We start from the raw sequence: 57,671 nt of genomic DNA, 5'->3' as shown, positions 1-57,671 counted from the left end.
ATTTGTATTCGCGCTGAAACGGCAGGAAAAAGTGTTGCCGGCTGCCGTGATCAATGAGGAGCTGCAGCCAAAAATAGACGCATTGGAAGCCGAAAAAGGCCGGCCTTTGGGGCGCAAAGAAAAACAGGCGTTAAAAGAAGAGATGGTTCAAACCCTGTTGCCACGGGCATTTAGCCGTTCCACCGTGACTCAGGCGATCTATGACGCGAAAAACAACTGGTTTATCGTCAATACCGGTTCAGCCAGTCGCGCTGAAGATTTACTGGCACTGCTACGCAAAGCACTGGGGTCACTACCTGCGGTCCCTTGGATTGACAGCAATCAGCTCAGCCAGTCGATGCAACAGTGGCTGAGCAATCAGGCACTGCCAGCTGGTTTTAGCCTCGGTCATGATGCTGAATTAAAAGCTCCGGACGAAGAAGGTGCCAAAGTGCGTTTCAGCAATCATCTGCTGACGACAGATGAAGTGCAAAGCCACTTAGAAGACAAACTGGTGACGAAGCTAGAGCTGGTGCAGCCGGAACAATTGAGTCTGGTGATCTGTGAAGACGGCAGTATCAAAAAGCTGCAATTCGAAGAGTTACTGGCGAACAAAAACGACGAACTGGGCTGGGAAGACCTGGTACTGCGTCTTGATGCAGACTTGCTGGTAATGGCCAATGAACTGGCGCAGGTGCTGCAAGTATTTAAAGACCAGGTACAACCTCTGGTAAAGGCTTAACGGCAACCTCAAGGCCCGGCTGTCTGCTGACGCAAACAGCCGGTCGCATTACATAAACATGGTTTTCGCATCTTGATAATGCTGCTGTATTTGTGGCTCCTGCAAAAAGTCCTTTTTTGGAATAAGCCCTTGCAGTAAATAGCTGTCTAACAGCTGCGATTCATTACTGCGTAGCGGATATTGCTGACGGGCTATAGCAGCCAACCGGACAAAATCGGTATAACAAGGCTCGTCAGCCAGAGCTAATCCCGCCCAATCCCGCACCACCCGGACAAAAATATCCGCAAATGACCAACTTTGCAGGATCACTACACCAATATTCGGCGATAAATCGCGGATGGCGTGACGTAAATAAGCAGGTTCGGCAAAGACCGCCGGATACTTTTCCGCTTCGGTCAGGATCGGTAGAGCACCAATCTGATACACCAGCGCGGCCAGCGTCATGGTATCCATATTCAGCGATGTATGTTTATGTTTTTGCTGATAAAATTTAAGACATGCCATCGAAATACAGGTAATTTCAATGGTATCACGCCACAGTTCCGCCATTTGTTCCAACACCTGCGGATGCTGACTGACAAACAACTGCTCCAGCGCCATCGCCGTGGCAATATTTTTAACCTGAAACAACCCGATCCGCGTCACCGCCTGATTCAGCGTATTAACTTTGATACTGCGTCCCAAAAAAGCGCTGTTGGCTACTTTCAGCATCCGGGCTGCGAGCGCCGGATCCAATGCGATCACTTCCGCCATCGCATGCAGATTGATGTCAGGATCATCTGCCGCCTGGCGTACCCGCACAGCGATTTCTGGCAGCGTTGGCAGCACCAGCACGTTATTGCGTAGTTTTTCGGTCAGAAGCGTCAATAATGCATTATCCGCTGACATATAAATTCCTCGCTGCTGGTGAGCGCTCTGACCATCGTTGTTGTAACGCGGCCAGATCTGCTGTGTTGTATGGTTGCGCCGGAAATTTCCCCCAAACTGGAGCCGGCCAGCTCTTGTCGGTCTGAAATCGGGCAATGTGATGCAGGTGTAATTGCGGCACCATATTGCCCAGTGCCGCCAGATTCAGCTTGTCTGGCTGATAATCACTTTTGAGGTAAATACTCAGCGTGCGACTTTCCAGCCACAACTGGTCCTGGTCCTGTTCACACAGATCGATCACATCGCGCACCGCTATACGACGCGGTATCAGGATAAACCAGGGATAGTGCTGGTCATTTATCAGTCGCAACTGAGATAAAGGCCAATCGGCCAACCATACTGAATCAGCTGCCAGCTGCGGATGGAGCTGAAAATGCTCTGTCATTCTACCTTCCATTGTTTCAGTGTTGCGCTTGTAACTGCTGGTGCTGCATGCGCTGAATAATCAACTGACAGGCCAAGGCGTCCTGAGACTTTGCCGACAATTCAAGCTCTGCCGCCAACTGCGTGATCTCCGGAAAGCCCATACTACCGGCACATCCCTTCAGACTATGAGCTTCATATTGTAATCCCGCCAGATTATTGTCTTGTTGCAACTGTGCCAGTTGCGCCAACTGTGCTGGCAGACGTTCGGCAAAATCTTGCTTCAGAGCAATAATCGCCGGGTCTTGCTCCAGTTTAGCGGCTAAATCCTGCTCCAACTGCTGCACTTTGCGCGTGTAGTTACGGACCATCGCATAGAAGTCGTGCTGCACTATCGGCTTGCCCAACAGCGCCTGACAACCCGCTTCGAGATATCGTTGATGGTCTTCCCGCATTACATTGGCGGTCAATGCAATGATCGGCACATCGATACCAGCATGGCGGATCAACCGAGTCGCCTCTTCGCCGCCCATCTCCGGCATTTGCATGTCCATAAAGACCAAATCAAAATCTTCCAGTAACAGTTTTTGCACCGCCTGATGGCCATTAGCCACCATAGTAAAATCAGCGTTGATTTTGCGCAGTAACACAGCGACGAGCAGCTGATTGTCAGTATTGTCTTCAGCTACCAAAATTTTCAGTTGCGGCAGACAATCGGACTCCGGTTGCACTGCATCTGGGTTACTGCTCGGTTCGAAATGATCGACCAGACTAATTTGCTGAGTTTCACAATGCATCAGGATCTCAAAACAACTGCCGAGTCCTTTGACACTTTCCACACGAATATCGCCGTTCATTTGCTGCATCAGTTTTTTCGAAATAACCAGGCCTAAGCCTGTGCCGCCAAAGTTGCGCGTAACGGTGGCATCAGCTTGTACAAAGGGCTGAAACAATTTGGTCAGCTCTTCGGCACTCATGCCAATGCCAGTGTCTTTGATGCGGATCAGCAGCAATTCGTTGCCGGCCTGGTAACTGACCTGAATCATAATCTTGCCGCGCTGTGTAAACTTCAGTGCATTACTGGTCAGATTGAGTAATACCTGCCGAAACCGTAATTCATCAGTACGCAGTTGTGCCGGTAACGGATAGTTCAGCTCAAGCACACAGTCGAGCGCTTTGGCCTGTGCCTGATTCTTCGTTTGCTGGTAGATATCATCAATGAGCTGGAGAAAGTTAAACTGGACGTAAGATAACTCAAGCTTGTCCGCTTCGATTTTCGACAGGTCGAGGATGTCATTAATCAGCTTCAGCAAATGGTCGCCACTGCGCAAAACACGCTTCAGGTAATCGGTCACTTGCTCATGGTCTTGCTCGATAATCGCTTGCTCACTAAAGCCGATAATTGCCGTCAGCGGCGTGCGGATCTCGTGGCTCATATTGGCAAGGAACACGCTTTTCAGCCGGTTCGCCTGCTCAGCTGATTCGCGTGCCAGGATCAGTTGCTGGTTAGCACTGGCCAGATTGCTGTTCGCGCGGGCCAGGTCCTGTGTCCGCTTTTGTACCTTTTCTTCCAGCTGTTGTTTGTAAGCCCGTTCCCGCTCCCGGTAGACCCTGAGTTGGCGCACCATGACATTAAATGCTGCAAACATGTCTCCCAGTTCGTCTTGTTTTTTCACTGTCAGCAAGGTACTGAGATCGCCACGGCCAACAGCAGTTTTAGCTTCGGTCAGCACTTTGATTGGTTCAAAAATATATTTGATGAGTAACCAGTAGCATAACAATGGCAAACCTATGGCTATCAGGATACTGATAACAAAGACCAATACCGGCAAGAACTCAGAGACATCCATCAACTCTGTTTCTTCGACTGCACTGACCAACATAAAATTACCGGGCAACTCAGCTCCCAGCACTAACATCGGTTTGCCGAGCAACACAATGTGCTGCAACTGTCCGGCACCAACTGACTGTTGTACCTGCGAAAAATTGGAAGGCGCCAGCGCGCTGCCGATCAAATTCGGTTTGTCCGCATATGAAATGATGCCACCGGCGCTGACCAGCAAATTAACGTTGGACGGTAACATGCGGTTCTGTACTATCTCATCCAACGCGTCGGTGTTCAGGTTAACGACCAAATAACCCCAAAGCCGGTCGATTTCATTGGCATCGCTAGCCAGTTGATATATTTTCTGAGCCAGAATCACTTTCAATTCTTGCTGGTCGTTTTCCCGACTAATAAAAATACCGGCATCTTCAATCATGCCCTGCAGCGACGTAAAATAGTCGGCACGGAATCGACTGCCCGCTGCGACAGCGTTCCCCGCCGCAACAGGCGACTGAAACACCAATTCACCGCTTAAGCGCAAGAGCCTGATTTGTTCAGCGTCCGGATATGCTTTCTGATAGTGCTTCAGCTGAGTAGCCAAAGATTTTTCCGCGCCAGGTTGCTCGGCTAAAAAAGCCAGCGTGGTCTCAGTCTGACTCAAATGCTGCAGATGCATCTGGTGATTGCGCAGATAACTGTTGAGTTTATTTTGCTGGATCTGCAGATGCTGAGCGACTTTGATGAACGCCTGCTGGGCAAATGATGACTCGCTGTATCGATATGCCAGATAGCCAAATGCCAATGTGGGCAAAACCATCAACGGAAACATATAGATAACAAGAGTTTCGCGGAGTCTCATTCGTCCGTTAACCTGACTCTGACCATAGGGAGGGTGTGGCTACAGCATAAACAGACAGAACCCAACCGACAACCAATTTCAATGGAAAGCTACTAGCCGTCAGTGTTTAATTCCAACTGACGGCCTGGGTTCTGCTTAAAACTCCGGATTAGCCTAAATAGGCAGCAGCAAGGCTGCTCACCGGTGCTGCTGAAGGTTTGCCATGCTGCCAGTCCCCGCCATCGACGCCGCTGCCCGCGATGTCGATATGCACATATGGCAAGCCATGTGACAAGGCTGAGTTTTGGTCCAGTCCGGCAGCAACCACTAAAAATGCCATCGGGAACTGGTGGCCACGCGCCGTGACTGATGATGGCGCGTTATTGCAGCTCAGCACATCATCGGCACAGGTACGGGCTTTAATAAAGGCGAAATCCTCGCGACGGCTGGACGACAGCTCAGACGGATCTCCCCACAGATCACCAGCAGCAGCAATGGTCGCCGACACGCCGGCCTGCCGGGCGGCACCGTTTTCAACCAGCGCTGTATATGGCCCAACGGCACGCGCCGCATGGCCGGTCAAAGTAGCGACTGAAAACAGTGTTGGGTTGACTGCATGTTGTGCCTGCAGACGTAAATGTGACATCAGATCAGCCAGTACCAGTCGACCTTCGGCATCGGTATTGCCAATTCTGACCCGGACCCCAGCATGGCTGGTAATAATTTCATCGGCGACAAATGCGTCTGAACCAATACTATTTCTGACCGCACCGATCTCCGCGATAACGCGCAAGCCCGCGGGTTTTAACAGCGCGACGGTTTTCATAAATCCGGCGACCGCAGCGGCGCCGCCTTTGTCGCGGCTCATGCCGGCCATACCACCGTTGATTTTTAAATCGGCACCGCCGGTGTCATACACCAGACCTTTACCGGCAAACAACAGCGTTTCGGTAATTTCGCCTGCTGGCGCGTATTCCAACCGAATCACGGCTGGTTTATGCCGATCTACTGCCAAAGAGCTGCGGGCAACTGCCATCAGCAGCGGATAGTCGGCCAGCAGCTGTTCCGTGTTCGTTTCAACTTTGACTTTCACATCGGTATGCTGGAATGCATCTACACAATAATCAGCAAAACGCAGCGGCGTCATTCGTTCCGGTTCAGTGCCACACAGATCACGAGCTAAACGCCGGCCAGCTTCCGTCGCAGCGAGGAACGCGGTCTGCGCATCAGTGAGACCAAGCAGGCCAATCTGCTGCACCGGTTCGACATTGTATTCGCCACGAGCTTCACGCCCTTCCAGTGGCTGCCACAGTGCTTGCGCTGCGGCCAGATACGCAACTTCCAACGCCTGTGCATAACGCGCATCATCCGGTGCTTGCAGCCAAATCAGTGGGCGCACTGCCCCAGCCGCTTTGGCTTGTTGGATCGCGACTTTTGCCACATCAGAAAAACACCGTACATCATCATAATCACGCAATAATGGACCCGTTGGTGCCAGAATCAGCCGCTTACCAGCGGCGAGCGGGCAAATCAGCGTGACTGTTTCACGACCGATACGCTGGTCGATAGCCTGATGGCTGGCAACAAATTCGGTCAACCCGGCATCAGGTAACCGGGTGAAATGTTCAGCGATACAAATCAGCGCATCCCAGTCAGCAGCAGAAGCGGCGTGAAGGGAAGACACAGCGACAGGTGTAGGAAAAGCCATTGATAAGTCCTTAGAAAGGCTGTCAGACCAGCAGGGATCAGATAATTTTATTTTCTTGCCAGAGTTTTTCTTTACGCATCCGCTCCTGGCGTTTTTCACACGGATTCTCACAGTCACAAGCTTTTTCGATGCCAAGCGCATCAAGACCGCCACAGCTGCCGGCAATAGTCTTACGTTGCACGATATAACCAATTGCCATGGCCAGTACAACGATTAACAACACAGCGAACGTCAACAGAAATACTTCCATGACAACCTCTTTAGGCATTGAAGTGAAACAAAAAGTCGGCCGGATACCAACATAGGGACTGATATTTTACCAGTATTTTAGTCGTGCCGACTACGCCAGATGCACTTTACTGCTTGTCGCTCATAGACGCGCTTAGACGCGTACCGATACAGGTGACGTGTCGGGGATGCTGAAGTGATTATTGCCCTGTTATCCGGCCATAAAAAAACCAACCCGCAGGTTGGTTTTTTCAGTATCGCTCAGCTTAACCGCCGAAGTCATCCAACAGAATGTTGTCGTCTTCAACACCTAAGTCTTTGAGCATGTTGATCACCGCTTTGTTCATCATCGGTGGACCACACATGTAGAACTCACAATCTTCTGGTGCTTTGTGATTTTTCAGATAGTTCTCAAAAATCACGTTATGGATAAAGCCGGTATAGCCAGTCCAGTTATCTTCCGGTTGCGGATCAGACAACGCAACGTGCCACTTAAAGTTCTCGTTCTCGGCCTGTAACATGTCGAAGTCTTCAACATAGAACATTTCGCGTTTAGAACGGGCACCATACCAGAATGACATTTTGCGCTTCGATTTCAACCGGCGCAGCTGGTCGAAAATGTGCGAACGCATTGGCGCCATACCTGCACCACCACCGATAAATACCATCTCAGCATCGGTATCTTTAGCGAAGAACTCACCAAAAGGACCAGAAATTGTGACTTTCTCGCCACCTTTCAGGCTCCAGATATACGATGACATTTTACCGCAAGGTAAAGTCAGGTTATTTGGTGGCGGAGAAGCGATCCGCACGTTCAGCATGATAATGCCTTCTTCTTCCGGGTAGTTCGCCATCGAATACGCGCGAATCGTCGGCTCGTCTACTTTGGACTCCAGAGTGAAGAATTTAAAGCGCTCCCAGTCACCGCGGTACTCTGCAGGAATATCAAAATCTGCATATTTGACGTGGTGAGCAGGTGCTTCAATCTGAATGTAACCACCGGCACGGAACGGCACTGATTCACCATCTGGGATTTGCAGCTTCAGTTCTTTGATAAAAGTGGCTTTGTTATCATTGGAGATAACAGTACAAGCCCATTTTTTGATACCAAAAATCTCTGGTTCTACTTCAATGTCCATGTCAGTTTTGACACTGACCTGGCAAGCCAGACGACAACCTTCGCGACGTTCGCCTTTCGTCAAATGACCAAATTCAACCGGTAACACATCACCGCCACCGGCGTGAACGTGTACACGACACTGGCCACAAGAACCACCACCGCCACAAGCCGACGACAGGAAGATACCCCGATCGGCCAGCACGCTGAGCAGTTTGCCACCGGCACTGACTTTGAGCGCTTTGCTGGCATCGCCATTGATGTTGATTGTCACTTCACCGGCTGAAACCAGTTTGGCTTTCGCCACCAGGATCATCACGACCAGTGCGACAACCAGCAGGGTGAACATACCAACACCAAGATAAATCTCAGTATATTGCATTGTTTTTTCCTTCTACTACCGATGCTTACAGGGATACGCCTGAGAACGACAGGAAACCCAGACTCATCAGACCCACCATAAAAAAGCGTGAACCCAGACCACGTAAAGCCAGCGGCACGTCGGCATATTTCAGTTTTTCACTGACTGCAGCCATAACAGTGATCGCCATCGTCCAGCCAATACCACTACCCAGACCAAAGACTGTACTTTCAGCAAGCGTATAATCACGTTCAACCATGAATGCTACAGCGCCAAAAATTGCACAGTTCACCGTGATCAACGGCAGAAAGATACCTAAGGCGTTGTACAGTGCTGGTACGTACTTATCCAGGAACATTTCCAGGACCTGTACCAGACCGGCAATAACCCCGATGTAGGCAATAAAGCCAAGAAAGCTTAAGTCTGTATCCGGAAAACCGGCCCAATCTAATGCACCCGGCGCCAGAAACTGTTTAAACACGATGTTGTTCAACGGGACTGACAAAGCCAGCACCACTGTGACTGCAACGCCTAAGCTGAACGCCGTTTTAACTTGCTTGGAAATTGCAATAAAAGTACACATCCCAAGGAAAAACGACAGTGCCATGTTTTCAACAAAAACAGCACGTACAAACAAACTTAAATAATGTTCCATCTGCTACTCCTTAGTGCTGTTCTTGCTGCTCTGGACGCCAGGTCCGCAGGGCCCAAATTAACAGGCCGATGATGAAGAATGCACTTGGTGGCATTAACAGCAGACCATTTGGTACATACCAGCCGCCCGCACTGACCAGTGGCAGAATCTCAACGCCCAGCAATGTGCCAGAACCAAACAGTTCGCGGACAACAGCCACAATCACCAGTAGCACGGTATAGCCTAAACCATTACCGATACCGTCCAGGAATGACATCAGCGGTGGGCTCTTCATTGCATAAGCTTCGGCACGACCCATCACAATACAGTTTGTGATAATCAGACCGACGAAAACCGACAACTCTTTAGCAACGTTGTATGCATAGGCCTTCAGGATTTGGTCAACCACGATTACCAATGACGCAATAATCGTCATCTGCACGATGATCCGCACGCTTGAAGGGATGTGGTTACGGATCATTGAGATAAACATGCTGGAAAACGCCGTTACCAACATCAGAGCAATACCCATTACCAGTGCTTTATCAAGCTTGGTCGTCACCGCTAACGCAGAACAAATACCCAGAACTTGCAACGCGATAGGGTTGTTGGCGAACACTGGTCCAAAAACCAGTGATTTCATCTCTTTAGCACTAGCCATTGTTTAATGCTCCTTGACGCACTTTAGCCAGGAATGGAGCAAAACCTTTAGCTCCAGACCAGAACACAAAAGTGTTTTGTACACCGTTACTTGTGATTGTGGCACCTGAAAGACCGTCAACCTGATAGGCTGATGCAGGATCTGCGTTACCCGGCTTCAGGATTTTGATAGCAGGCTGTCCGTTCTCATCAGCAAGTTTCTTACCGACAAACTGCGCTACCCATTTCGGATTCTGAATTTCTGCACCTAAGCCAGGCGTTTCACCGTGCTCGTAGTAGTTCAGACCCTTGATGGTGTTGCCATCTTTGTCCAGTGCCAGAAAGCCATGCATCGTAGACCACAGACCGTAACCATGGACAGGTAATACAATGGCAGTGATCTGCTTGGTCTCAATGCCATCTGCATACGCCATGTAGACAGGCGCGATATTCGCACGAGTCTTAATTTTGGCTGTATCGTCTTTCTCGTCCAGAGTGATACTGCCTGCAGGGTCTTTCATCATCTTGCGATAGTCATAGGTCAACGGGTCTTGATCAACAAAATCACCCGTATCAAGATTTACCAGACGTACCTGCACATGCTTTTCAAACTGCGCTTTGATGTCTTCGCCGTTTAACATACCCGTTGCGACCAAAATGTTTTTCTGGGCGTCGAGTAGCTTATTTTCAGTTTGTTTTGGTCGTAAACCGACCGCAGATCCAGCGACAAATATCGCGCAAATCAGACACAAGCCAATCACGACAAAAAACGTTTTGCCGATGCTTTCGTTATTATTAGACATTACGAGCCAGCCTCCGCTTAATGTTTGATTGCGCGACCATATAGTCAAACAAAGGCGCAAACAGGTTAGCGAACAAAATAGCCAGCATCATGCCTTCCGGATAAGCAGGGTTCGCCACACGAATCATTACAACCATGAAACCAATCAGAATGCCGTACGCCCACTTACCAGTCTCAGTAAATGACGCCGATACCGGATCTGTTGCCATGAAAAACAGACCAATGGCATAGCCACCCAATACCACATGCCAATACCATGGCATCGCGAACATTGAGTTAGTCTCTGAACCGATCAGATTAAACATGGTGGAGAACACAATAGTGCCTACCAGAACACCACCGACAATGCGCCATGACGCGATACGCAGATATATCAGTGCTAAACCGCCGACCATCAACGCCAGTGTTGAAGTTTCACCAATTGAACCTGGGATGAAACCATAAAATGCATCCCACCATTCCTGGTTAATTGACCAGTCGGTCACTTCACCATTTTTAGCTTTTGACAGCCAGGTTGCGCCAGCATAACCATCGGCGACGGTCCAGACTTTGTCACCGGAAATTTGCGCCGGATAAGCAAAGAACAAGAAAGCACGGCCAGCAAGTGCTGGATTCAGGAAGTTACGTCCTGTACCACCAAAGACTTCTTTGGCCACAACGATACCAAAGGAAATACCGAGGGCAGCCTGCCACAGAGGAATTGTTGCAGGAAGGATCAGGGCAAACAGGATAGAAGAAACGAAGAAGCCTTCGTTGATTTCATGTTTGCGCACAGAAGCAAACAGCACTTCCCAGAAACCGCCCACGATAAAGACAGTGGCGTAAATTGGTAAGAACCAGCAGGCTCCATACCACATCTTCGCACCCCAGCCTGAGTCAGCTGTGAGCTCACCGCCAAAGGCGTGGAACAAACCTACTTGCCAGGTGTCAGGTAATTTAATAGTTTCAGATAAGACTGATGCTGCCTGATGGCCGATATTGAACATACCGAAGAACATCGCTGGAAACAGCATTAACCAAACGAAAATCATGATACGTTTCAGATCTATGCTGTCGCGCACGTGAGTTGCAGATTTGGTTACTTTGCCTGGAGTGTACAGAATAGTGGCGACTGCTTCATAAAGCGCATACCACTTTTCATGTTTGCCGCCTTTTTCAAAATGCGGCTCAAGGTTTTCAATATAATGCTTCAAACTCATCTTAACCTTCCTTCTGGATGGTCGTCAGCGCATTTCGCAGTGCCACGCCGTAGTCATATTTACCAGGGCAGACAAAGGTACAAAGCGCCAGATCTTCTTCATCCAGTTCTAAACAACCTAACGTTACAGCACCATCGGAATCGCCGACCAACAAGTCACGCAGTAACAGCGTTGGCAGAATATCCAATGGCATCACGCGCTCATAGTTGCCGATTGGCACCATGGCACGGTCAGAACCGTTTGTTGTAGTTGTCATGTTGAACAGACGTTTAGGGCTCAGATGAGACAGGTAGGCGCGGGTGACCGAGAATTTACTCGCCCCAGGCACCAGCCAACCAAGGAATTCTTTTTCAAACCCTTCAGCAAGGACTGAAATTTGATTATGGAATCGCCCCAGATAGGCATGCACACCAACAGCAGTTCTGCCAGCAAGCACTGAGCCTGAAATGATACGATTCGAACCGTCGTTCAGCTCACCTTCGATCAAGGTTGGGATTGAAGCACCCAGCACAGTTTTGATCAAACGTGGATTTTTCACCACAGGACCGGCTAGTGCAATGACACGTTCAGCGTAGTATTCACCTGTAGTGAACAGCTTGCCGAGTGCAATCACGTCCTGATAATTGATATGCCAGACCACTTTAGTCAGTGAAACCGGCTCAAGGAAATGGATGTGGGTGCCTGGCAAACCAGCCGGATGCGGACCGGCAAATTCTTCAACCTGCACCTGGCCAGCTGTCGGCACATTGGCGCCAGCCGCTTTACAAACGTACACCTTATTCGTGGTCAGTTTGCTCAGCACTGTCAGACCATGCTGGAAGTCCGCTGCAGCTGCAGCGATGACGACCGAAGGATCAGCGGCTAAAGGGTTGGTGTCAATTGCAGTGACAAAAATCGCCCGGGGGGTACTGTCAATTTCCGGAATGGCACTGAAAGGCCGCGTACGAAACGCAGTCCACAAACCAGAATCCAGGATCTGCTGTTTCACAACACCAGCATCAAGGCTATTTAATGCCGCAGCATCAAATTTCTGGAATTGTACCGCTTCGTTTGAGCCATCAGCTTCAATCACAACGGATTGCAGCACACGTTTGGCACCACGGTTAATCGCAGTTACGGTCCCGGAGATAGCGGCAGTAAATTTCACGCCAGGATTTTTTTTGTCTTCAAAAAGACCCTGACCTTTTTTTACTTTGTCCCCAACCTCAACCAGCATTGTAGGACGCATTCCGACATACTCTTCACCCAGCAACGCGACCGTTTTGACGGCAGGACCGTCATGGATCACTTGTTTAGGACTGCCCGACAGGGGAATGTCCAATCCTTTTTTAATTTTAATCATACGTACTTGCACTACTTTAACGGGAAGAAACAGGGCCTGGTTTTTACGGCTGCTCGCCTCGCAGCGCACCTGGCGAAAGCTGGCTGATTTTTAACCAGATTTCAACAGATACACGTACATAGCGGCGGATTTTAGCACTAAACCCACAGACCAGCTATGATAAATAACACTTTTATGCAGCCAGGACAGCGACTGTCGGCAAGTGTAGTCAACTTTGAACATATTGCGCATAATCTGCACAAATTCGCTGGAATTCAGCGGCTTTCCTGTTGTTGCCTTGGAGGCTGTCCCCTTCGTCCTACGTTCAAACAAAAGCCGCCAGAAAGGCGGCTTTATTATCTTAAGCTAAATTCGCCAGTGTCACCATCGGAGAAACATCAGCTTCGTAGTCGACATGGCTATAACCGAACCCAAACAGACGCAGAAACTCCTGATGGTATCCCTTATAATCGGTCAACTCGTCGATATTCGCCGTTTCAACCTGTTGCCATAATGCCGTTACTTCAGCCTGGACATGGTCAGACAGCTCTTTTCCGTCCATCCGCAAACGACCGCCCTCATCCAGCTCGCGCGCCGGATTGTACAGACACTGCCGGAACAGGCCGTAAATTTGTTCAATGCAGCCTTCATGGGTGCCTTCGGCTTTCATCACACGATACAGCAATGAAATATACAGTGGCATAATTGGGATGGCCGAACTTGCTTGCGTTACCAGCGCTTTTAAAGACGCGACATAGGCATGACCGCCCTGCCCTGCCAGCTTGGAACTGATTGCAGACGCTGCCCGGTCCAGATCTTCTTTGGCGCGACCGATAGTGGCTTTGCCATAAATCGGCCAGGTCAGTTCTTTACCAATGTAGGTATAGGCAACTGTCTGGACATTTTCAGCCAATACGCCCGCTGCATGCAGCTGGTCTAACCAACGTTCCCAGTCTTCCCCGCCCATCACTTTGACAGTGTTAAAAATCTCGTCTTCGTTGGCCGGCTCTACCGACACTTCCTCAATCTCACGCTTACTGGTGTTCAGTGTTTTTGCCGTGTAAGCGTTCTGGATTGGTTTTAATACTGAGCTGTAAATCTCGCCAGTCACCGGGTCTTTACGTCGCGGAGCAGCAAGACTGTATACGACTAAATCTATTTTGCCCATTTCTGCGCGGATAAGCGAAATAGCCTGAGATTTCATCTCATCGGTAAAAGCATCACCATTCAGATGTTTGTTCCACAATCCTTCAGCATTGGCTGCGGCTTCAAATGCGGCAGTGTTGTACCAGCCGGCAGATCCGGTTTTGCCTTCGGTCGCTTCTTTTTCAAAGAAAATACCCAGGGTCTTAGCGCCGGAACCAAATGCCGCACTGATACGCGAGGCCAGGCCATATCCCGTCGAAGCGCCAATCACCAACACATTTTTTGGACCGTTAGCAACGGGACCTTGTTGTTTGACGTAGCGGATTTGCTCATGAACATGTTCAGCACAGCCCACCGGATGCGCATTGGTACAGATAAAACCACGGATTTTCGGTTGAATAACCATAAAAAATAACCTGTGTGATGACAGAAACCGCGGTTAGTGTAAAACACTCACCGCCGCAACAGGTCTGATCAGCTTAAATAAAGCGGCTAATGCCGGCGATCGTACGAATATGTCGAGCAATAGAATAACTCAGCCTGCGGTCTTCTCGGCTTTTTTAGAACCGCCAAAGCATTTTGGTGAAGCAGGCGGCTTTTCCGCGTAATACTCATACCATTCACTGGGTGTATATGTGTGCAGGGCCAGTGCATGGATCTTTTCGGCCAGTTCTTCTGCCACGATGGCATTCACCGCCCGATGCCGCTGCAACAGCCGCATACCATCAAACAAAGGAGTGACAATGACCACTTTAAAATGGGATTCAGAGCCAGGCGCAACACTATGCATATGGCTTTCGTTGATGACATCCAGAAACACAGGTTGGAAGGCATGCAACAATTTCTGTTCAATAGACGTATGGATCAACATGATTGTTTGCTCCTTCTTCTCGCATTCATACTCATGACTCACTGTAGCCAGTGCATTTTGCCTTGTCTGTAGCTAAACAGCTGCAAAAAAAGATAAAGATTCCAGCTTGATTATTGCCACTTCGCTGCATCAACGCTGCGGCAGGTAACGGAAGGTCAAATTAAATCGTTCGGCATCCAAGCGGGTTTGCTTTGGCACACGGTGTTGCCAGTGACGTTGACAAGCCCCAGCCATTACCAGCAAGTCACCATCGTTTAATTCAATGGACAGCTGACTATTGAGCCGCTTGTGCCGCAAATCAAAGCGACGCGTCTGGCCCAGACTCAGCGATAAAATCACCGGTTCCTCGCCTAACTCAGGCTCATCATCGCTATGCCACCCCATATGATGCTCACCGTGTTGATAATGGTTCAGTAGCACCGCATTCAGTGGGTGTCCGGTCTGACGGGTCAGGCGCTGGCACAGGCTATCAAGTCCGGCTTGCCACGCTTGCGGATAAAATGTCACCCCGGAATAACGGTAACTACAATGCGCGTCGCCCATCCAGATCTGCCGACGTGGGATTGAGACCGTTCGGCCATATAACTTAATCTGTGGTTGCTGCCAATTGAGCTCACGCAGCTGCTGTTGTAACTGCATTGACTCCGGGGCAGATAAAAAACCAGGAAGCAACCACACCTCTGCATCAGGCAGAAAATAGCGCTGTAACAAATTGCTTTGCAGCCGAATAGCCGGACTCTCGTTGTGACTTGTCTGCGCTTCTGTCAAAATAACTGCCCTTAATTTCTGCCGAACCTGCTTATGTCCAGCCAATTTACCTTAGACCAGATCCAACTGCAGCTGGATCGTTATCCGCCTGAGCAGAAAACTCGAAGCCTGCAGGCTTGGGATGCTGCCGACGAGCTGCTGATCCGCTATGCACAGCAACAGCTGCCAAACCATCAAAACCCCCTGCTGCTGGTGAATGATTTGTTCGGCACTCTTGCCTGCGCGCTGCATGCCTGGCAACCAGTGCAATGGTCCGATTCTTATTTGAGTCAGCTCGCCACCCAACACAATTTGCAGCAAAATGACCTGCCTGCAGTGAAGCAAGTCGCCAGCACCGAGCCGTGTCCGGCTTTTAACGCCGTTTTGCTGAAATTGCCGGGTAACCACAGTTTTCTGCGCTATCAGTTGCGACAGATTAAACAACAGCTACCGGATGGCGCATCATTAATTGCTGCGGCGAAAGCCAAAGACATTCACGCCAATCTGCTGCAAATTTTTGCTGAAGAAATTGGTCCGGTCAGCGCTTCTTTAACGGAAAAGAAATGCCGGCTGATCACTGCTATTTGCGATAAAAATCAGACCGTGCCGAAAAATCCGGAATTCCCGTTGGTATGGCCCGTTGAGTTGCCGCTACAGGATCAGACACTGACATTGGATATCGTGAACCACGCCAATGTGTTCGCCCGTGAGCAGCTCGATATTGGCGCGCGGTTTTTTCTGCAGCACCTGCCGTCGGTGCAACCCGGGCAGCGAGTGATTGATTTAGGCTGTGGCAACGGCGTGATTGGTTTGGCATTGCTGGCCGCAGAACCGCAAGTACAGATCTTATTTTGCGACGAATCATACATGGCCGTGCAATCATCACGTGAAAACGTCAATAGGCACTTTCCCGCAGCAAATCAATGTGAATTTCTGGTCGATGACAGCATGAGTCAACAACCAGACTTATCCGCCGACTACATTTTCTGCAACCCACCTTTTCATCAGCAACAGGCCGTTACCGATCATATTGCCTGGCAGATGTTCGCTGACGCACGGCGCGTGCTGAAAATTGGTGGTCGACTGCGTATTGTCTGCAATCGTCATTTGGGTTATGGCGAAAAGCTGACCCGGCTGTTCGGCGGTTGTATTCATGTAGCCAGTAATGCAAAATTCAGCGTCTTTGAAGCTATCAGAAGGAAATAGTTATGCGTTCAATCCTGCTTGCCGCCGTGTTTGCGGTCGGAGTTGCCGGTTGCAGCAACCCGGTCCCGTCTTTTATCGTGGCGCCACAAATTTTCTGGAATCAGTCCAATCAACTGACCAATACTGCTTTTGCCCTGAATGTACAGGACAACAGACCAACCAACGGTACACTGGTGATGCGTGATGGTGACTCAGTCAAGTCTTACCCGACCACCAATGATTTAACCGGGCAGCTGCAGCAAACGCTGAGCAGTGCACTGACCCAACAAGGTGCCCGTATTTCTGGCAATGAACCTGTCATTGTCACCTTACAAATTAATCAGCTGGAAGCCAATGCAGAGCTAAAAACCGTCGAACACGTGGTGAAAAACAGTGTGGAACTGACGCTGCTAATCGAACGTGAAGCCGGTTCATTTAACAAAAGCTATAGCGGTAAAAGCAGTTTCTCTGGTCCGTTTAAGCTCGATACCGCTGTGGCTGAGCGAGAATTACGGGTGCTGACTGAGCAAGTGCTTGGCAATATGTTGCGCGATCCAAGCTGGCAGGATTTCCTGAGGAACTAACAGATGAAACTTTTTTTTGCAGCCATACTGCTGCTCATCAGTGCACCGGTGCTTGCTACCGGTGAGCATCTGCAAAAAGACAACCTGTTCCCGCGGGTCAAACTGGTGACCACCGAAGGCGACATCGTCATCGAGCTGGATCGGATGAAAGCGGCGCTGACGGTAAATAACTTCCTGACTTACGTTGATAAAAAGATGTATGACGGCACCGTTTTTCACCGGCTGGAACCAAACTTTGTGCTGCAGGGCGGTGGCTATGATCGCGAGTATATTGCGATCAAAAGCATCAAAGAGATCCCGAATGAATCCGGCAATGGCCTGAAAAACATTCAGTTCAGTGTCGCGATGGCGCACCAGGAAAAAGGCCCGCATACGGGTTCAAACCAGTTTTTTATTAACCTGAACGAGAATACTAGCTTAAATCCGGGCAAGACCTGGGGCTATGCCGTTTTTGGCAATGTCGTCGAAGGTTTTGAGACGCTGGAAAAAATCAAACTGTTGGAAACGGGTCTGAACGAGAAACTTGGCTGGGAAAATGTACCGAAAAAACCAGTCGTCATCGCCCGCGCAATATTACTTCCTGCTAAATAATACCGTCTATACTTGCCCAAGACACAGTGCTGCTGCGGCAGCACTGTGCTGATAAGCCCATCACGGGCTTGTTGTGGTTAACCAAAGTGGCTGTTGCCACCTTTGTTAAACAGGGTGTAGTTATGTTAGATGCATTTCTGGAGCAAAAATCTAAACAGCTGGTGTTTTATCTGGCACGTTATCTGCGCGGTCAGCTACCACACCAGGAGATGCATTTGTTTATCTGGGATACGCTGGAAGAATGGGCCCAACTGAAGATCAGCAATAAAACCCCGCAATCTTTCCGTGAAATGGTATTTTGGCATTTGGTCTACCAGCTGGAACTCTGCTCTGAATCTGATTTAAAAACTGACCGGCGCCTGCGCCGTGAACTGCACCAGTGCATGGGATATTTGCTAGGTAAAACGCAGGTGCACGCCGACTTTGTCGGCATCAGACCTTAAACACCACTTTGCTTTGACCGGTCCGCTTTGTTAAGGTGGCGGCTTTGTGACTGTACCGCGCTGGAGCAATGCCGGATGTCTGAAGTAGTGCGCCCCGCGCCGGGCTGGTTAACCGCAATCCGGGTCTATCGCGACCCCCGTCTTTTGTTTATTTTCCTGTTGGGCTGTTCGTCCGGATATCCTTGGGTGCTGATTAGCAGTGCGATGACTGGCTGGCTGAAAGACGCTGATTTGTCCCGCGCAGCGATTAGTTACTTTGGTTCTGTCACCGCCGTCTATGCGATCAATTTCCTTTGGGCACCGTTACTCGACCGGGTGCGGGTCCCTTATCTGTATCAACGTCTGGGGCAACGCCGCAGTTGGATTTTGTTGTTACAGCTGTGGATCGTGCTGTTCACTGTCGGGATTGCACTGACCAACCCTGCAGCCAGCCTGCTCTGGACATCCCTGCTGGCGCTGGCCATCGCCGCTGCTGCGGCCAGTATGGACGTCGCGATAGATGGCTACCGGATTGATATTATTGGTCAGGACCCATTGAAATTGCCAACCGCAGCTGCGATGGGAGTGGCCGGTTGGTGGACAGGTTATTCTTTACCCGGCTATCTCGCCTTTCATTATGCCGACCGCTTTGGCTGGTCAGTGGTTTATCTCGGGCTGGCATTATTGCTGGCCATGCTTGCCCTGGGCACGCTGTGGGTGCGTGAACCTGAATCTAACCGTGATTTACTGCAGCAAAAAGCGGCAGAACGCTACCAAAACAGCCAGACGCATCCTGCACTGCTCTGGCTGCAGGTTACTGTCATAGAGCCTTTCGCCGAATTTATCCGCCGCAATGGCCTGAAAGTCTCGGTCTGTCTGATTGTATTTATCCTGACGTTTAAACTCGGCGAGTCGTTTCTCGGCCGGATGTCGATCCAATTCTATCGGGAAGTGGGGTTTAGCAACAAGCAGATCGCCGAGTATTCCAAACTGATTGGCTGGGGCGCCACGGTCTTTTTTACACTGCTCGGCAGCTTACTGAATACGCGGTTCGGCGTGTTCAAAGGCCTGGTGATTGGCGGGATCGCGATGGCAGCCAGTAATCTGATGTTCGCATGGTTGGCAAAAGTGGGCCCGGATGAACAGATCCTGTTTTGGACCATTATCCTGGATAACTTCACCACCGCGTTTTCGATTGTCGCCTTTGTTTCGTTTTTATCCGCCTTTACCGGCGTTGCTTTTTCCGCCAGTCAATATGCACTTCTGGCCTCAGTCGGTAATTTCGGGCGCACCTCGATGGCTGCATTTGGTGGCAGTCTGGTTGACTGGCTGGACGGCGACTGGTCGATGTTTTTCCTGTTAACGTCGCTGATGGTGATCCCTGCGCTGGGTTTGCTTTGGTATATCATGTATCTGCTTCGGCAGCGTGGACAGCAGATCTGACCGCCGGAAAAGCGATAACTACCAAGTCATTGTATTTTCGAAAGCCACTTGCAGAGCAAGGACTGTTTATCCGGCGGACGCCAACAAATTAGCGGTTACGTAGTCCCGGGCTCATTGTACCGTGCGCCCTGTAGATAAAAAAAAGCCGCAATCTGCGGCTTTGTATCTCTCAGACGACTCAGTCCTTAAGGCTGAGTCACCTGCCGTAATCCTTCCGCTGGGTCCACTTCCAATGCCTGGCAATACCGGACAAATTCCACGACATCTAAACGACGTTCCTGATTTTCTACCTTACCTATAAAAGAATGTGGTGTGCCCAGTACTTCAGACAGGCTGCGCATGGTGTGTCCCTTATCCTGGCGCTGGCGTTTCAGCCACAAACACAATCTTTTATTCTCGTCAGAAATGACGCTTTTGGTACCTTTCATAACTAAATAGTCTCCCAGCGTTGAACGCTTTTTTTATGTAAAACACTTCCTGCCGAATAAAAATCCAAACCTTATTGGTGTCCCAATAAGCAATAAAAATCGGTTCATTAAACCATAGGATGCGACGAGCGTATAGTTACAACAGTTAAAATTTGTCTGGGCGGTAAGCGCATAATAAAAATAATGTGATTTATTTTTAAATATCAAAGCGTTAATACAAAACAGACCAAGTTTAACCGCAATAAAGCCACATATTTCGCATGGTAAATATTAGTAATTAGTAATATTTTTGTTATCAAACCAGCTGCATTCTATTATAAGTCTCTGGCAGATGTAACGTTTGGTGAAAAAATCGGCGGGAAAAACGGGGAGGACAGACCAGCCAGCAACACGCTAGCTGGTGATTTGGACCATTAAACTGAGAAACTGGAACCACATCCACATGTTGTCGTGGCATTTGGGTTTTGTACGGTGAAGCGGCTGCCCTGTAAGCCATCGGTATAATCAACGACACCGCCCATCAGATATTGCAGGCTCATTGGGTCAACGACCATGGTCACGCCATTTTTGTCGATGGTTAAATCACCGTCATTTACTTTTTCATCAAAAGTGAAACCGTACTGGAAACCAGAGCAACCACCGCCAGTGACATAAACCCGCAGTTTTAATGCCGGATTTTCTTCGTCGGTAATTAATGCCAGCACTTTATTGGCGGCAGCGTCGGTAAACTGAATAGGCATCTGGATTTCTGACATAACGACTCCTGACGGGACAGAAAATGGTGTCGAATTATCTAATACCTGAGCATTTTAATCAAGTATTTCACTTTGGCCATCCCAGGCCACTTCTTTTTTCAGCAACACAGTGCTCTCCCCCTGACCAGAGTTGCTGGTCAGACGGATCTCGAGTTTTTCGGCGGTAAAACCTGCCGGCAACACAAAGTCACCTTCAACCGCCCGAAAGTTCTTAATCAACAACCGTTTAGCTTTAGTATTAAAACCTGCCAGTTTTAATACATCTACTTCCACTATTTTTTTCTTACGCTTTCCTTTAAGTTTGATTTCAATCTGAGCCCGACTTTGCTTTTTCTGCTTATTTTGCTCAATCAACAGCAAGCTGAACTGATAGCGGCCAACAGCACTGCCTTGTTGTAAGCGGAAACTGTCGATCACCAGCGTGCCGCTCTCGGGTACCGGCGCGACAATTTTCTGGTATACCGCTAACTCTTTTTTCAAATCAAACAGTTTCTGCTGATGATCTTTGATGTCTTGCTGTAATAACAAATTGGTGTTTCTCTCGACCGCCAATTCTGTACTAAGAAAATCACGCTGACGCAAAGCTTCAGCCCGCGCCGTATCAACCTGTTGCAGTTGCAGACCTTGTTGTTGCAAAGCCAGGCTCTGTTGCGCTTGCGTTTGCAGTAAGTGCCAGTTCCCCAAGCCCCACCCCAGCAGCAACGCCAGCAAAATCGCAGGCACAAACCACCAGTGTTGGCGGAACCAAAGAACAGCAACTTGATTGAATCGAAGTTTCATCAGCAGACTCAACATGTTATCTTTCGACTTTCAGCATCTTAGCCTGGTACTTTACCATGAATCGTGTGAAACAGTGGTTACCGCCGCTGCGCCGCCGCCTGGCATTGCCAGTAACTTCATTACAACTATGTTTACTAGGCGCACTTGGCGGGCTGGTTGCCGCGTTACTCATCGTGTTGTTTCGCCTGGCAATTATGGCCATTCAGAGCATTTACCTGACCCACAGTGACGATTTTACCAGCCTCAGTCTGCAACATCGTGCTGCGCTGCCATTTATAGCCGCTGCGGTGATCACGCTGATTGGGCTGGTGATTGGGCTGAAGCATTACCGGCTTGGGATCCCTTTTGTCATCCACAGGATTAAACTGAAATATGGTCTGATGCCCTGGCGAAACACCCTGCAGCAGTTTTTTGGTGGTGTTGCCGCGCTGAGTGCCGGCTTTTCGGTTGGACGGGAAGGTCCATCAGTCCACCTCGGTGCTTTTGGTGCCAGCATGTTTGGGAAATATCTGCGCCTGCCTTATAACAGCATCCGTATTCTGGCCGGCTGTGGTATTGCCGCAGGGATCTCCGCGTCATTTAACACCCCACTAGCAGCGGTCATTTTTGTCATGGAAGTGGTGCTGCGGGAATACCGTATTCATGTCTTTGTACCCATTATGCTCGCTTCGACGATGGGCGCCCTGGTGACACAGGCTTTTTTTGGTACTGGCAACGATTTGCACACCCTGACCATGGCGACTCTGAGCAACTGGCATTTACCGTATTTGCTGCTGGCTGGTGTCGCGATGGGCGTGGTCGCAACTTTCTTTAATCAAAGTCTGATGCTGACGATGAGAACCTTTCAACGCTGGCATCTTGGTTTTCGTCTGCTGCTGGCAGCTTTATTGACTGCCGCAATAGGCAGTTTGATCCCACAGGCACTTGGTGCTGAAACTGGTGCCATCCACTATGCAGTGTCTGCGCCAAATGAGCTGTTGCTGCTTTTTGCCATTTTTGTTGGCAAAATTCTGTTGACGGTGATTGCGTTGGGTCTGGGCGTGCCCGGCGGGATTGTCGGCCCGGTATTTGGGATTGGCATCGTGATGGGCACCATTCTGGCTTTTGTGCCATCGTTGTTCAGTGGTGATCATAGTGCTGTCGGCACCTATGCATTACTTGGCATGGCTGGCATGATGGCCGCAACCCTGCACGCCCCGCTGGCAGCGTTGGTGGCCGTGATGGAACTGGCGTCGAATCCACAGTTGGTGGTTCCGTCAATCTTGGTGATCACCGCTTCTTATGTCACTGCCGTACAGTTTTTCCATACTAAATCGATTTTTCTGCAACAGCTCGATTTCCTGCAACTGCCCTACAAACTGGCGCCGGCCGACGATGTGCTGCAAAAGGTCGGCGTGCTCGCCATGTTACAACAAAATTATTTGCTGCTGGATAATCCGTCTGATGCGCAAGTAATCCAGGCTTTAGACAGTGCTGAGCCACAACAGCAGGTATTGGTCCGGCGCCAATACGCGGTCGACCAGCAATTTGAATTGGCGGCTTATGATGTCAGCTTGTCGATGTCCGGCGAAAGCGCGCTGCGTTTTATCCCGGTTGGCGCGGTCAGTCACCAGGCCACGATGGCTGAAGTCTTTGCAGAAATTGGCGACCAGCGTGAAGGTGCGGTGCTGGTCTACGATGATGACGCCCCGGATCAGCCGCTCGGTCTTGTCAGTTGGGAGCAAGTGCGCGCACTATTGATGCGGCAAAATAATTTGTTATAAATCAAAACCAAGCGGCAAAAACTGTGCATAATGCCGACAAAAAAAGGGGCCCTGATGAGCTGGTTATTAATCTATAAAGCACTGCATATCGCCTTTATGGTGGCATGGTTTGCCGGCATTTTTTATCTGCCGCGGCTATTTGTTTATCACGCACAAACGGCGTCGCCTGAGGTGGACGCACAATTTAAGGTGATGGAGCGGCGGTTATTATATTTCGTCACGCCTTTTGCTGTGTTAACCGCGGTGTTTGGTCTGCTGCTGATGCATAGCTATGGCACAGCCTGGTTTGCCGCCAGCCATTGGCTGCACCTGAAACTCGTGCTGGTCGCTTTTTTGTATGGTTATCATGGCTACTGTTTTAAATTGGTCGCGGACTTTAAACACAACCGCAACCAGCGCAGTGCGCGCTTCTATCGCTTTTTTAATGAAACACCAGTGCTGATCTTATTTGCGGTGGTGATCCTGGCCGTAGCCAAACCGTTTTAGTACTGGGTTTGTCGCGTCGCTTTGATTATAATGTCGTGCAGTTTGCGGACCGGTTTTGCTGACACCGTGCCGCCGTCTGTCACTCCCAGTTTATAGGCCCCGAGCATGAACTTCAAAGGTCAACATATTCTGTCGGTCAAGCAATTTGATCGCGACAGTATTTCGCACGTCTTTCGTATCGCCCGTTCGATGGAACCTTATGCCCTGCGGCAGAAACGAACCCGCGTATTGGACGGCGCCATTCTGGGTAATCTGTTTTTTGAACCCAGCACCCGCACCCGGGTCAGTTTTGGTTGCGCCTTTAACCTGCTCGGTGGCGAAGTCCGCGAAACCACCGGCATTCAGTCGTCCGCCTTGTCAAAAGGTGAATCGTTATATGATACGGCGCGGATGATCAGCAGTTACAGCGACGTCATCGCGATGCGACATCCGCAGGCCGGCAGCGTGGCTGAGTTTGCTGAAGGTAGCCGGGTTCCCGTGTTAAATGGTGGTGACGGCGCCAATGAACATCCGACTCAGGCCTTGTTAGATTTATTCACCATTGAGCGTGAGTTGGCCGCTTCGCAGCAAAGTGTCGAAGGCATGCATATCGCGATGATCGGCGATCTGAAATTTGGCCGGACCGTACATTCACTGTCGAAGTTGCTGTGTCTGTACAAAAACATTCAATTCACTTTGATCGCACCAAATGAACTGGCGATGCCGGATGAAATTGTCTCAGCGATTGAAAATGCCGGGCATAAAGTGCGTATCACCGATCAGCTGGCCGGTAATATTGACGCCGATATTGTGTACCAAACCCGTATTCAGGAAGAGCGTTTCCCGTCACAGGAAGAAGCCAACAAATACCGTGGCAAGTTCCGGCTCAATCAGGAGATTTACACCAAACACTGTAAATCCAACACGGTGATCATGCATCCGCTGCCGCGCGATTCGCGGCTGGAAGCCAATGAGCTCGACAATGATCTGAATATGAACCCGAATCTGGCCATCTTCCGCCAGGCCGACAATGGCATGCTGGTGCGGATGGCGTTATTTGCACTGACACTCGGCGTTGAAGATTTGATCCATAAATACGAATGCGAAGTGCCGTGGTACAGCGCCAAACACAAATAACAGCTCTGGAATTCTGCAATGACTTTATCTGAACAACTGTTCGAACGTGCGCAACATACCATCCCAGGCGGCGTCAATTCGCCGGTCCGCGCCTTTAAAAGCGTAGGCGGCACGCCGGTATTTATCGACCGCGCCGATGGCGCTTATCTCTATGATGTCGATGGCAAACGTTATATCGACTACGTCGGCTCGTGGGGGCCCATGTTACTGGGGCACAACCATCCGGCAATCCGCTCAGCGGTGATCACAGCTGCGGAAAAAGGCCTGAGTTTTGGCGCGCCCTGCCCGGCCGAAATTGATATGGCCGAGCTGGTCAGTAAGCTGGTGCCGTCGATGGAAATGCTGCGGATGGTCAGCTCCGGTACCGAAGCGACCATGAGCGCGATCCGGCTGGCCCGCGGTTACACCGGGCGCAATACCATTGTCAAATTTGAAGGCTGTTACCATGGCCACGCAGACTCGCTGCTGGTCAAGGCCGGTTCTGGCGCCCTGACTTTAGGCGTACCGAATTCACCGGGCGTACCGGCAGATTTTGCTAAATATACGCTGACATCTGAATTCAACAATTTGGCGCAATTACAGACCTTATTTGCAGAACATGGTAGCGATATCGCATGTATTATCGTCGAACCTGTTGCCGGCAATATGAACTGTATCCCGCCACAGCCTGGCTTTTTACAAGGCCTGCGCGAACTCTGTGACCAATATGGCAGCGTGCTGATTTTTGATGAAGTGATGACAGGCTTTCGCGTCGCATTAGGCGGGGCTCAAGCCTATTATGGCGTGCAACCAGATTTGACGACGCTGGGCAAAATCATCGGCGGCGGCATGCCGGTTGGCGCTTTTGGCGGTAAAAAAGCCATTATGCAGCATATCGCGCCGTTAGGCCCGGTCTATCAGGCCGGCACTTTATCCGGTAATCCGATCGCCATGGCTGCCGGCTTGGCCGCACTAACGGCTATTAGTCAGCCCGGAGTGTACGAGGCATTAACTGCGAAAACGACTATGTTGCTGCAAGGTCTGCAGCAAGCGGCCGATGCCGCCGGTGTGCCATTTTGCACCAACCAGGTTGGCGGCATGTTCGGCATGTTCTTCACCGACCAGGCTGAAGTCAGCAGTTATCAGCAAGCAACAAAGTGTAACATCGATGCGTTTAAGCGCTTTTTCCACCTGATGCTACAGCAAGGGATTTATCTGGCACCGTCAGCTTATGAAGCGGGCTTTTTGTCACTGGCTCACTCGGACAGCGATTTGGCCGCAACTATCGACGCAGCTAAACGCAGTTTCGCTGCGCTGTAATTGAACTCACTGCAACGGCTGTGGTTGTAACCAGACCACATCCGTTTCAGGTTCACGCGTCAGTTGCAGAAATAGCTGTTCATGCTCCAGCTGGCCATATAATCCGGTGACCTGCAACAATTCCGGTGACTGCACCCGTTCGCTTTGCATCTGGCCCCAAGGTGCAAGCCAGAGCCGCCCCTCGGTATCAAGCCAATACAAGCCATTGCTGGTCGTCGTCCAGCTGTTGCCATTGAGCTGGCGCCAGTTCAACCGCCATGGCAACAGCTGCTGTTTGCCATTGTCCGGCCACACCCGCAACATACGGCCATCTTGCTGTAAAACCAGCAAACTCTGGTCTGGTGCACAGCGCACATCAATGCTGTCGGCTAATAATTCAATCGGTATTTGTTGCTGATTCATCGTCTTGAGTTGCCACTGCTGGTGACCGAACTCGGCCCAAAACCATTGATTGTGGCACACGGCAAAATGACGTAGCTGGCGATCCTGAAACAGCACCGGAGTCAGTGCGCCATCACTGAGCGACACGACAAAAAGCTGTTGGTCAATCACAGCATGCAACTCTGCCCCGGCCCATAACAATTGGGTAATTTGGCGCCATTGCGTAAAACGCGTCAACTGACTGACTTTTGTGCCGTCAAACCACCAAATCTGCGGTAAACCGGAGCGCTCCGATACCAGGGCAGCTTGTGCCGCATTCCAGCTCAGTAGCTGGTCAGTTTTATTACTGCTCAACCAGGGCGACGCAGACAATAAAGTGGAGGTTCGACCGCTGGTGGCTGGCTGCAATGGCAACAGATCGGCGCTATCCCGCGGGATCTGTGTCGCTAACAAGCGATCGGCCACCCGTTGCTGATCAACAAAAGCACCACTGGCCAGTTGTAGTGGAATAAGCTGCGATTGTTCTGTTGAAAAAATAAATGAGCCTGCAGGGCTGGATAACAACAGGCGTTTATCATCCCATGCTGACAAGGTATGAAACGCATAAGGAAAGTCAGCTACTTTTTGTAACGCTGCGGTATTAAGGTTAAACCGGTACAGACTGGTATTGAAGTCATCCTGTTGCAACAGCACCCATACTTGTTTGCGTTCTAACAACGCCGCAACAGGACGGCGGTAAGCAGGTGCAAAGGTTTGCTGCAACTCTGCTTTTTGACCGTTATAGCGCCATAATTGCGACGCGCCGCTTTCGCTATGCTGGTCCAGCCAGACCAGCTCATCGCCTTGTGCTGCGAGTCCCTGCTGCATGAACTGCCTGCATGGCAGCCACGCCTCAGCCTCGACGTCGAGCCGCTCTGGCATGATGCGGAAAATACTACATTTATCCTGTTGTTTCGCTTGAAACACCAGTTGGCCACCGAACCATTGTGCGGCACCTAAACTGCTGAACTGCTGGACCTGCAATTGCTTGCGATGGTTACTGAGATGATGGGCTATCCAGCGCCACTGCTGTTCCGCCGTTTGCTGTTGGTAGTAGACGGTCTCATGATCAAGGCTTAGCAACGGTTTTTGCTCGCGTCCGGCCATCGCACTGATGGTGACTTGTTGGGTAAAACTGGGGATGAAGTTCGTTTTACCAAAAAACAGCAACAGACTAATCACCAGTGCGCTGACGGCACAGACAAAAAATGCCGACAACAATCCCAGTCGCCGTTGTTTTTCCCGGCGCCGGCGCAACTGAGCGCTCACGGCTGCGTCCGCGCTAACAGGGCTATCCGGCTCAGTTGCCAGAGTGGCCGCGGCCGGTGTCTTTAGTTTTAATGCCACTTTGTCAGGCACAACCGTCGGCGCAATCTGCAGTGGTGCGACCCAGCGATAGCCGCGTTTAGATAAGGTTTCGATGTAAGTCGCTGGTTTTGCCGTGTCTTGCAGGATTTTTCGCAGCACACCGATGGCACGCATTAAGGCGGCATCAGTGCCTTCAGCATCTCCCCAGACCGCGTCCAGCAAATCAGATTTGGCGTGGATTAGATCGGGACGCTGTAGGAAATAATTCAGTAATTCGTGTAAGCGAGGCTCAAGCACGATGGTGTGAGCGTTGTCTGAGGAAGTAGTGTCTGATGCCGGAGCAGCCGGATCCGCTGGATCCGTAATACGCCAAAGCGTTCCTGTCCCCGGACTATATTTCCAGCAACCAAAACATAAAGTGGTATCGGCCAACTGCATGCAACACCCCCCGCCATCAGATAGCGGGGAGTATACATGAGTTTGTTTCTAACGCAGCTTACGCTTTGGCGTACAATGCTGCTTAAACATCTAAAAAATATTGGGATTTTATTGGTTACGTAGATCACCCGTAATAATGCAGTATGGCCACTCAGCACAAGTTGATTCGGGACTTGGTGGTGGTAGCTGTGGTGAGCCCTGCTCGACAGGATCGTTTGGCTCTGGTTCTACCGCTAAAGCCACACCTGTAAAACCAATAGTAACTAACGCACATAGCACAACCAGACAAGATTTCTTCATTTTATACAGCTCCCAGTTTAAGTGATTTATGCAAACGACTGGGGGCATCATGAAAGAGGCTGTGCGCAAATATATAAGCGTTTTTAGATAAATCTCTGATAAATTTCAGCGCGACAGGATTAATTCGGCAATGTCCACATCTCCTTTTTTGCCATCATCCTGAAAAATAAACTTCTCATCCAGACTGACAAAAAAACGCCGACCCAACAATTTTTGCTCTACTCCGGTGCTTTCCGTTTGCCTACTGGCAAGATTAAAACGGTAGATCTTAACATCTGCGTTGTTACTCGGCGCCGAGTAATAAATCGCTTTTTTCCGCAGAATGATTCTCGGAGATAAAAAGTCCATCTTAGGAAAATTATCTAACTTAATCACTTCACCACTTTGCCGCATGACCAGCTCATAGGAATCGTCGCCAATATTACTACGCAATACATAGGCTTCGTCCGGAGATTCAAGGTAATAATCCCATTTATCACTAAACATCTCAGCGTTCTCACTGGTTAATTCCTTGCGCATAATTTGCCAACGCCCGTTATGTGACAATTTATAATAAATCGTCTGGCTATTGGCTCCCCAAGTAGGCTCTCTGCCATATTGTTCCGGAGTTGTAATGGCGATTGGTTCCTGATCCGGTTGTAAAAGCCAGATTGTCGCATTTACCAGCACTAACAGCTTCTCTCCATCTGGCGAGAACTCGAGTACCTTGGGGTACATTTGCCCACTGAATCGGCTAATTTGTTTCTGCCGGCCATCAGGGTAATATAACCAAACCTGCTGATTGCCCGACCGATTGGAGAGCACTGCTGCTGGTCCACCAGGCTGCGGATTCAGTTCAATCAACCCCTCTGTGCGAGTTGCAAAATCAATGGTCTCAAGGCTTGGTACCGGATTTTCCAACACATTATTCACTTTACGGATACTACTTTGCCAGAAACGACCAATACTGGAAAAAATTCGGTTGTCTGTACCAACAAACACATCATGTGGTGACGCATCCGTATGGGCGACGATACTGACTGCATTTGACTTCAAATCAATTAATGACAACGTATTGGTACCGGAAGGGAAAATGATGCCACTACCATCGATAGTCCACGCGACATGTGCGGGGTAATTATCATCAGGCTGGTAAACTAACCGGCTGGACCGACTGGTCAGATCAAGCACCCATATTTGACCGGCACTGCCTGCCGCATCCCGCAGAAACACAATTTTGGAACCATCAGGTGAATAGCGTGCCGCAAAATCTCCCAGACTGGTTTGAGGCGGCATCGTAATTTGTTCTGCCAAACCGCCATTTACAGGCAGCAACATCAATGCAATGCCGTCAGTTCCGGTGCGCCAATCCGGATACACAATATACTTGCCGTCAGGCGACCAACTCATCCGGGCGCCCATACTTTTTGCCCCGCACTTGGTCAACAGCTCATCTGAGAGCACACTCTTATCAGCAGTATTCAAACTAAGGCGGCGGATCTCACAAAAACTATTACGCTGCAGATACTGATATACGATTGAGTTTCCATCTGGAGACCAGATGGGACCTCGGATACCACCTTTTGAGCTTACTTTGACTTGTTTCTTTTCCAACGACTTCAAATCTTGAATGATGAGTGTACTGTCCGAATCAAAATCCAAAGAATGCGAATACACCAAATACCTGCCATCCTTCGACACATCCGGATACAGCTCCAACCCATCCATACTGGATAAAGGCTCAAAACGGCCAAACGGCACTTGCGGGTCTAGTTGGCTTTGTTGCCAGTATTGCCAGCCGCTGATAGCGAGCACGCAGCATAAAAATGTACCGGCCAGCAGCCACCAGTGACGGTGGTGTTTGCGTTCCTGTTGCTGGATAGCCTGCTGTTCTTCGATGTGGTGGTTGGCAGGTTCGTCATTCCCAGAGGTTAAAATTACTTCCGCGACCGGAGCGATAAAACGAAAACCCCGCTTCGGGATAGTTTCGATATAACGCGGCTCGCGGCTGTCGTCACCAAGCGCCACCCGCAATACCCGGATCACACGAGAGATACGACCGTCTGATACATCCCGCACGCCCCAGACATCACTGAGTAATTCGTCACGGGTAACCAGTCGGCCGGCGTTGACCAGAAAATAATTCAGCGCCTTTTGGCACAAGTTGTCGAGACTGGCCGTTTCACTGATTTCGCCCGCGTCATCTATTTTGACTAATTTGTCTTGTTGGGGCAGATACCACCAATCACCGACTTTTAGGTGTTGTTCTGGTTTGGCTGACATATGCTGCTCATTTCCTGTTAACAATTAATCGCAGGTATTGCTAAGCGGCATTTCAACTGAAATAACCGGTAATAACAATACATTAACGCATGATTCTGCCACTACCCGACCTGATAATTTTGAAATAAATTGTTTACGGATCTTGTCCGGCACCGCGCGGAACAGTGAATTTGGCGGCATCCTGGCAAAGTAGCCACTAAATACCGGCAAGGCACCGCTGCCACCGGTCAGGCCAATGGCCTGGTTATCATCGCGGCCCAACCAGACCACAATCGCCGTTTCATGATCAAAACCGCTAAACCAACTGTCCCGATAATCACTGGAAGTACCGGTTTTCCCGGCAAAACGCACGCGTGGAAATTGCTGCGCTAATGCACCAGCGGTACCATTTTGGGTCGCCTGATTTAATGCATATTGCAGAAGGTACAAGGGTTCCTGCGCGACACGTTGTTCAGACAGGGCTTTGCGTTGATGTAAGACCTGGCCATTCTGCGTCGTGATAGCGCTGACCGCAGCCAGCGGCAGATATAAACCTTTATTCGCCATCGTCTGGTACAACTGCGCCACCTCATACGGGCTTAATTCGACCGCCCCCAACAGCGATGATGGTTGTAACTGTACGTCCCGTTCCAGTCCTAACTTACGCAAGTTGCCGGCCAGCACCGGCAAACCAAGCTGCATCCCCAGCCGCACCGTTGGGATATTCAGCGATTGACTCAGGGCTGTGACCATCGGCACAGGGCCGCGGAATTTTTTGTCATAGTTTTGTGGTTGCCAGCTGCGGCTGCCACTACGCAGGTTCAGCGGCGAATCCTGCAACACTGACCCGAGATGAAACTGCTGTGGTTGTTGCAAGGCGCCAAGATAAACCACAGGTTTGACGATACTGCCGATTTGCCGGCGCGCGGACAGCGCGCGGTTATAGCCGGCATATTGCATTTGGCGGCCGCCGATGATGGCTTTTAGTGCACCACGCTGGTAATCAGTGACCAGCATAGCGCCTTCGATTTTGTCATTCAGCTGACTCAAACGCGCAGCCATCGCCTGCTCCGCCGCATGCTGGGCCATCGGGTCGAGGTAAGTAAATACCCGCAACCCTTGTTGCAGCTTGGATGTATCAGGCACCAGTTGGCGCAGTTCCTGGCGGACTTTGTCGATATAGGCCGGGAAACGGCCTTTTAAATGCTGACCGAGTGGGATCACATCCAACGGCTGTTGCTTGGCAGCATTATGCTGATCGTGATTCAGGATGCCGTGTTCGGCCATTAAATCCAGGATCAAATCGCGCCGGCTCAGCGCGCGGTCGGCATAACGCCGTGGGTCGTACACCGAAGGGCCTTTGATAATGCCGACTAACATAGCGTATTCGTGTGGTTTTAGTTCCGCCAATGGCTTGCCAAAATACAGCCGGCTGCCTAAACCCAGACCATGCACTGGATTGTCTTTAAACTGACCGATAAAAATCTCATTTAAATAGGCTTCAAGGATTTGGTCTTTGCTGTAGCGAAAATCCAGCACCAGTGCGATCAGCGCTTCATTTACTTTGCGCAAATAAGTGCGTTGCTGATTGGTATACATATTTTTTGCCAGCTGCTGGGTCAGTGTCGAACCGCCCTGCACCGTGCGTCCGGCCAGCAGGTTTTGCCAGAAGGCACGGATAATCGACAACGGTGACACGCCGTGATGGTTATAAAACTCACGGTCTTCGACCAGTAACAAAGTTTCACGCAGCGGCACTGGGACATCAGCCAGCCGGATCAGCTCGCGATCTTCTTGCTCAGCCGCGACCAGATGTTGCAACAGCTGCGGTTCCAGTCGGGCTTTTTGCAGGGATTTATCGCCTGAGGACAAGCGCTGAACAAAGTCACCGGCAAATTCGACGCTGAAGGTACGCGCGCCATCGGCGCCGTCCGGGAATTCAAAAGCCCGCCGCACCACAGTGACGGTCGTACCACTGACATGATATTGCCCAGGGCCATTTAAGCGTGGATCAGCGCTGTATTGCAGTCTGGAAAGTTCATCCAGAAACTGTACCTGACTCAGGTGACTACCAGGCGCCAATTCCAGCGTACGGCCATACAACTGTGCCGGCACCTGCCATTTATGTCCGGAAAATAACGTGGTGATTTTACTGTCGAGGTAAATCAAATAAATCGAGATGGCTGCCAGTAACAGCAAACTGACCTTCAGGCCAAACAGCAGCACACTGCGTAGCAGCGGGTTCATTGGTGATTTTTTTGCGGGTTTACGTTTTGCAGTCATCGGTCTGTCGCTTTGTTAGCCATCGCTTTTTTGGTTTTGTTGGTCGGTTCCGCGTCGGCCGGGTCGTCTGGCCAATAATGTTTCGGATAACGACCGCGCATTTCCTTTTTCACGTCCTGATAAGCATTTTGCCAGAAACTGGCCAGATCGCGGGTGACCTGTAACGGCTGTTTCGCCGGGGATAATAAAGTGATGGTCACCGCCACAGCGCCTTGTCCAACGGTCGGCGTGGTCAGTTGGCCAAACATTTCCTGTAACCGGATCGCCAACTGCACTTCGCCATCAGCCTGATAAAACAGCGCAACATAAGTGCCTAACACTGAACGCCAGCTGGCTGGCAATAACGCATCTAATTGCTGTTGTTGGGCATAATCCAGCTGATAACGCAGGATCTGCGCAAGGTCGAGCTGTTGTAGCTGCGCCAGGCTGCGTACATCGGCCAGATAAGGCCCGAGCCACTCGCCGATGCTGTTGGCAAGTATCTCATCGGATAGCTCCGGCCAACCGGCAGCAGGTTGTAACTGCCGCGCTAAGGCCAACCGGTGCTGCAGTTGCCGTGCGGCGTCGCTCCAGGGCAGGCAAGCAAGGCCTTTTTTCTGCAGATAGTCCAGCCAGGCGCCACGCCGGTCGTCGCCGCTGATTTGCTGACTGCCGTTCTGCCGTTTTAACACCAAAGCGCCGAGGCGCAGCTGCTTTTCCGCGCTGAAACGACCGCTTTGTTCATCAAATTCAAGCCGCGCCTGCCAGTGCAAATCAGCCTGCCAGCTTTGCAGCAGTTCATCTAATGACCAGCGGGCAGCCACACTGATCACCGCTTGCTGCTGCCATAAGCGTAAATCGGCCACCACCAATACTGCCGAACCCTGCAGCGCATCATCCGCTGGCAGACTTGCGCCGGTCCCATTCGCCAGCAGATAACCCTGACCGCGTAACTGGGCAATGCGGTCAGGATAGGCGCGGCTTAATAATTCGGCGGTCAGCTCCAGTGGCTGGTTATTGCTGTGGCGACTATGCATCAGTTGCAGTAATTGTTGATATTGTTGCCGCGCCGGCTCCGATTGCAGCCGCAGCTGACTACTCAGCTCGGTTTGCATAAAACGCCGGGTCTGTTCCAGCTGTGTCGCGATGGTCGCGGCCAGACTGATGGCTCCGGTTTGTCCTTGTTGCTCCAGCGTCCGTGCATAGAGCAGCATCGCTGCCAGCCGCGGTTCAACCGGCAGCGCCAGCATCTGTTTGCCTTTGCTGGTCAGCATTCCCTTGTCGTCTAATGCGCCGAGCAGTTGCAGACATTGCTCCGCCGCGCGCAGTTGTTTTTCCGGCGGCGCGTCCAGCCAGAACAAATCGCTGACTTTGGCGCCCCAGCCGGCGATATCCAGCCGCAACGCCAACAAATCAGCCTGTAAAATATCCGGAATGGTTTGGGCGCGACGGCGTTGCCACTTTTCCGCCGTGTCCAGCCGATAACAGACGCCGGGCATTAAACGCCCGGCACGACCGGCACGTTGCGTCGCGGCCGCCTGACTGATTTGAATGGTTTCCAGTTTGCTAAAACCCAGTCGGGTTTCAAATACCGCAGCCCGGGCTTGTCCTGAATCGATCACCACACTGATGCCGTCAATGGTCAGACTGGTCTCGGCGATGTTGGTGGCCAGAACCACTTTACGTTGCCCGGCGGGTGGCGCAGCGATCGCCGCCTGTTGTTCAGTCAGCGTCAGGCTGCCGATCAGTGCATGCACCACCACAGTTGCGTCTTGCAATTTGGCGCGCAGATATTCGGCACATTGGTCGATTTCACGTTGTCCCGGTAAAAATACCAGTAGATTACCGCTATGCTTGGCCAGTGCCTGCAACACCAGCGCAGCGCATTGCAGGGCAACCGGTTCGTTATTTGGCGCCTGATAGCAGACTTCCACCGGAAAACTGCGGCCATGGCTTTCTAACAGTGGCGCCTGCAATTGCTGACAAAGTTTGCCGGTGTCGAGTGTGGCCGACATCAGCAACATTTTCAGTGTCTCGTTCAGCTGCTGCACTTCCAGCGCCAGTGCCAACGCCAGATCAGTTTGCAGGCTGCGTTCATGAAACTCGTCAAAAATCAGCAGATCGACGCCATCGAGCAACGGATCTGCCAACATTTTGCGGATCAGCACGCCTTCGGTCACCACCAGCAAACGGGTGGCAGCAGATTGTTTCTGTTCAAGCCGGATTTGATAACCGACCGTCTGGCCAACCGCTTCACCCAATTGCTGCGCCAGATAAGCAGCGATACTTTTGGCGGCAAGCCGGCGCGGTTCCAGCATGATGATTTTTTTATTAGCAAAAGCAGGATGTTGCAGCAGAAACAGTGGCAGATAAGTTGATTTGCCGGCTCCGGGTGGCGCGGTCAGAACCACCACAGGCTGCTGTTCCAGCTGCAGCACCAGCTCAGGCAAAATATCGGCAACCGGCAAGGCTGCAGCAGAGAGCGGCGTCATGGCAGTCCGTGTCAGTAAGAAAAATGCTGGCTGCGATGCTGCGCGGGCAGCTTCGCAGCCATTTGTATCAGGCGGTCTCGCGCAGCAGCGTTTCTGCGATCAAGCGGATGCCGGTGCCAGTCGCCCCAGCCCCCCAGAACCCATTGGCATTGCCCTGAAATGCTGCGGCCAAATCGACGTGTAACCAACCAGCCCCATCATTACCAACAAAACGGCTGAGAAAACCAGCGGCGTTGCTGGCTCCACCGGTGCCGCCACCTTTGACCGGACGACTGTTGGCCGTATCCGCATAAGCTGACGGACATTGTTGCTGATGCCAGCGTTCCAGCGGCAGTGGCCACGCCGGTTCTGCCACGGTATTGGCATAACCAAGCACGCGCTGTTGAAGCGCCTTATCCAGGCCAAAAATTGCATTGTATTCCGTTCCGACCGCCATCATCGCAGCACCGGTTAACGTCGCCGCATCAATGACCAGGCCCGCACCAGAAGCCGCGGCGATTTGCAGACCATCAGCCAGCACTAAACGGCCTTCTGCGTCGGTGTTAACGATTTCGACCGTCACACCGTTTTTGTAAGTCAGGATATCGCCGAGTTTAAAAGCGCGACCGTTGATCAGGTTTTCGGCGCAGCACAAAATCAGCTGCACGCGGCTGTTCAAACCTTGTGTGATGGCCAGCGCCAGTGCCGCAGTGACTGTAGCTGCGCCGCCCATATCGCATTTCATTGTCAGCATGCCTTCGGAGGCTTTAATCGAATAACCGCCGCTGTCAAAAGTAATGCCTTTGCCGACCAACGCTGCCGCCACAGGCGCATTGCTGTTGCCAGTTGGATTAAAATCCAGCACTAAGATGGCAGGTGCGCGGTCGCTGCCGCGGCCCACGGCATGCACACCAATCCAGCCTTCGCTGAGCAATGCATCGCCGCTGATGATGCGATGACTGACGTTGTTGCTGCCAGCGACAGCACTGATAAATTCGACGGCTTCATGGCAGAGTTTTTCCGGATAGAGATCTTCCGGCGCAGCATTGGTTTGTTTTTTTGCCCAGGCAAAACACTGTTGCAAAGCGACCAGTTGCGCGACGGTGGTTTCGTCACCAGTCCAGTGCACGCCACCGAGTTTTTTCGCGCTGCAAAAGCCCTGATAAAAGGCCCATTGCTTGTCCAAAGTCCAGCCTTCGCCGGCCAATTGCACTGCTTGCGCACCCAGACCATCCAAGGAACGGCCCGCTTTTTGAATTTGTCTGAGTATATCAGTGCCGGTCTGGTGGATTTGATAGCCATCAGCCGTCGGCGTTAATAATGGATTTTTGCCAAAACGAAGATCAGCAGCGACACTGCTGATTTGGATCTGTAACAGTTCAGACATAACAAACCTCTAATTCGGAACAAACACTGCTATGCGCCGAGTGTATCACAGCGCCACGCTGACAAAACAGCGGGCAACATCGCGGCCGCGCTCAACAGTCAGCGCATTCAGCTGCCCAGTATCGTATGCAGCATTTTTGCACTCAGCCCCAGCAATAACAGGGCAAAAATCTTCTTTAACGTTGCGACCGGCAGCTGGTGTGCCAGGCTGGCACCCAGCGGCGCGGTAAAAAAGCTGACCGCAGAAATCAACAACACGGCGGGCAGGTAAATATAACCAAGACTGAATGGCGGTAAGCCGACCTGCTCCCAGCCGGCGACCGCATAACCAATACTGCCACTGAGCGCGATCGGCAGGCCGATGGCAGCAGAAGTGCCAATCGCCTGCTGCACCCGCACATTACACCAGGTCAGAAACGGCACGGTCAGTGAACCACCGCCAATCGCCACCAAAGCAGAAATGCCGCCGATACCAACGCCTGTTGCTGTCATCCCCAGTGCGCCTGGCAAGCCGCGGCTGGGTTTTGGTTTGATATTCAGCAGCAACTGCAGCGCGACATAAGCCATAAAACAGCTGAAAAAAATCGCCAGCGGCAACGTTGGCAGCATGGATGCAATAAAAGTTGCGCCAAAAGTCCCCAATACAATGCCCGCACTCATCAGCCGCACCACCGGCCACAACACCGCCTGATGCTTTTGGTGGGTGCGCGCGCTGGCGATACTGGTCAGGATGATCGATGCCATCGACGTTGCCAGCGCCATATGTAATAAATGCTCAGGTAAAAAATTCAGTGTGACAAATAAACTGGTCAAAACCGGCACCATAATGGCGCCGCCCCCCACGCCCAGCAAGCCGGCAACAAAGCCCACAACTGCGCCAAGAATTAAAAAAGCCCACCAAATCTCCATACTGTCTCCGATTTTCTGTTATTGTGCCGCCCCATTTTGCGGTTTCACGCCGGAAAATGGCGGAAAATTCTGCAGCTATTGCTGCAAAAACAGCAGAACCGGGTGACGAAGCCATGGTCTGTCTGTATACTTCCGCGGCTTTTTTAATGTGATTGCGATGGTGCCGATATTCTGCTATCAATAGCCGCCATCTTTTTGCTTGGCACTGTTATACAGGAGACTACCATGCCAGAAGGCAAAACTACCAAATCTCTCGGCCTGTTGGCCATGGCTGGCGTGCTGCCTTATCAGGAAGCGCCGGGCGAAGAGTACATGAACCCGAAGCAGCTGGAACATTTCCGCAAAATTCTCGACGCCTGGCGTCAGCAGCTGCGTGAAGAAGTAGACCGCACGAAAAACCATATGGCCGATGAAGCTGCAAACTTCCCGGATCCAGTGGACCGCGCGGCGCAGGAAGAAGAATTCAGTCTGGAACTGCGTGCACGGGATCGTGAACGTAAACTGCTGAAAAAGATTGAGAAAACCTTACAGAAAATCGAAGACGAAGATTTCGGTTTCTGTGATACCTGTGGCATCGAAATCGGTATCAAACGTCTGGAAGCCCGTCCAACGGCTGACCAGTGTATCGATTGTAAGACGCTGGCAGAGATCAAGGAAAAACAACTCGGCGGTTAATGATGACCGCTGAATTCTCCTGTATCAGGGGCCGGTTTGCGCCATCGCCATCCGGCCCTTTGCATTTCGGCTCTTTGGTAGCCGCCGTCGGCAGTTACCTGCACGCCAAATCTCAGGCTGGTCAATGGCTGGTGCGCATCGAAGATATCGACACGCCCCGTACTGTGCCAGGCGCTGATAGTGAGATCCTGCGTACGCTGGAACAATTTGGTCTGCACTGGGACGACAGCGTCGTCTGGCAAAGCCAACGGCTCGATCTATATCAACATTATTTCGAACAATTCCAACGGCAGCAACGGCTGTACGGCTGCCAGTGTAACCGCGCTCGCATTGCTGGTTTAGGCGGGGTCTATGATGGCAATTGCCAGACTTTAAGGCTTAGCAGCGGACTGGATGGGCCGCTGGCCTGGCGACTGCATGCCGTTGATGTAGCAACTGAATTTACTGATTTATTCGCCGGAGCTCAGCAAATCCCCAGTGCGCTGGCAGCAGAAGATTACATCATCAAACGCCGGGACGGTTTGTTTGCTTACCAATGGGTGGTGGTGATTGACGATATCGAACAGCGCATCAGCGAAGTGATCCGCGGTGCGGACCTGTTACAGATGACGCCGCGCCAGCAGGCGCTGTGCCGCGCATTTGGCGCGCCGGTGCCGGTTTACGGTCATTTGCCCCTTGCGGTCACAGCGCCAGGCCACAAACTCAGCAAACAAAATCATGCCACCGACATTCGTCGTTTTGCGCCGGCGCAGTCCCTGACCGCCGCTTTACAGTTTTTAGGCCAGCCCGTGCCTGTGGATGCAACGCGCCTGAGCGTCGCTGAATTGCTGCAATTTGCCTTGGCACACTGGCAAAACGGCGCAGTCCCAAGGCAGGGTGAAATCCAGATCGACAGTTTTAACTGACAAGCCGTCGCAGATTCACGCCCAGCCCGGTATTTTCATTCATTTTTTCACCAGCCTGCGTTATCATAACGCCAATTTTTTTTCGCCTGTCGGGTGACCGGCTACCGGCTGCATTGATGTCCGATTTTCGCCGGAATTGACTGCCGGGATCTGCCGCCGGAATGCGCCATCGCAACTCATCAAGCCAATACCGTTCTTTCAAGGAGAAAGGCCATTATTTCCAGAGTGTTAGATTTTTGTCGCAAGCTGACCGGCAAAAAAGCCAAGGCCATCACTGAAGCTGTGGTGGAACAGACTGAAACGCAGCCGGAACCTGCCGCCGCGGCTGCAGAGCGCCGCCCTCGCCGCACCAATGCGGAATACAGCCGTAACGACTCTCCACGGCCAGGCCGCCCGCCGCGCGAGCGCTACGACAATCAGCGCCAAGATGGCTCCCGCGCGGCAACCAATACAGATCGCCCGCGTTATGATTCGCCAAGACCGCGCCGCGACACCAGCAATCTGGGACCGAAACTGAATCCGGATCATCAATCCACCGTTTTACCTGCGTTACGCGTGATTTCCCGCGACCAGCACAGCATTTCGCGTAAAGACATCAGCCCAAATGCCCTCAAAGTGCTGTATCGCTTAAACGATGCAGGTTTTGAAGCCTATCTGGTCGGCGGTTGTATCCGTGACCTGCTGCTGGGCCTGATCCCAAAAGATTTTGATGTAGTGACCAACGCGACGCCGGATGAAGTGCGCGCAGTGTTTAAAAATTGCCGGCTGATCGGCCGGCGCTTCCGGCTGGCGCATGTGGTGTTTGGCCGTGAAGTGATCGAAGTGGCGACTTTCCGTGGCCATCACAGCGGTGGCGAAGAAGAAGAGAATATTCCGGCTGGCGTACGCTCTGATCATGGTCAGATCCTGCGTGACAACGTTTACGGCACCATTGAAGAAGACGCCGAGCGTCGCGATTTCAGTATCAATGCGCTGTATTACTCAGTGCGTGATTTTGCCATTTACGATTTCGCCAATGGTGTTGAAGCCATCCAACAACGCAAAATCGAACTGATTGGCGACCCGGAAACCCGTTATCGCGAAGATCCGGTGCGCATTTTGCGGGCTATCCGCTTTGCCACCAAACTGAACATGGATTTGGCGCCAACGACCGCGGCACTGATCCCGGAACTGGCGATCCTGCTGAAAAATATTCCGGCGGCACGTTTATTTGATGAATCACTGAAATTACTGATGGCTGGTAAAGCCTTTGATAATTTCGTGATGATGCGTGACCTTGGCATCCTGAAACAGCTGCTGCCGCAAGTGCATAAAGTGCTGAAGCAAGACAGTGAAGGCAAAATGTTTAGCCTGATCGCCAACGCACTGCAGGACACCGACGAGCGCGTGGCACAGGATAAACCGGTCACTCCGGCATTTATATACGCCGCTTTGCTGTGGTATCCGGTCGAACTGCGGATGCAGACGCTGTTGATTGAAAGCGGCCTCAATGACATCGACGCACTGAATATCGCGATGACTGAAGTGCTGGATGATTTGGTCCGAACAATCGGTATTCCAAAACGCTTTACGCTGGTGGTGCGTGACCTGTGGTCGCTGCAGGGCCGTCTGAGTAAACGTGCTGGCCGTCGCGCCTTTAAACTGATGGAATTACCAAAATTCCGCGGCGCCTTTGATTTTATGCAGCTACGTGCCAAAGCTGAAGGTGGCCAACTGGCCGAGCTGGCTTTATGGTGGCAACAATTTGTCAATGCCGATGACGCCGAGCGCGAAGAGCTGGTGCTGGATTTGGGTAAAGAAGGCGTCGACGTGAAAAGACCACGACGCAAACGCAAACCAGTCCGCCGTAAACCGGCCGCTGATCAGGCATGATCCGGGTTTATATTGGCCTTGGTGCCAATCTGGCAGAACCTATATTGCAACTGCAGCACGCGGTTACCGCGCTGACGCAGTTAGCAGATAGCAGGCTGGTGGCGGTCAGTAGTTTTTATGGCTCCAAACCGATGGGGCCACAAGACCAGCCTGATTATGTTAATGCCGTCGCTGCCCTCGATACCACGCTGGCGGCAGAAACTTTACTGGATGCATTACAGCGTATTGAGCTGGAACAAGGCCGGCAACGTAAAGATGAACGCTGGGGTCCGCGCACTTTGGATTTGGATATCCTGCTGTACGGTGACGAGATCGTTACGACATCACGGCTGACAGTGCCGCATTATGGCCTGCATCAACGCGAATTTGTGATCTACCCTTTGTTAGAACTGGCGCCGCTGCTGCTTATTCCGGGCCTCGGCGCACTGGCTGAGATTGCTTTACAAGTGCCGCGCAACGGCCTGACTATTTTGACTTCAGGTTTGACTTCAGGTCTGGTAGCACCGCAGCACTGAACTGGCTGGGTTTTGTGTGGCCGGATGCTTGCAGCCTGCTGCCGGATATGCCATCTTGCGCGCGGATTTTTTAATGGTCGGATGAGAGCATCATGGCAAAAATTACCACTGCAACTTTGCTGAAAATGAAACAGCAAGGCGAAAAGATCACTATGCTGACGGCCTACGACGCCAGCTTTGCCAAATTGTTCGCCGACAGTGGCGTCGAGACTTTGTTAGTCGGCGACTCACTCGGTATGGTGTTGCAGGGTCAGCCCGATACCCTGCCCGTTACGGTCGAACAAATCGCCTACCACACTCGCTGCGTCCGCGCCGGCGCCCCTCAAGCCTTCATCATTGCTGACATGCCATTCATGAGCTATGCGACGATGGAGCAGGCCTTTGCCAACGTCACGCCGATGATGCAAGCGGGCGCCAATATGGTGAAAATGGAAGGCGGTGAATTTCTGTTACCGACCATTAAAGCCCTGACCGAACGTGGGGTTCCGGTCTGCGGCCACATTGGCCTAACGCCGCAATCCGTTCACGTGTTTGGCGGGTTCAAAGTGCAAGGCCGGGACGACGCCGCCGCTGAACATATACTGCAACAGGCCATTGCGCTGGAGCAGGCGGGTTGTCAGCTGCTGGTGGTCGAATGTATCCCGGCATTGCTGGCCGAGCGGATTAGTCTAGCGCTGCGGACCCCGGTGATTGGCATCGGCGCCGGTGTAGTCACCGACGGTCAGGTGTTGGTCATGCACGATTTATTGGGGATCAGCAGCGGCTATATCCCGAAGTTCTCGAAGAATTTCCTGCAGGAAACCGGTGACATCAAAAAAGCTATCAGCAAGTTTGTCGCGGATGTGAAAAGTGCGGCCTTTCCTGGCCCTGAACATAGTTTCTGATACGGGAGTCGGCAGATGCTGGTAATTTCTGATATTAAAGTATTACGCGCGACAGTTCGCGCCTGGCGCCAGGCCGGCCAGACCGTTGCCTTTGTACCGACGATGGGCAATCTGCACTCGGGCCATTTTAAATTGGTCGATGAAGCCCGTCAGCGCGCCGACCGCGTGATCGTGTCGATTTTTGTCAATCCGATGCAATTTGGCGCCAATGAAGATCTGGCCAAATATCCGCGTACGTTGACCGAAGATTGCGCTGGTCTGACTGAGCATCAGGCTGATGCCGTATTTACACCCACACCGGAACTGATTTATCCGCGAGGTCTGGACACACAAACTGCAGTCGAAGTCCCGAAGATTGGTGACCAGCATTGTGGTGCCAGCCGCCCGGGTCATTTCCGCGGTGTTGCCACTGTGGTCAGCAAACTGTTTAATCTGGTGCAGCCGGATATCGCCTTGTTTGGTAAAAAAGACTATCAGCAACTGGCAGTGATCCGGCAACTGACCACCGACTTGTCGTTCCCGATTGAAATCATTGGTATCGACACAGAACGCGCCGCTGATGGCCTGGCACTGAGTTCGCGCAACGGCTATTTATCCACTGAAGCCCGCGCTACGGCGCCGCTAATCTATCAGCAACTGCAATGGCTGCGTCAGCAAATCAGTGGCGGTTTCGCTGATTTTCGCGCGCTGGAACAGCAGGTGGCTGATACCTTGAGTCAGGCGGGCTTCAGACCGGACTACATCCATATCTGTAACCGCCAAACGCTGGAACTGGCTGACAGCAACAGTAAACCGTTAGTGATTTTGCTGGCGGCCTATCTTGGGAATACCCGCTTGATCGATAACCTGGAAGTCTGATGCCCTCGGCATTGGAGTTGGCTGCCAACCTGCTGGTCGCAGGATCCATCTGGCTGGCAGCCCGCAACTCGGCCCTGACCTGGTGGGCAACCATCGCTGGCTGTGCTTTATTTGCTGTGCTCTGTTATCAGCATCAGCTTTACGCAGACGTCGTGCTGCAATTGTTTTTCATTCTGGCCGCTGTCTGGGGCCTGTTCAGCTGGCAATCCGCGCAGGCCTTACCAATCCGGCAATTACCCAACAAATACCTGCTGCCATACCTGACCGCAGCTTTACTCGTTGCCGCACTCTACGGCGCTTTATTGCATGCCTGGACCGACGCTTATGCGCCGTTTTGGGATAGTCTGGTGCTGACACTGAGCGTGCTGGCTCAACTGCTGTTGATCCGGCGTTATCTGCAGAATTGGTGGTGTTGGCTGCTGGTAAATAGTATTGCGATCCCACTGTATTATCACCGCGGTCTGGAACTGACCGCGGCGTTTTATACGCTGTATTGGTTCAATGCTGCTTATGGTCTGTGGCAGTGGCGTCAATGGTTGTCGCCGGATAACGGATCTGGCTCTGCCGGTACTTCAGCTGACAAGTCAGCCGGCTGAGGCGCCACCCGCTTCACCCGGCCAGCTTTCACCAACGCATCACGCAGCAAAAACTCAATCTGACCATTGACGCTGCGAAACTCATCGTCCGCCCAGTGCTGCAGCGCCTGCAGCATCTGCTCATCGATGCGCAGGGCAAAAGCTTTTTTAGCCACAACTCACCTGTTCGCGTTAATAAATAGTGCCGGTGTTAATCACCGGGGACACACTATGATCACCACACAAAACGACCAGCAGATTGCTGACCATCGCGGCCTTACGTTCTTCATCCAGCTGCACCACATCTTTTTCTGACAGACGCTGCAGCGCCATTTCGACCATACCAACCGCCCCTTCGACGATTTGCTGGCGCGCCATCACGACTGCACGCGCTTGCTGGCGCTGTAACATGGCACTGGCGATTTCCTGCGCATACGCCAGATGGCTGATCCGCGCTTCAATCACTTCAACGCCGGCTTTGTGTAAGCGATTCTGGATCTCGGTGCGCAGCAAATCCGTTATGTCGCTACCACTGCTGCGCAGGCTGATTTCTGAGTCTTTTTCCGCTTCATACGGATAACTCGACGCCAGATAACGCAGCGCAGCTTCGCTCTGAATATTAACGAAGTTTTCGTAGTCTTCGACTTCAAACACCGCTTCGGCACTGTCGACTACTTTCCACACCACTACCGCGGCGATATCGACCGGATTGCCGGCATGGTCATTGACCTTTAACTTGCTGCTTTCGAAGTTCCGTACCCGCAAACTGACTTTTTGTTTGCTGTAAAACGGATTGGCCCAGCGCAAACCATTTACAAAATCAGTGCCGACATAACGGCCAAACAACTGCAGTACGGCCGACTGATTCGGATGCACCATATAAAAGCCGAACCAGCAAATAAACACCGCAATACCAGCCAGCAGGGCCAGCACTTTAATCAGCGGCGGCATGGTCACAATCAACACGATAGTCGCAATCTGCAGCACGAATAACACAAACAATGTTCCAAAACCTGAACGCGCTTTGGCCGGGGTCTCTTTCAACATAACTCACCTCAATGTGATATCAATTTAATATCACATTAGATCGCATTGGATCTGACTGCAAGTGAATTGTTGAAAATTTCGGCGTTTAATAAAGCAAAAAACCGCCGGGAGGCGGTTTTGTCGTGTTTCGAAAAGATCTCAGGATCCTTGTTGGATCATACCAAGGTGACTTTGGCGAACTTGCGTTTGCCGACCTGGAAAATGGTGCTGGAGCCTTTTTCGAACACCAGTTTGCTGTCTTCCACTTTGTTGTCGCCGTTCAGCTTCACTGCGCCTTGTTTGATCATCCGTAGCGCTTCTGAGGTGCTTTCTACCAAACCGGCTTCTTTTAACAGCTGAGCGATCGGCAGGTTGTCGCCTTCTAGCGTCAGCGTCAGTTCCGGGATCTCATCTGGTAACGCGTTTTTAGAAAAACGCTGGATAAAGTCCTGGTGCGCGGCTTCGGCGTCTGCATCCGAGTGGAAACGGGCGATGATTTCTTTCGCCAGTTCGATTTTAATATCACGTGGATTGCGACCTTCAACTGCTTGTTGTTTCAGCGCGGCGATATCTTCAATGGCGCGGAAACTCAGCAGATCATAATAACGCCACATCAGATCATCCGAGATCGACATCACTTTACCAAACATTTCAGTCGGGCTGTCCGTGATGCCGATGTAGTTGCCGAGTGATTTCGACATCTTCTGCACGCCATCCAGACCTTCCAGCAGCGGCACCATCAATACGGTTTGCGGACGCTGACCTTCGTCTTTTTGCAACTCACGGCCCATCAGCAGGTTAAAACGCTGATCGGTGCCGCCCATCTCGATATCGGCTTCCAAAGCAACTGAATCCCAGCCTTGCACCAGCGGGTACAAAAATTCATGGATCGCAATCGACTGATTGTTGGCATAACGCTTTTTGAAGTCATCCCGTTCCAGCATCCGCGCCACGGTCTGGCGCGCGGCCAGTTTGATCATGCCGGCGGCGCCAAGCTTTTCCATCCATTCAGAGTTAAAGGCTATACGAGTCTTGGCTGGATCCAGGATCTTAAACACCTGATCCTGATAAGTCTTCGCATTTGCCAGCACATCTTCCCGCGTCAGTGGCTTACGCGTGACATTTTTACCAGTCGGATCGCCAATCATCCCGGTGAAGTCACCGATCAGGAAAATCACTTCATGACCCAGTTGCTGGAAGGTACGTAATTTATTGATCAGCACGGTGTGGCCAAGGTGCAAATCTGGCGCTGTTGGGTCAAAACCGGCTTTTACTTTCAGCGGTTTACCTTGCTTCAGTTTTTCGATTAATTCATCTTCCAGCAGGATCTCTTCTAAGCCCCGCTTGATCTCGGCCAGGGCCTGTTGCCACTGCGTCATGCGCCAGTTCTCCGGATAATATTTCAGCGATTTATCTAAGTCCGCATTCTACTGCAACATTACTCCCGATTAAACGCACAAAAGTCTTGGATCTTGCAAAAAATCGTTATATGCTCATTTTTTACGTGGAAAGAACCATAATAATAAGAGATGCGCCTTCAATGATTTCATCTTTGCCTACTCCGCACCGTGTTCTGATAGCCACATTGGCCACCATTTTGTCTGTGACGCTGCTTCTGCCTTCAGAAAAGGCTGAAGCGTCCAAAGACAACGAAAAAAACAGTTTAGAAGTCGGCAAGCGTTATAGCCTTGCTGTCCCTGTTGTCACCGAATCCTTACCACAAACTGCTGAAAGCACCATTCCGACTGAAGACAACTCATTAGAGTGGATCTCGGTGGAAGTGAAAAAAGGCGACATTTTAGGTTCTGTATTCAAACGCGCAAAAATCGACGCTCAAACCATGCAGGCCGTGCTGGATGCAGGGAAAGAAGCGAAGAATCTGACCCGGCTGTTTCCGGGTGCACAATTAGAATTCGGTCTGAATGCTGAAGGACAATTGCAAGAACTGCGCTACAACCTGAGCAATCTGAAAACCTTACGCGTCACTCGCGGCGATGACGGCCAGTTTGTCGCCAAAGAACTGCAAAAAGAAATTGAAGTACGCACCGAAGTGGTCGCTGGCATCATCAGCGGTAGCTTCTGGGGTTCTGCGATGAATGCCGGCTTATCTGAAGCGCAAATCATCGACCTGGCGAACGTATTTGGTTATGACATCGACTTTGCATTAGACATCCGCTCAGGCGATTCTTTTAGCGTGATGTTCGAGCGCCAATATGCTGAAGGCCAGTTCATCGGCAACGGCGCCATCGTAGCCGCCCAGTTCCAGAACCAGGGTCAACTGTACCAGGCCGTTCGTCATACTGACGGTAGCTTCTACAAGCCGGATGGCGGTTCAATGCGACAGGCCTTCCTGCGCGCCCCGGTTAACTTCCGCTATGTCAGTTCCAATTTTAATCCACGTCGTTTACATCCAGTCCTTGGTAAGATCAAAGCACACAATGGTGTCGATTATGTTGCGCCGATGGGTACGCCAATTATGGCGGCCGGTGATGGTAAAGTGATTGAATCGGCGATGAAAGGTGCGAACGGTAACTACGTGGTCATCCAACACTCAAACGGCATCGTGACTAAGTATCTGCACTTATCCAAACGTGATGTCAAACGTGGCGAAAAAGTGAAGCAAGGCGACATCATCGGACGCTTAGGCGCTACCGGCCGTGTTACTGGCGCACATCTGCACTATGAATTCGTGGTAGGCGGCGTGCACCGGAACCCACGCACCGTTAAACTGCCACAGGCAGAACCTCTGCAGGGCGTTGCCCGCGTCGAGTTCACCAAAAACGCGAAGCAACAGATCGCACAGCTAAAAGCGCACGAACGTGTTGTGCTGGCTGCGAACCAATAATTAGTTGTGACTGCGGTCCCAACTGCTGAAGCACTCTATATCGGCATCATGTCAGGCACCAGCCTGGATGGTGTCGATGTGGTGCTTGTTGATTTCTCCCCAGCTTATCCAAATCTTATTCACAGCTTATGCCTGCCCTACCCTGCTGAATTAAAAGCAGAATTGGCACTTTTAGCCCAACCGGGCGCTAATGAAATTGAGCGTTTGGGTTTGGCAGAAGCCGACCTTGCAGCTTGTTATGCCAGCGCGGTACAACTGCTGTTGCAGCAAAGCGGCATCGATCGCAGCAGGATCCTCGCGATCGGTTGCCATGGTCAAACGATCCGACACAGACCTAACGCCCGTCAGCCATTTAGTTACCAGATTGGTGATCAGCACCGGCTCGCCATGTTGACGCAAATCCCGGTGATCGCCGATTTTCGCCGTAAAGACATTGCCTATGGCGGACAAGGTGCGCCTTTAGTGCCGGCCTTTCATCAGGCGATCTTCGCCTCGAAAGAACATGGTCGCTGTATTCTGAATATTGGCGGCATCGCCAACATCACCTTGTTGTTGCCACATCAACAAGTGCAGGGCTTCGATACCGGTCCCGGCAATTGTCTGTTGGATAACTGGATTGAATTGCAACAAGGCAAAGCCTATGACGCCAATGGCGTCTTTGCCGCCAGTGGCAAGCTAGATGAAGCTCTGCTCGGTCTGTTACTCAGCGATGCATATTTCCGCCAGACCGGTCCGAAAAGTACCGGCCGCGAATACTTTCAGCTGAATTGGCTGCAACAACAGCTACAGCAACTTCAGGCTATGACTGGCCACATGCCGGCTCCTGCTGACATACAACGAACCTTAAGCCGCTTTACCGCTGGTACTATTGCCCTCGCAGTCAGCCGTTTTGTCGTGTCTGAGGTCTATGTTTGTGGCGGCGGCGCGCATAACGCCATGCTGATACAGGATTTGGCCGAATTGCTGCCGCAGTGTCAGATCAACACCACCGCTAGTTTGGGCATCCATCCGGATTGGGTCGAGGCGATGGCATTCGCCTGGCTGGCGTATGCTTATGATGAACAAATCCCCGGCAATGTGCCCGCAGTGACGGGTGCCAGTGAGGCGTTGGTACTGGGCGTGCGCTACACGCCCTGATAAGGTTCTTCGTCGTTATTTCGCGACAGGCGAAAAAGTCCCAACTGCTGCTGCAAACTGCAAAATCGCCTGTTGCCAGCCCTCCCCAAGCGTATCAACCAGTGCCGGATAACCTTCATCCGGCTGCGGCAATTGCAACTGGAAGCTCTGACTATGCACTTTGTCACCCTGCAGCAAATGGAAACGCCCACTCACGAGCGCAATGCCCTGCTGCTGACCATGAAACTGCTCCACTTGCACCAACAGCCGCACAACATCACCCGCAGGCTGCTGACCTGTGACCCGATAAGCCGGTAATGCCTGTTGCAAACCGTTCACCAACAGACGCTGCAGCTGCTGATCCAAAGGATCTGCCCACTGATGTTGGCTAGTCTTGTGCAATTCAACAGTAGAAGTCTGTAAAATCAGCGAGTTACTGTTCAGATAAGCCGCAACCATTACAGGTTCAACATATAACACCGGCGCTGTGGCGTTTGGCTGCACACTGACAACTGCAGGCTGTGGCAGCTGGTAATAACGTAACTCTACTGAAGAACTACAGGCCGTCAGTAACGATAACGCAGCAAGGCTGCTCAGAAAAAATCCCGATCTCATGGTTGATTTCCTTGCTCTGGTTCCGGATCTGCCGCCGGATCTGCGCTGATGATCAGGGCATTACTCTGTTGATTCAAGGTCTGGACCACAGGTTGCAAATCCCGCAGCACTTTATCCATTGCCTGCAAATTGCTGTTAATCCGCTCATATACCGGTGAGCCCGGGCTTAATCCCGCCAGCGTTTTACGCAGGTCTGCAAGGCTTTTATTCACTTCTGCTGGCAATTGCTGCGTCGCATCAGCTTTGACGAGTGCATCAAGACTTAACACCAGTTGCTGGCTTTGTTGCATCAAATCTTTGGTCGCATTCAGTGTGGCGGAGCTATCCGCCAGCACCTGTTCTACCGGTAAGTTGTTGATTTTATCCAGCGCCTGCAGCACTTTCTGTTCAATATGGCCAAGGCCACTGCGGCTGGTCGGCAGAATCTTATAGCCGGCAAATTCTGGTAATGGCTCTGGTAATAATGGCGTTGCCACTATCGCCGGTGTCTCTACATCCGTTGTGGCATTCGCTGTCACGCCATCGGCTGGCGCAGCGAAGGCCGCTGGCGCAGCTGCTGCTGTTGCCGCGTTTTTGCTGTCAGCCTCCAATTGATTCAGGTCGATATACAACCCCCCTGTCAGCAGGTTGCCGGTTTTTAGTACTGCACGCAGGCCCTTGCTGACCGCCTGATCCAATTCCTGTCGAAGCTGTGGCAACGTCAGATTGTCATAGAGCCGGCCGGTTTCAATCCGGATCAGCACCGGTATGCCTTTGTTAAAGGCAACCTGCAGCGGATTTTTCATGTTAAAGAAATACGGTACCGAAGCGACGGTCCCGATCCGCACACCGCGATATTCGACCGGTGCGCCAGCGGTCAGGCCGCGGATCGATTCATCAAAAAACAGCAAATACTCGAGGTATTCGTTATAAAGCCCATCCTGAATGCTCTTGCGATTTTCAAACAGCTGAAAATCAGCATCATCAGCAACTTTGTTGCCGGCTGGCCAGCCATCGAGTACATCAAAAGTCACACCGCCGCCGAGCAGCGTGGCCATAGATGCCATCTCGATCCGCACGCCTTCGGCCGACATATCCAACGCCATGCCCGACGCTTTCCAGAAGCGCACATTTTCGGTCACCAGCGCATCATAAGGCGCGCGGATAAACAACTGATAGCGCATGTTGCGCTTGGTCATATCGAACTCGCTGCGCTCGACAGTCCCGACGTCATAACCACGGTATAAAATCGGGTCACCAACCGCCAGCGCGGCCGCGTCACTGCTGCTTAAAAAGATCCGAACGCCGGGTGCATCCGGCGGGGCGATGGGCGGTGTTTCCAACAGTTCAAAGAAGTACTTCCCGCTGTCACTCTTGCCGGGTTGCAGTTCGATATAGGCGCCGGATAACAACGTGTTCAGGCCACTGACACCGCCACGGCCAATAGTCGGTTTCACCACCCACAGCTGTGATTCATCGTTGAGCAGATTGGCTGTGCCCGGATTCATCCGCGCCCGGATCACCACCTGTTTCAGGTCCTGCGATAACTCCACCGACACCACTTTACCAACATCAACACTGCGGCTTTTTATCTGCGTTTTGCCCGAGATGATGCCTTCGGCATTGCTGGCCAGCATCGTCACGGTCGGCCCCTGATTTTTAAAGGTGTGGTACAGCATCCAGCTGCCGATTAAAACGGCGGCAACCGGCACTATCCAGATCGGTGACCATTGGCTGATTTTACGAATGTTCGCCTGTACCGCGCTGTTCGTCACGTTGTTGCTCCATTTCTGCAGGACTCGGATCCCATAATAACCGAGGGTCAAAACTCATTGCCGCCAGCATAGTGACAATCACTACCGCAGCAAATACCAAAGTTGCAGCGCCGGGATAGACGCCAACCAAACTGTCAAAACGCACTAAGGCTGCCAGGATCGCGACGACCAGCACATCCACCATCGACCAGCGGCCGATCCAATCCACCAGCGGATAGATCCAGGTGCCATGCTTGCTTCGTTCCGCCAGTGGCAATGTCGTTAGATAACATAACCAGAACATCACCACAATTTTGACGATAGGCACCACGACACTGGCCAGTAACACCACAATGGCCACCGGATAGGCGCCGTCCGCCCACATCAGCACGATGCCACTGATAATGGTCGACTCAATACTATCGCCGAGCGACACCGTCTCCATCATCGTCAGCAAATTGGCAGGAATATATAAAATGCTGGCGGTCACCAGCAGCGCCAGCGTTTTCTGCACGCTCGACGGAATTCGGGCCCGCACTTTACTGCCACAACGACTACAGCGGGTTTCCTGCAGTGGCACCAGCGCTGTGCAGCACTGACAAACTTTTAATTGCTGGCTGAGTCCGGTTTCACCCGCTACGGCGGCTCCTACTGGTTGCGGCGGTGGTGCTATGCGTGACCAGAGTTCGTGGCGGTCGACCACCTGAAACGTACGCAGGTGCAGCAGACAGAAACCACAAAAGGCCCAGAAACTCATGCCGAGGCTCAATTCAAAATGGGTCAGCAATTTGACGAAACTGACCAGCAGCCCCATCAGAAAAATGTCGACCATGCTCCAGGGCTTTAATGCATACAGCAACCGGGCCACCTGCACTAAAGCAGGCAAGCGGTAAAACATGCCGAGTTTTAAATAGATAATGGCGAACATGCAAATGGCCGGGATCGCCTGAATAAACAACCAGACCAAAACCGCCAGCCAAGGATAATCTTCATCCAGCAACACCGCCGAGGTATCGAGGAAGGTCATGTCGCGGTGGCTGCCGGCCGCATCCATGCCGACAAAAGGAAACAGATTGGTCAGCACTAACATAAACAGGGCTGACATCGCATAAAGAATCGGTCTTAATGCCGATTCACGCTGCCGTGCATCGAGCTCATGACCACAGCGGCTGCAGTGGGCTTCTTCGCCGTCTTGCAGTGCCGGTAATTGCTGCAGTAAATCACAATAGCGACACAGCACCAGCTCCGGCGTGGTGTCGGTTGTCAGTCGTGTAGGTGTCTCAGCGACCCGCTCCAAAGCAGGTGCTGATACCATGTCAGACACGCGACTCAGATCGCCTCTTCATCTTCTTCGCCGGTGCGAATGCGGATCACGCGCTCGACGTCAAACACAAAAATCTTACCGTCGCCGATGCGGCCGGTCTGCGCGGTTTTCATGATAGCGTCGACACAACGATCGACCTGATCATCCGCCACGACAATATCGAGTTTCACTTTGGGCAGGAAATCGACCATGTACTCCGCGCCGCGGTATAACTCGGTGTGGCCTTTTTGCCGGCCAAAACCTTTGACCTCGGTCACTGTCATCCCGGTGACATTGATATCAGCCAGCGCTTCGCGCACGTCATCGAGTTTAAAAGGTTTGATAATTGCTTCAATTTTTTTCATAAACCGCTCTACCTTTGTTTGCGCAGCGCTGAGGTGATAGGCACCCGGCGATCTTTGCCAAAATTACGGGGGGTGACTTTGGGACCAACGGCGGATTGCCGGCGTTTATATTCATTAAAATCAATCAGATTGAGGACACGACGAACTGTGGCTTCAGCATAGCCCATCGCCAGAATGTCGGACAGCGATTTATCCTGCTCGACATAAGCCGCGATAATAGCGTCAAGCTCATCATAGGGCGGTAAATTGTCCTGATCGGTCTGGCCCGGTGCCAGCTCAGCTGACGGTGGCCGGTCAATCACCCGCTGTGGGATCACCGCTGAAATGGTATTGCGATACGCTGCGAGGCGGTACACCAGGGTTTTCGGAATATCTTTGATCACAGCAAAGCCGCCACACATATCGCCGTAAAGGGTGCAGTAGCCAACAGCGACTTCACTCTTATTGCCTGTGGTCAGCAGAATGCGGCCGGTTTTATTCGACAACGCCATCAGCAATACACCACGCAAGCGTGCCTGCAGATTTTCTTCGGTGGTATCAGCCTTACGTCCCGCGAACAAGGGCGCGAGCTGCGCCATATACGCATCGTACATCGGCTCAATCGACACTACGTCAAACTCAATGCCCATAGTGCGGGCCTGTTCGGTAGCATCGTCGACGCTCATACCGGAGGTATAACGGAACGGCAGCATCAGTGCCTGCACTTTATCTGCACCAATCGCATCAGCGGCAATCGCCAGCGTCAGCGCTGAATCAATACCACCGGAAAGCCCGAGTACCGCACCGGGAAAACCGTTCTGTGTGATGTAATCGCGGGTGGCGACCACTAAAGCCTGATACACCTCGGCCTCCACCGACTGCACTGCCGGATGGGCGTGTTGATGGGTGATTTGCCAACCCTGCTGCTGATGGCGGAGCAAGGCAGAATAAATACCGGTTTCAAAAGCAGGTGCCGCCAGTTCAATCACCCCTTGCGGACTGACAATCAGCGAACTGCCGTCAAACACCAGTTCATCCTGACCCTGCATCTGATTGACGTAAATAAAGCCCAGCTGTAAGCGTTTTGCCAATGATGTGAGCAGATGCTCACGCTGGGCTTTTTTGCCGATTTCATAAGGGGAGGCATTCAGCACCAGCGCCCAGTCTGCGCCGGCAGCTTTGGCGGCAGCGGCAGGTTCACCATGCCAGACGTCTTCGCAGATCAACACGGCGAATTTTTGCTGGTTCAGTTCAAACACGAAGGTGTCAGAGCCGGCGCTGAAATAACGTTCTTCGTCAAACACACCGTAATTGGGCAGGCATTGCTTGAAATAACGGCCAATCAACTCACCATCACGGATCACTGAAGCGGCGTTATACAGCTTACCGTCATGTTGCCACGGATGACCAATTAACAAAGTGCATGGCAATGCGGCAGCCTGGATCCGTGCCAGCGCGGTGTTGACGTATTGCATTAAATCAGCACGGAACAACAAATCTTCCGGCGGATAACCGGTCAGCGTTAACTCAGGAAAAACGACCAGATCAGTGCCGGCGTCAACCGCCATTTGCAGGATCTGATCACAGTTTTGCTGCACAGCACCGACGGTAAAACGCTGCTGGATCAAACTGACGGAAATGGAATGCGACATATCAAAGCGCCTGAACAACAACTTGGGCGCTATGGTAGCGATTTTTCGTTGTTTTCTCAAACCGCCTTGTCCTGAGCTCGACGTTGTTTTGTAAGGTCGCTCCACAGACTTGCATCCAACAGGGTCGCCAGCTAAGTTAAATGGGTGTATTCACGGAACAGAAACACAGGAAACATCATGGCATACCCATCACACCCTGCATCTTCGGCCGCAGCCGATCCAGCGTTTACCCTCACTGAAGTCGCCGTTTGTCTGGCCATTTTTGCTATTTTGGCATTACTGGCCATTCCGAGCCTGACCGAACTCTTCGCCCGACAACATGCTGAACGGTTTATGCAGCAGTTTCGCCAACAACTGAGCTACGCCCGGGTACAAGCGGTCAGCCTCGGCGATATTGTCACTGTCTGTCCGCGTCAGGCGCTGCAATGCGACGGACGCTGGAGCGACACTCCGGTGCAGATTTTTAATACTGACCCGACCGCTGGTGCTTTGAGACAAATTGACGCGTTAAAACCACAACACAGGCTGTACTACAACCGCGAGTTACTGGAGTTTCGCGCCGATGGCAGTCTGAATGCTCTGCAAAACGGCACTTTTGTTTATTGTGTTGCGCAGTATTCCTGGTATGCCAGCCTCAGTCTCAGTCAAAGCGGACGCAGCCAACTGGAGTGGCATGAACAACCTTGTCCACATTGACCTTTGTCCTTGCTTTTCGTTTTAATGCCGCCAGCAGTCTGTTTCGGGGCTGCTGATTTGACGTCCGGTCTGATCAAGCCGGAACCACTGACAAGCCAGATCTTTGCGCTGTGGCCCTACCGCTTCCGCCTGCAGCAGGTAACCTTGAGCAGTTAATATCGCCGAGATCCGAAATCGACCGCTGCCGGTCAGATAGCTGTCGTCCGGCGCCGGCAGCCGTGACAATGCGGCAGTGTACTGCTGCTGCTCCAGATAAAACTGTTGTTGTAAAATAGCCAGCCGCTGCAGCTCCTGCGTCGCTTCAAGCCGGTAACTGCTCAGTACCTGCTGTTGATACCCCGGCACGAACATGGCCAGCAGAATGCCAAACAGTGCAACGACCAGCATCATTTCAATCAAGACAAACCCACGTTGCAGCCAGATCATCAGTACACCTGCTCATAGCGAAACATCGCCAGCTGTTGTTGCTGTTGCATGTGCTGCGGGGTCAACGTTTCTACACAGAATAAACAGGACGGGTCCAACCGCTGCACTTCCGGCACAATGATTTGCTCCGCCGACCACAGTTGGTATTTGCCATTCGCTGGCACCAACCGCAGCGGCGCTTGCTGGACAGCGGAAAGCTTCAGCGTGGACGGGGCGTACAGCACAGTGCCACTAAACAACTGCAGCACCTCGATCTGGTCATATGCCAGCGTATCAGGATCCTGGCTTAGTGGCAGATATACAATACCAGCGAGGATTTTGGCCGCCGTAACAGGCCGCGCCGCTAATGTCCGCTGCCATCCCGCTTTATTCAGGTCAACATGGTCGGCGATATCGGTCAGATCAAAAACCCGTTGCAGACCGACCGGCCGACGCAACACCAACAAGCGATAGCCGTCAGCATCTCGCCCTTGCAGCACAAAAACATCTCCCTGCTGCCACCCTTGTGTGACAGGCCAACGGGCGCTGATCCGTTGCCAGCTGCCGTCAAATTGCCAGCCGCTCTGCCTAAAATCAGCCACGATGGATGGCTGCCAACCCAAAGCGGACTGCCAGTCATATTGCAGCAATAAGCCGTCAGTACTGAGTAAAAACATCCGTTCCGCCAAGCCATCCTGATCCGGATCAGCCATCAGCGGCATCAAAGCAAAGCCCGTATTCACAGCTGGCACTGACAACTGACGTGGCACACCGGTTTGCGCGTTGATCAGCCTGATGGGCACCTGCGCATTGCCCGGCAACACCAGCCATTCCGCGGTTGGATCATCAGCCAGTCGCTGTGCACTGATCTCGGCAGGCAGCCACGGCTGCGCAGCAGGTTGCACAGCTGCGGCCCACAGTGGCCGCCAGTTTGGTCGCTGCGTCTGCGATTGCGGCAGCGTCAGTTGTACTGAACGCAGTTCAGCCTTGAGGGGATCAAGCCAAAACAGCTGATAGTCCGCCTGGCTGCCCACCATGTTTCGCCAGCCCCATTGCAGTTGGGCAGCGTCAGATGGAGGTAGCGTGTCCTGATATTCCTCCGCAGTTCCCGGTCTGATTTGAAGTATCGGTATATCAGCTTTTTGCCCCGAAAAAATCAGACCACAGCGGCTCAGCTGCAAGCGGGAGAAATGACCGGAACCGCTCAGTGGCCGACTCTGGTACGTGGCCATTCGCGGTATCGGCTCACAGTCTTGTCCGGCAGACGAGGCGTCCATGGCAACCAGCGTTCCGGTTGCAGTTTCCTGCCAATAACTATCCTGGGTACCATCGGACTGTGCCAGCACGGTCACAGGCTGAAGTGCCATCAGGATGTATAAAGCTACATTTTTCATAGTTCCCCTCCTTGGGTTTGTGGATCCACCTGCCAGATGAGTTGGATCTGGCCAGCTTCGTTTGGGCCCAGATCAGTCTGTTCGGTGCGCAGCAACTGGCATTGCTGCCAATGTGCCGGCCACACCTGAAACTGCGCTGGGCATTGCGACAAAATTGCTGGTTGGCCTGCTTGCACGACTGGACTTTGCACTGTGGCTTCAGCGCTCAGCGCCTGGCGTTTTTG

The 57,671-nt window shown here is 51.8% G+C and carries 54 protein-coding genes (2 of these 54 only partly in view); 20 read left to right on the top strand and 34 right to left on the bottom strand.

The annotated features are described in order from the left end of the window. Positions 1 to 721, top strand: the 3' portion of a protein-coding gene (locus ACQ66Q_RS13890; RefSeq protein WP_430457350.1) for a recombination-associated protein RdgC. The gene continues 185 nt to the left of window position 1, outside the view; only the last 721 of its 906 coding nucleotides appear in the window; the start codon falls outside the window, past its left edge; it ends in the stop codon at positions 719 to 721. 48 nt (positions 722 to 769) lie between these two features. Here the strand turns inward: ACQ66Q_RS13890 and ACQ66Q_RS13885 are convergent, their stop codons facing one another. From ACQ66Q_RS13885 to ACQ66Q_RS13820, 14 genes are all read right to left on the bottom strand, one after another. After that, positions 770 to 1,609, bottom strand: coding sequence for an HDOD domain-containing protein (locus ACQ66Q_RS13885; RefSeq protein ID WP_430457349.1), 840 nt, complete (start codon positions 1,607 to 1,609; stop codon positions 770 to 772). Further along, a complete protein-coding gene (locus tag ACQ66Q_RS13880; protein WP_430457348.1) occupies positions 1,596 to 2,033 on the bottom strand; it encodes an HIT domain-containing protein in 438 nt (145 codons plus the stop codon). Before ACQ66Q_RS13880 ends, ACQ66Q_RS13885 begins: the two co-directional genes overlap by 14 nt. 16 nt (positions 2,034 to 2,049) lie before the next feature. Next, positions 2,050 to 4,695, bottom strand: a complete 2,646-nt coding sequence (locus ACQ66Q_RS13875; RefSeq protein WP_430457347.1) for an ATP-binding protein — start codon at positions 4,693 to 4,695, stop codon at positions 2,050 to 2,052. A 148-nt stretch (positions 4,696 to 4,843) separates the two neighbouring features. Beyond that, complete coding sequence (locus ACQ66Q_RS13870) at positions 4,844 to 6,382, bottom strand: M17 family metallopeptidase (protein WP_430457346.1); 1,539 nt, start codon at positions 6,380 to 6,382, stop codon at positions 4,844 to 4,846. Between the two features lie 37 nt (positions 6,383 to 6,419). Continuing rightward, positions 6,420 to 6,632, bottom strand: a complete 213-nt coding sequence (nqrM, locus tag ACQ66Q_RS13865) for a (Na+)-NQR maturation NqrM (protein ID WP_208931673.1) — start codon at positions 6,630 to 6,632, stop codon at positions 6,420 to 6,422. A 244-nt stretch (positions 6,633 to 6,876) separates the two neighbouring features. Next, positions 6,877 to 8,109 (bottom strand): NADH:ubiquinone reductase (Na(+)-transporting) subunit F, encoded by a 1,233-nt coding sequence (gene nqrF, locus ACQ66Q_RS13860; RefSeq protein ID WP_430457345.1) that lies wholly within the window; start codon positions 8,107 to 8,109, stop codon positions 6,877 to 6,879. Between the two features lie 25 nt (positions 8,110 to 8,134). Beyond that, entirely contained in the window at positions 8,135 to 8,743 is a 609-nt protein-coding gene (gene nqrE, locus ACQ66Q_RS13855; protein ID WP_377243744.1) for an NADH:ubiquinone reductase (Na(+)-transporting) subunit E, read from the bottom strand. Positions 8,744 to 8,753: 10 nt separating this feature from the next. Then, positions 8,754 to 9,383 (bottom strand): NADH:ubiquinone reductase (Na(+)-transporting) subunit D, encoded by a 630-nt coding sequence (locus ACQ66Q_RS13850; protein WP_430457344.1) that lies wholly within the window; start codon positions 9,381 to 9,383, stop codon positions 8,754 to 8,756. After that, positions 9,376 to 10,164 carry a Na(+)-translocating NADH-quinone reductase subunit C gene (locus ACQ66Q_RS13845; protein ID WP_430458561.1) on the bottom strand — a complete coding sequence of 263 codons (789 nt, stop codon included), beginning with the start codon at positions 10,162 to 10,164 and terminating at the stop codon, positions 9,376 to 9,378. Before ACQ66Q_RS13845 ends, ACQ66Q_RS13850 begins: the two co-directional genes overlap by 8 nt. Further along, positions 10,157 to 11,362 carry an NADH:ubiquinone reductase (Na(+)-transporting) subunit B gene (locus ACQ66Q_RS13840; RefSeq protein WP_430457343.1) on the bottom strand — a complete coding sequence of 402 codons (1,206 nt, stop codon included), beginning with the start codon at positions 11,360 to 11,362 and terminating at the stop codon, positions 10,157 to 10,159. Before ACQ66Q_RS13840 ends, ACQ66Q_RS13845 begins: the two co-directional genes overlap by 8 nt. A gap of 1 nt (position 11,363) precedes the next feature. Continuing rightward, positions 11,364 to 12,704: a Na(+)-translocating NADH-quinone reductase subunit A gene (locus tag ACQ66Q_RS13835; RefSeq protein ID WP_430457342.1), complete on the bottom strand. Its 1,341-nt coding sequence runs from the start codon at positions 12,702 to 12,704 to the stop codon at positions 11,364 to 11,366. Between the two features lie 340 nt (positions 12,705 to 13,044). Then, positions 13,045 to 14,235 (bottom strand): enoyl-ACP reductase FabV, encoded by a 1,191-nt coding sequence (gene fabV / locus ACQ66Q_RS13830; RefSeq protein WP_430457341.1) that lies wholly within the window; start codon positions 14,233 to 14,235, stop codon positions 13,045 to 13,047. Between the two features lie 129 nt (positions 14,236 to 14,364). After that, positions 14,365 to 14,700 carry a BolA family protein gene (locus ACQ66Q_RS13825; RefSeq protein WP_430458560.1) on the bottom strand — a complete coding sequence of 112 codons (336 nt, stop codon included), beginning with the start codon at positions 14,698 to 14,700 and terminating at the stop codon, positions 14,365 to 14,367. A 129-nt stretch (positions 14,701 to 14,829) separates the two neighbouring features. Then, a complete protein-coding gene (locus ACQ66Q_RS13820) occupies positions 14,830 to 15,411 on the bottom strand; it encodes an alpha-ketoglutarate-dependent dioxygenase AlkB family protein (RefSeq protein ID WP_430458559.1) in 582 nt (193 codons plus the stop codon). Positions 15,412 to 15,501: 90 nt separating this feature from the next. Between ACQ66Q_RS13820 and ACQ66Q_RS13815 the strand changes: the two genes are divergently transcribed. From ACQ66Q_RS13815 to ACQ66Q_RS13795, 5 genes are all read left to right on the top strand, one after another. Continuing rightward, positions 15,502 to 16,653: a methyltransferase gene (locus ACQ66Q_RS13815; RefSeq protein WP_430457340.1), complete on the top strand. Its 1,152-nt coding sequence runs from the start codon at positions 15,502 to 15,504 to the stop codon at positions 16,651 to 16,653. 2 nt (positions 16,654 to 16,655) lie between these two features. Further along, positions 16,656 to 17,216, top strand: coding sequence for a YajG family lipoprotein (locus ACQ66Q_RS13810; protein ID WP_377243771.1), 561 nt, complete (start codon positions 16,656 to 16,658; stop codon positions 17,214 to 17,216). A 3-nt stretch (positions 17,217 to 17,219) separates the two neighbouring features. Further along, positions 17,220 to 17,807 (top strand): peptidylprolyl isomerase, encoded by a 588-nt coding sequence (locus ACQ66Q_RS13805; RefSeq protein ID WP_430457339.1) that lies wholly within the window; start codon positions 17,220 to 17,222, stop codon positions 17,805 to 17,807. 122 nt (positions 17,808 to 17,929) lie between these two features. Beyond that, positions 17,930 to 18,250: a hypothetical protein gene (locus ACQ66Q_RS13800; RefSeq protein ID WP_430457338.1), complete on the top strand. Its 321-nt coding sequence runs from the start codon at positions 17,930 to 17,932 to the stop codon at positions 18,248 to 18,250. Positions 18,251 to 18,325: 75 nt separating this feature from the next. Next, positions 18,326 to 19,672, top strand: coding sequence for an AmpG family muropeptide MFS transporter (locus tag ACQ66Q_RS13795; protein ID WP_430457337.1), 1,347 nt, complete (start codon positions 18,326 to 18,328; stop codon positions 19,670 to 19,672). 185 nt (positions 19,673 to 19,857) lie between these two features. On the opposite strand, the gene ACQ66Q_RS13790 is transcribed toward ACQ66Q_RS13795, so the two are convergent. The 3 genes from ACQ66Q_RS13790 to ACQ66Q_RS13780 form a co-directional block, all read right to left on the bottom strand. Next, the gene (locus tag ACQ66Q_RS13790; protein ID WP_031567660.1) at positions 19,858 to 20,100 is read right to left on the bottom strand and encodes a helix-turn-helix domain-containing protein; all 243 of its coding nucleotides are present in this window, start codon (positions 20,098 to 20,100) and stop codon (positions 19,858 to 19,860) included. A gap of 413 nt (positions 20,101 to 20,513) precedes the next feature. Then, positions 20,514 to 20,855: an iron-sulfur cluster insertion protein ErpA gene (erpA, locus tag ACQ66Q_RS13785; protein ID WP_208931687.1), complete on the bottom strand. Its 342-nt coding sequence runs from the start codon at positions 20,853 to 20,855 to the stop codon at positions 20,514 to 20,516. 54 nt (positions 20,856 to 20,909) lie between these two features. Then, on the bottom strand, positions 20,910 to 21,635 hold the full coding sequence (locus tag ACQ66Q_RS13780) for a DUF6776 family protein (protein ID WP_430457336.1): 726 nt from the start codon (positions 21,633 to 21,635) through the stop codon (positions 20,910 to 20,912). Between the two features lie 56 nt (positions 21,636 to 21,691). Here ACQ66Q_RS13780 and ACQ66Q_RS13775 point away from each other — a divergent pair, with 56 nt between their 5' ends. From ACQ66Q_RS13775 to hemL, 4 genes are all read left to right on the top strand, one after another. After that, complete coding sequence (locus ACQ66Q_RS13775) at positions 21,692 to 23,398, top strand: chloride channel protein (protein ID WP_430457335.1); 1,707 nt, start codon at positions 21,692 to 21,694, stop codon at positions 23,396 to 23,398. A gap of 54 nt (positions 23,399 to 23,452) precedes the next feature. Next, complete coding sequence (locus tag ACQ66Q_RS13770; RefSeq protein ID WP_430457334.1) at positions 23,453 to 23,884, top strand: CopD family protein; 432 nt, start codon at positions 23,453 to 23,455, stop codon at positions 23,882 to 23,884. 105 nt (positions 23,885 to 23,989) lie between these two features. Next, positions 23,990 to 25,000 (top strand): aspartate carbamoyltransferase, encoded by a 1,011-nt coding sequence (locus ACQ66Q_RS13765; RefSeq protein ID WP_430457333.1) that lies wholly within the window; start codon positions 23,990 to 23,992, stop codon positions 24,998 to 25,000. An 18-nt stretch (positions 25,001 to 25,018) separates the two neighbouring features. Beyond that, on the top strand, positions 25,019 to 26,299 hold the full coding sequence (gene hemL / locus ACQ66Q_RS13760) for a glutamate-1-semialdehyde 2,1-aminomutase (protein ID WP_430457332.1): 1,281 nt from the start codon (positions 25,019 to 25,021) through the stop codon (positions 26,297 to 26,299). A gap of 6 nt (positions 26,300 to 26,305) precedes the next feature. Here hemL and ACQ66Q_RS13755 read toward each other — a convergent pair whose 3' ends face one another. From ACQ66Q_RS13755 to ACQ66Q_RS13730, 6 genes are all read right to left on the bottom strand, one after another. Continuing rightward, positions 26,306 to 28,465 carry a winged helix-turn-helix domain-containing protein gene (locus ACQ66Q_RS13755; RefSeq protein ID WP_430457331.1) on the bottom strand — a complete coding sequence of 720 codons (2,160 nt, stop codon included), beginning with the start codon at positions 28,463 to 28,465 and terminating at the stop codon, positions 26,306 to 26,308. Between the two features lie 405 nt (positions 28,466 to 28,870). Further along, entirely contained in the window at positions 28,871 to 30,907 is a 2,037-nt protein-coding gene (locus ACQ66Q_RS13750) for a winged helix-turn-helix domain-containing protein (protein WP_430457330.1), read from the bottom strand. Positions 30,908 to 31,051: 144 nt separating this feature from the next. Next, positions 31,052 to 33,289, bottom strand: coding sequence for a penicillin-binding protein 1B (gene mrcB, locus ACQ66Q_RS13745; protein WP_430457329.1), 2,238 nt, complete (start codon positions 33,287 to 33,289; stop codon positions 31,052 to 31,054). Continuing rightward, the gene (gene hrpB, locus ACQ66Q_RS13740) at positions 33,286 to 35,760 is read right to left on the bottom strand and encodes an ATP-dependent helicase HrpB (RefSeq protein WP_430457328.1); all 2,475 of its coding nucleotides are present in this window, start codon (positions 35,758 to 35,760) and stop codon (positions 33,286 to 33,288) included. The genes mrcB and hrpB overlap by 4 nt, the downstream gene beginning before the upstream one ends. Before the next feature lie 67 nt (positions 35,761 to 35,827). Then, entirely contained in the window at positions 35,828 to 37,126 is a 1,299-nt protein-coding gene (gene pepB, locus ACQ66Q_RS13735) for an aminopeptidase PepB (RefSeq protein ID WP_430457327.1), read from the bottom strand. 107 nt (positions 37,127 to 37,233) lie between these two features. Next, positions 37,234 to 38,034 (bottom strand): sulfite exporter TauE/SafE family protein, encoded by an 801-nt coding sequence (locus ACQ66Q_RS13730; protein ID WP_430457326.1) that lies wholly within the window; start codon positions 38,032 to 38,034, stop codon positions 37,234 to 37,236. Positions 38,035 to 38,259: 225 nt separating this feature from the next. Here ACQ66Q_RS13730 and dksA point away from each other — a divergent pair, with 225 nt between their 5' ends. The 7 genes from dksA (at position 38,260) to pnuC (ending at position 44,339) form a co-directional block, all read left to right on the top strand. After that, a complete protein-coding gene (dksA, locus tag ACQ66Q_RS13725; protein ID WP_208931700.1) occupies positions 38,260 to 38,709 on the top strand; it encodes an RNA polymerase-binding protein DksA in 450 nt (149 codons plus the stop codon). Further along, positions 38,709 to 39,614, top strand: coding sequence for a tRNA glutamyl-Q(34) synthetase GluQRS (gene gluQRS, locus ACQ66Q_RS13720; protein WP_430457325.1), 906 nt, complete (start codon positions 38,709 to 38,711; stop codon positions 39,612 to 39,614). The genes dksA and gluQRS overlap by 1 nt, the downstream gene beginning before the upstream one ends. Before the next feature lie 225 nt (positions 39,615 to 39,839). After that, on the top strand, positions 39,840 to 41,486 hold the full coding sequence (gene pcnB, locus ACQ66Q_RS13715; protein ID WP_430457324.1) for a polynucleotide adenylyltransferase PcnB: 1,647 nt from the start codon (positions 39,840 to 39,842) through the stop codon (positions 41,484 to 41,486). Then, the gene (gene folK / locus ACQ66Q_RS13710) at positions 41,483 to 42,001 is read left to right on the top strand and encodes a 2-amino-4-hydroxy-6-hydroxymethyldihydropteridine diphosphokinase (protein WP_430457323.1); all 519 of its coding nucleotides are present in this window, start codon (positions 41,483 to 41,485) and stop codon (positions 41,999 to 42,001) included. The genes pcnB and folK overlap by 4 nt, the downstream gene beginning before the upstream one ends. A 92-nt stretch (positions 42,002 to 42,093) precedes the next feature. After that, the gene (panB, locus tag ACQ66Q_RS13705) at positions 42,094 to 42,885 is read left to right on the top strand and encodes a 3-methyl-2-oxobutanoate hydroxymethyltransferase (protein ID WP_430457322.1); all 792 of its coding nucleotides are present in this window, start codon (positions 42,094 to 42,096) and stop codon (positions 42,883 to 42,885) included. A 15-nt stretch (positions 42,886 to 42,900) separates the two neighbouring features. Beyond that, entirely contained in the window at positions 42,901 to 43,743 is an 843-nt protein-coding gene (panC, locus tag ACQ66Q_RS13700; RefSeq protein WP_430457321.1) for a pantoate--beta-alanine ligase, read from the top strand. Next, the gene (gene pnuC / locus ACQ66Q_RS13695) at positions 43,743 to 44,339 is read left to right on the top strand and encodes a nicotinamide riboside transporter PnuC (protein WP_430457320.1); all 597 of its coding nucleotides are present in this window, start codon (positions 43,743 to 43,745) and stop codon (positions 44,337 to 44,339) included. The genes panC and pnuC overlap by 1 nt, the downstream gene beginning before the upstream one ends. Here the strand turns inward: pnuC and ACQ66Q_RS13690 are convergent. The 3 genes from ACQ66Q_RS13690 to tyrS form a co-directional block, all read right to left on the bottom strand. Continuing rightward, positions 44,273 to 44,494 carry an Arc family DNA-binding protein gene (locus ACQ66Q_RS13690; RefSeq protein ID WP_430457319.1) on the bottom strand — a complete coding sequence of 74 codons (222 nt, stop codon included), beginning with the start codon at positions 44,492 to 44,494 and terminating at the stop codon, positions 44,273 to 44,275. The two genes, pnuC and ACQ66Q_RS13690, sit on opposite strands and share 67 nt — an antisense overlap. 16 nt (positions 44,495 to 44,510) lie before the next feature. Then, positions 44,511 to 45,365, bottom strand: coding sequence for an SPFH domain-containing protein (locus ACQ66Q_RS13685; RefSeq protein WP_430457318.1), 855 nt, complete (start codon positions 45,363 to 45,365; stop codon positions 44,511 to 44,513). A gap of 155 nt (positions 45,366 to 45,520) precedes the next feature. Next, positions 45,521 to 46,723: a tyrosine--tRNA ligase gene (gene tyrS, locus ACQ66Q_RS13680; RefSeq protein ID WP_430457317.1), complete on the bottom strand. Its 1,203-nt coding sequence runs from the start codon at positions 46,721 to 46,723 to the stop codon at positions 45,521 to 45,523. 224 nt (positions 46,724 to 46,947) lie between these two features. Between tyrS and ACQ66Q_RS13675 the strand changes: the two genes are divergently transcribed. Together ACQ66Q_RS13675 and ACQ66Q_RS13670 are read left to right on the top strand one after the other, a co-directional pair. Next, complete coding sequence (locus tag ACQ66Q_RS13675) at positions 46,948 to 48,189, top strand: peptidoglycan DD-metalloendopeptidase family protein (RefSeq protein WP_430457316.1); 1,242 nt, start codon at positions 46,948 to 46,950, stop codon at positions 48,187 to 48,189. Positions 48,190 to 48,195: 6 nt separating this feature from the next. Next, complete coding sequence (locus ACQ66Q_RS13670) at positions 48,196 to 49,326, top strand: anhydro-N-acetylmuramic acid kinase (RefSeq protein WP_430457315.1); 1,131 nt, start codon at positions 48,196 to 48,198, stop codon at positions 49,324 to 49,326. Positions 49,327 to 49,341: 15 nt separating this feature from the next. Here the strand turns inward: ACQ66Q_RS13670 and ACQ66Q_RS13665 are convergent, their stop codons facing one another. From ACQ66Q_RS13665 to ACQ66Q_RS13645, 5 genes are read right to left on the bottom strand one after another with little or no spacing between them, the layout of a single operon-like run. After that, a complete protein-coding gene (locus ACQ66Q_RS13665) occupies positions 49,342 to 49,920 on the bottom strand; it encodes a PqiC family protein (protein WP_430457314.1) in 579 nt (192 codons plus the stop codon). After that, positions 49,917 to 51,674: an intermembrane transport protein PqiB gene (pqiB, locus tag ACQ66Q_RS13660; protein ID WP_430457313.1), complete on the bottom strand. Its 1,758-nt coding sequence runs from the start codon at positions 51,672 to 51,674 to the stop codon at positions 49,917 to 49,919. Before pqiB ends, ACQ66Q_RS13665 begins: the two co-directional genes overlap by 4 nt. After that, positions 51,640 to 52,968: a PqiA/YebS family transporter subunit gene (locus tag ACQ66Q_RS13655; RefSeq protein WP_430458558.1), complete on the bottom strand. Its 1,329-nt coding sequence runs from the start codon at positions 52,966 to 52,968 to the stop codon at positions 51,640 to 51,642. Before ACQ66Q_RS13655 ends, pqiB begins: the two co-directional genes overlap by 35 nt. Before the next feature lie 14 nt (positions 52,969 to 52,982). Next, a complete protein-coding gene (gene glnB, locus ACQ66Q_RS13650; RefSeq protein WP_208931713.1) occupies positions 52,983 to 53,321 on the bottom strand; it encodes a nitrogen regulatory protein P-II in 339 nt (112 codons plus the stop codon). Between the two features lie 8 nt (positions 53,322 to 53,329). Next, positions 53,330 to 54,952, bottom strand: coding sequence for an NAD+ synthase (locus tag ACQ66Q_RS13645; protein WP_430457312.1), 1,623 nt, complete (start codon positions 54,950 to 54,952; stop codon positions 53,330 to 53,332). Positions 54,953 to 55,129: 177 nt separating this feature from the next. Between ACQ66Q_RS13645 and ACQ66Q_RS13640 the strand changes: the two genes are divergently transcribed. Beyond that, on the top strand, positions 55,130 to 55,648 hold the full coding sequence (locus ACQ66Q_RS13640; protein ID WP_430457311.1) for a GspH/FimT family pseudopilin: 519 nt from the start codon (positions 55,130 to 55,132) through the stop codon (positions 55,646 to 55,648). A gap of 21 nt (positions 55,649 to 55,669) precedes the next feature. Here the strand turns inward: ACQ66Q_RS13640 and ACQ66Q_RS13635 are convergent, their stop codons facing one another. The 3 genes in view from ACQ66Q_RS13635 to ACQ66Q_RS13625 are tightly spaced (each overlapping or abutting the next) and all read right to left on the bottom strand, a layout consistent with a single transcriptional unit that may run on beyond the window. Next, positions 55,670 to 56,074 (bottom strand): type IV pilin protein, encoded by a 405-nt coding sequence (locus ACQ66Q_RS13635; protein WP_430457310.1) that lies wholly within the window; start codon positions 56,072 to 56,074, stop codon positions 55,670 to 55,672. Further along, on the bottom strand, positions 56,074 to 57,447 hold the full coding sequence (locus tag ACQ66Q_RS13630) for a hypothetical protein (protein WP_430457309.1): 1,374 nt from the start codon (positions 57,445 to 57,447) through the stop codon (positions 56,074 to 56,076). Before ACQ66Q_RS13630 ends, ACQ66Q_RS13635 begins: the two co-directional genes overlap by 1 nt. Next, positions 57,444 to 57,671: the 3' portion of a hypothetical protein gene (locus ACQ66Q_RS13625; protein WP_430457308.1), read on the bottom strand. It continues 123 nt past the right edge of the window; only the last 228 of its 351 coding nucleotides appear in the window; the start codon falls outside the window, past its right edge; it ends in the stop codon at positions 57,444 to 57,446. Before ACQ66Q_RS13625 ends, ACQ66Q_RS13630 begins: the two co-directional genes overlap by 4 nt.

The organism is Rheinheimera sp. (genome assembly GCF_965283995.1).
Lineage (GTDB): Bacteria > Pseudomonadota > Gammaproteobacteria > Enterobacterales > Alteromonadaceae > Pararheinheimera.
This window is presented reverse-complemented; position numbering and strand designations above follow the sequence as displayed.

Excerpts from the sequence above, each read along its gene's own strand:
- ACQ66Q_RS13885 (WP_430457349.1), bottom strand. The coding sequence starts at position 1,609 with ATGTCAGCGGATAATGCATTATTGACGCTTCTGACCGAAAAACTACGC.
- ACQ66Q_RS13880 (WP_430457348.1), bottom strand. The coding sequence starts at position 2,033 with ATGACAGAGCATTTTCAGCTCCATCCGCAGCTGGCAGCTGATTCAGTA.
- ACQ66Q_RS13875 (WP_430457347.1), bottom strand. The coding sequence starts at position 4,695 with ATGAGACTCCGCGAAACTCTTGTTATCTATATGTTTCCGTTGATGGTT.
- ACQ66Q_RS13870 (WP_430457346.1), bottom strand. The coding sequence starts at position 6,382 with ATGGCTTTTCCTACACCTGTCGCTGTGTCTTCCCTTCACGCCGCTTCT.
- nqrM (WP_208931673.1), bottom strand. The coding sequence starts at position 6,632 with ATGGAAGTATTTCTGTTGACGTTCGCTGTGTTGTTAATCGTTGTACTG.
- nqrF (WP_430457345.1), bottom strand. The coding sequence starts at position 8,109 with ATGCAATATACTGAGATTTATCTTGGTGTTGGTATGTTCACCCTGCTG.
- nqrE (WP_377243744.1), bottom strand. The coding sequence starts at position 8,743 with ATGGAACATTATTTAAGTTTGTTTGTACGTGCTGTTTTTGTTGAAAAC.
- ACQ66Q_RS13850 (WP_430457344.1), bottom strand. The coding sequence starts at position 9,383 with ATGGCTAGTGCTAAAGAGATGAAATCACTGGTTTTTGGACCAGTGTTC.
- ACQ66Q_RS13845 (WP_430458561.1), bottom strand. The coding sequence starts at position 10,164 with ATGTCTAATAATAACGAAAGCATCGGCAAAACGTTTTTTGTCGTGATT.
- ACQ66Q_RS13840 (WP_430457343.1), bottom strand. The coding sequence starts at position 11,362 with ATGAGTTTGAAGCATTATATTGAAAACCTTGAGCCGCATTTTGAAAAA.
- ACQ66Q_RS13835 (WP_430457342.1), bottom strand. The coding sequence starts at position 12,704 with ATGATTAAAATTAAAAAAGGATTGGACATTCCCCTGTCGGGCAGTCCT.
- fabV (WP_430457341.1), bottom strand. The coding sequence starts at position 14,235 with ATGGTTATTCAACCGAAAATCCGTGGTTTTATCTGTACCAATGCGCAT.
- ACQ66Q_RS13825 (WP_430458560.1), bottom strand. The coding sequence starts at position 14,700 with ATGTTGATCCATACGTCTATTGAACAGAAATTGTTGCATGCCTTCCAA.
- ACQ66Q_RS13815 (WP_430457340.1), top strand. The coding sequence starts at position 15,502 with ATGTCCAGCCAATTTACCTTAGACCAGATCCAACTGCAGCTGGATCGT.
- ACQ66Q_RS13810 (WP_377243771.1), top strand. The coding sequence starts at position 16,656 with ATGCGTTCAATCCTGCTTGCCGCCGTGTTTGCGGTCGGAGTTGCCGGT.
- ACQ66Q_RS13805 (WP_430457339.1), top strand. The coding sequence starts at position 17,220 with ATGAAACTTTTTTTTGCAGCCATACTGCTGCTCATCAGTGCACCGGTG.
- ACQ66Q_RS13800 (WP_430457338.1), top strand. The coding sequence starts at position 17,930 with ATGTTAGATGCATTTCTGGAGCAAAAATCTAAACAGCTGGTGTTTTAT.
- ACQ66Q_RS13795 (WP_430457337.1), top strand. The coding sequence starts at position 18,326 with ATGTCTGAAGTAGTGCGCCCCGCGCCGGGCTGGTTAACCGCAATCCGG.
- ACQ66Q_RS13790 (WP_031567660.1), bottom strand. The coding sequence starts at position 20,100 with ATGAAAGGTACCAAAAGCGTCATTTCTGACGAGAATAAAAGATTGTGT.
- erpA (WP_208931687.1), bottom strand. The coding sequence starts at position 20,855 with ATGTCAGAAATCCAGATGCCTATTCAGTTTACCGACGCTGCCGCCAAT.
- ACQ66Q_RS13780 (WP_430457336.1), bottom strand. The coding sequence starts at position 21,635 with ATGAAACTTCGATTCAATCAAGTTGCTGTTCTTTGGTTCCGCCAACAC.
- ACQ66Q_RS13775 (WP_430457335.1), top strand. The coding sequence starts at position 21,692 with ATGAATCGTGTGAAACAGTGGTTACCGCCGCTGCGCCGCCGCCTGGCA.
- ACQ66Q_RS13770 (WP_430457334.1), top strand. The coding sequence starts at position 23,453 with ATGAGCTGGTTATTAATCTATAAAGCACTGCATATCGCCTTTATGGTG.
- ACQ66Q_RS13765 (WP_430457333.1), top strand. The coding sequence starts at position 23,990 with ATGAACTTCAAAGGTCAACATATTCTGTCGGTCAAGCAATTTGATCGC.
- hemL (WP_430457332.1), top strand. The coding sequence starts at position 25,019 with ATGACTTTATCTGAACAACTGTTCGAACGTGCGCAACATACCATCCCA.
- ACQ66Q_RS13755 (WP_430457331.1), bottom strand. The coding sequence starts at position 28,465 with ATGCAGTTGGCCGATACCACTTTATGTTTTGGTTGCTGGAAATATAGT.
- mrcB (WP_430457329.1), bottom strand. The coding sequence starts at position 33,289 with ATGACTGCAAAACGTAAACCCGCAAAAAAATCACCAATGAACCCGCTG.
- hrpB (WP_430457328.1), bottom strand. The coding sequence starts at position 35,760 with ATGACGCCGCTCTCTGCTGCAGCCTTGCCGGTTGCCGATATTTTGCCT.
- pepB (WP_430457327.1), bottom strand. The coding sequence starts at position 37,126 with ATGTCTGAACTGTTACAGATCCAAATCAGCAGTGTCGCTGCTGATCTT.
- ACQ66Q_RS13730 (WP_430457326.1), bottom strand. The coding sequence starts at position 38,034 with ATGGAGATTTGGTGGGCTTTTTTAATTCTTGGCGCAGTTGTGGGCTTT.
- dksA (WP_208931700.1), top strand. The coding sequence starts at position 38,260 with ATGCCAGAAGGCAAAACTACCAAATCTCTCGGCCTGTTGGCCATGGCT.
- gluQRS (WP_430457325.1), top strand. The coding sequence starts at position 38,709 with ATGATGACCGCTGAATTCTCCTGTATCAGGGGCCGGTTTGCGCCATCG.
- folK (WP_430457323.1), top strand. The coding sequence starts at position 41,483 with ATGATCCGGGTTTATATTGGCCTTGGTGCCAATCTGGCAGAACCTATA.
- panB (WP_430457322.1), top strand. The coding sequence starts at position 42,094 with ATGGCAAAAATTACCACTGCAACTTTGCTGAAAATGAAACAGCAAGGC.
- panC (WP_430457321.1), top strand. The coding sequence starts at position 42,901 with ATGCTGGTAATTTCTGATATTAAAGTATTACGCGCGACAGTTCGCGCC.
- pnuC (WP_430457320.1), top strand. The coding sequence starts at position 43,743 with ATGCCCTCGGCATTGGAGTTGGCTGCCAACCTGCTGGTCGCAGGATCC.
- ACQ66Q_RS13685 (WP_430457318.1), bottom strand. The coding sequence starts at position 45,365 with ATGTTGAAAGAGACCCCGGCCAAAGCGCGTTCAGGTTTTGGAACATTG.
- tyrS (WP_430457317.1), bottom strand. The coding sequence starts at position 46,723 with ATGACGCAGTGGCAACAGGCCCTGGCCGAGATCAAGCGGGGCTTAGAA.
- ACQ66Q_RS13665 (WP_430457314.1), bottom strand. The coding sequence starts at position 49,920 with ATGAGATCGGGATTTTTTCTGAGCAGCCTTGCTGCGTTATCGTTACTG.
- ACQ66Q_RS13655 (WP_430458558.1), bottom strand. The coding sequence starts at position 52,968 with ATGGTATCAGCACCTGCTTTGGAGCGGGTCGCTGAGACACCTACACGA.
- glnB (WP_208931713.1), bottom strand. The coding sequence starts at position 53,321 with ATGAAAAAAATTGAAGCAATTATCAAACCTTTTAAACTCGATGACGTG.
- ACQ66Q_RS13645 (WP_430457312.1), bottom strand. The coding sequence starts at position 54,952 with ATGTCGCATTCCATTTCCGTCAGTTTGATCCAGCAGCGTTTTACCGTC.
- ACQ66Q_RS13640 (WP_430457311.1), top strand. The coding sequence starts at position 55,130 with ATGGCATACCCATCACACCCTGCATCTTCGGCCGCAGCCGATCCAGCG.
- ACQ66Q_RS13635 (WP_430457310.1), bottom strand. The coding sequence starts at position 56,074 with ATGATCTGGCTGCAACGTGGGTTTGTCTTGATTGAAATGATGCTGGTC.
- ACQ66Q_RS13630 (WP_430457309.1), bottom strand. The coding sequence starts at position 57,447 with ATGAAAAATGTAGCTTTATACATCCTGATGGCACTTCAGCCTGTGACC.